Origin of the sequence: Gorillibacterium terrae, assembly GCF_051594785.1 — a bacterium.
Lineage (GTDB): Bacteria > Bacillota > Bacilli > Paenibacillales > NBRC-103111 > Gorillibacterium.
In genome coordinates, this window is the sequence record NZ_JBPPGI010000001.1 from 1 (window position 1) to 57,671 (window position 57,671).

Here is a 57,671-nt window from a genome sequence, read left to right on the forward strand (position 1 = left end):
CATTATTATAACGCAATACGAATTCAAGCGAAACTAAACAACCAGTCACCGATTGAATACCGGCAACTGGCTGCTTCATGACGCAAGGTGTTTTGATCCCTGTCTCGCAAACGGGGGTCAGTTCCCTTTTTATCACTATGATGCTCTTTAATCAACCCATACGCTTGTGTTTACATCAGTCCCGTTTGTCTTTACAGAGATAGGGACAGTAGGGGAGGGCGACAGTCTCTTTTCCAAATGATAAATACGGTGGTCTATATTTTGGACGTGCTGCATTATGAACGAAAGCGCTCCGATCAGAATACCGCCCACTATTCCGCCGATCCACTAGGCCAGCATAATAACCCAATTAAATTTTTCATGCTCCCAGGCGTCATCCGGAATTATTTTGTACGTATTACCACTAACAATCCCTGCGACAACCGCCAAAGCGACAGTTGCAATAGCTAAATATCTTACTGCTTTTATCACAGCCATGCCCCTCCCCATAATGATACAGTCGTATTCGACGCTCGCCACTTATTTCCTTCTTTTGGGCAAATTGCATATGGATAAAGGAACGTTCGTTCGCCTATAATGGGCATGAGGTGATCGTTATGCCCAACCCCTTAACTGGTCTAGCAACCGGCGACGAACTCGAGATGATCCGTGACTTCATATTAATGCCTCACCTGGTCGAGATGCTCACCAGGAGTCGGACTGATGTCGACCGTGCGCCGATCGGCTTGCTTAAGCCAGCGCTTATCCATGTGGCGGACGCGCTACTCGACCGGGCGACGCGAGAGCATAAAGCCCTGCGCCAGGAGCTGGCCGGGCGGCGGATCAAGGTTCACGATGCCGAATTTGACGGCGAAATGGTTTATTACTACCCCTATACCTGCAGGGGATACGAGGACCGGTTTGGCATCATGCGTGAGGTGATGCGGACGGAGCTTAGCATAAAGCTCGGCCGGTACGTCGGCGATGTTCAAAAGACGCTTAGGGAGGCTAACCGTGCGGGCGTATGATCCAGTGGGTGCGATGATGGTCGCGGTGGCGATCTGGCGGGCAGGGCGGAGCGAGGAGCCGGTGACGATCCGGCTGGAGGGTGGCGAGCTGCTGCGGGGCCGGGTTATTGCCGTCCGCCGGCATGTCAAGCTGCGGACGCCTACCGGGCCAGCCTGGTTGCCGTGGCGGAGTATCAAGGAGGTGCGTCGCGATGGATGATCTGGAGCGGCGGGTGCTGCGGATCGTCGAGGCGTATAATCGGCGCTGCGGTCGCGGCCCGACCTACGATGAGCTGCGAGATCGGACCGGGCGCGGATGGAGGGAGCTGGAGGCGGCGCTGCGCGGCCTGCAGGCGGTTGGGCGGATTCGGTGGGATGATCGGGGGGCGGAGTCAGCTAAACCATGGGGCAATAATGGGGCAGATTTCGAAAGTGGAAAGATAAATAAAAGCATATAAACGTTATCTCAAAAATAAAAAAAGCCCGCTTTCGTCGGGTTTCTACTAATAAAAGAAGATAGAAAACAGGGGATTTTTCAGCCTTCCAAGCTGGTAGCGTGGGTTCGATTCCCATCACCCGCTCCATACTTTAACCCTTCACCCCCTTGCCTAAGCAAGGGGGTTTTTGATTTATCTGGAGACGCCTAGAGAGGTTCATTAGCCTCTCTTCGTGTCTGTTTGGTATCCACGGAGGATTCAGCCGAAATTGCGTCTTTCCGCCCCTCGGACCATGCCCAATTCGGTGCGGGCTCGGGGCTCGGCCTTGCGACTGCGAAAAAGCATAACCCCGCCTCCACGGCTGCGACCTCCACTGGTTCATTCGCAAGGACGGTCCCAGTTCCGCCTGAAGCTCCGCAAGATGGCCCGTTTTAGTTCATGAAGGTGCTGTCCAGAGCGAGCAAACGGCGACGCTGTTAATTAATTTGAATAAGCAGCCCCATTAAAGCTTTCCGGGCCGATTCTAAATGCATTCTGAACATTGCCATTCATCTGCAGGACTAAGGTATAGACCAATTGATCGGTGGTTGGGGGATTATAATCGGAGGCAATGAGATCCATTGGGTAATCGGAGTATTCCTCCGATGCCGCTATGGCAACACTTTTTTGGCTTACGATAGGGCCGCTTGGTTGATTTCCTCTGATAATGGAAAGCGTCAATGTGGCGCCCTCCGATATGGACCGCGCGTTTACGGTAGCGGTCCCGAACAATTGTACGCGGACGCTCTCTGTCGCCTCGAACATATTGAGGCCAATCACTCCGATCATGGTAGGGGTAGCGGTTGGCAAAGCAATGCTGACGCTGTTTTGTGAATTGATGTTTTGTGACGTCCTTGCATCCAGTAATCGCGTCATGGGCCTGACCTCCATCTTTTTTAAATAGTCTATGCCAAGTACTTTGGAGTGCCGTCCGCTGAAGAGCGGAATAGAGCGGCCATTTTAGGTTGTAACGAACGAAGCATATATACATTAGCTCTCCCGATCTGGGAGGGCTATTATTGCATGGCCCGTTTGGAGGCGCGCATCTTCCAACCGCTCCAACTGGGGGACTCACCGGGGTATCACCGGTCGGCGTGATCCGGTTGCCATCATGCTTGTATCGCTGGACAACCATGCGCTTTTTCCTTTTTACGGATAAGTTCGGACGGGACTTCTTTCCCTTGAAGGGGGCGGATAAACTGAAAAATATGGCAGTGTCCACTCCTTGCATAAGTATTCATCATATTGCATGAAGGCATCATTGATCATATGGAAAGCATCCCAGCAGGAATTTCCTTCTCTTTTCTCGATGAAAAGTGCTAAAAACCATCAAAAATCCATATGATATAAGGTTTTCTTTGCCCGTCCTCAAAAAAGAAATGGTTTTTATAATAAGTTTCTGTATGCTAAAATAGATCAAATATACAAAATGGGTTGCCTCTCTGGTCCCGGATTTAGGCCGACAAAAGTAAGGATAGGATTGGGTGAGAAAATGTCTGAGTTGAACATGTTGACCAAAAGCACGACCAACAACTTGCTTCGCCGAGACATCCGCTTTCTCGGCAACATCCTGGGGGATGTGCTCCTTCATCAAGGCGGCAAGGAGCTGCTTACGACCGTTGAAACTATCAGGGAAATGAGTAAGTCGCTGCGCGCTCAGTTCAGTCCGGATCTGTATCAGGAATTCAAGGATACCATCCATTCCCTATCGCCGGAGACGCGTCACAAGGTCATCCGCGCATTCGCCATTTATTTTCAGCTGGTGAATATCGCCGAACAGAACCACCGGATTCGCCGCAAACGCGATTACGACCGAACGGCGGGCGAGTCGATCCAGCCCGGCTCGATCGAGAGTATCATCAAGGAGCTCAAACAGCAGGAAACGGGCATCGAGGAGATAACGGCCATTCTGGAAGGCATCTCTTTGGAGCTGGTCATCACGGCGCATCCGACGGAAGCGACCCGCCGGGCTGTGCTGGATATTCATCAGCGCATCTCCAAGGATGTCATGCAGTACGACAACCCGATGCTGACCTTCCGCGAGCGGGAGCATCTGCGGGATAAGCTCATGAGCGAGATCCTGACGCTGTGGCAGACGGATGAACTGCGCGACCGCAAGCCGACGGTGCTGGATGAGGTCCGCAACGGTCTGTATTATTTCGACGAGACGCTGTTTGACGTTCTGCCGGAAGTCTACGCCGAGCTGGAGCGCTGCCTGGATAAATATTATCCGGACCAAGCTTGGCACGCCCCGAAATTCCTGCGCTTCGGCAGTTGGATCGGCGGAGACCGCGACGGCAATCCGTCCGTTACCTCGGACATTACCTGGACGACGCTCCAGATGCATCGGGAGATGGCGCTGGAGAAATACGAGGCGGCCGTCGCCCAGTTGATCCATCACATGAGCTTTAACACGAATATCGTGAAGATCAGTCAGGAGCTGCTCGATTCCGTCGAGCGCGACCGCGCCGCCGTCCAGCTGGAGCACAACGAGGCGTGGCGCAACGAATCCGAGCCTTACCGCGTGAAGATCATCTATATCCTGGAGAAGCTGTGGAATACGCGCCAGCCCGAGTGTCTGGAGAACCAGGTGAATTATCATTCCGTCGAGGAATTCCTCGACGATCTGCGCGTGATGGACGACAGCCTGCGGAGCCATTACGCCGGCTATGTCGCCGATATGTTCACGAAGAAGCTTATCCGCCAAGCGGAGTTGTTCGGCTTCCATATGGCGACGCTCGATATCCGGCAGCACAGCAAGGAGCACGAGGCCGCCATGACGGAAACGCTCGCCCGGATGGGGCTTGCCGAGTGCTATGCTGAGCTGGAGGAGGACGCCAAGGTCGAGCTGCTGACGAAGGTGCTGGAAGACCCGCGGCCGCTTGTCTCGCCCTATTTTGATTATTCCGATTCCACCCGGGAATGCTTGAACGTCTACAAGACCGCTATGGAAGCGCAAAAGGAATTCGGCACAGGCTGCATCACCAGCTACCTGATCAGCATGACCAACGACGCCAGCGACCTGCTGGAGGTCATGGTGTTCTGCAAGGAATTCGGCCTCTACCGCAAGGAAGCGGACGGCTCCGTCACCTGTACCCTCCAGCCCGTTCCGCTGTTTGAGACGATCGACGATCTGCATGCCGCGCCTTCGATCATGGACCGGCTGTTCAAGATTGAAGCTTTCCGCAAGAGCCTGGAGAGCCGCTCAGAAGTGCAGGAGATCATGCTGGGCTATTCCGACAGCAACAAGGACGGCGGCGTGCTGACAGCCAACTGGGAGCTCAAGGTGGCACTCGAGGAGATCACCGAGACGGGAAGAAAGCACGGCGTCCGGCTCAAGTTCTTCCACGGCCGCGGAGGCGCCCTGGGTCGCGGAGGCATGCCGCTGAACCGCAGCATCTTGGCACAGCCGCCGCATACGCTTGGCGCAGGCATCAAGATTACCGAGCAGGGAGAGGTGCTCTCCCAGCGGTACTCGGTGAAGGGCATCGCCTACCGAAGCCTGGAGCAGGCTACGTGGGCGCTGATAACCGCCGCCTCCCTGGCGCGGACGCCGCAGAGCGACCTGCAGGTCCACAAATGGGAAGCCGTGATGAAGGGCATCTCGGAGCAGTCGCTTGCGAAATACCAGGATCTGATCTTCCGCGATCCGGATTTCATGACCTTCTTCAAGGAGGCCACGCCGCTGCCCGAGGTTGGCGAGCTGAACATCGGTTCGCGGCCCTCGAAGCGCAAGAACAGCGACCGGTTTGAAGACTTGCGCGCCATCCCGTGGGTGTTCGCCTGGACGCAGACGCGGTACCTGCTCCCGGCTTGGTACGCCGCCGGCACGGGGCTGCAATCCTTCTACCAGAACAAGCCGCAGAACATGCGCACGCTGCAGCAGATGTACGCCCGCTGGTCGTTCTTCCGGACGGCGATCGATAACGTGCAGATGGCGCTGGCGAAAGCCGATCTGATCATCGCCAAGGAATATGGGCGGATGGTGAAGGACGGCCAAATGGCCGAGCGGATTTACCGGCTTATCGAGGAGGAATTCAATCTCACCTCCTCGCTGATCTTGCAGATCACCGGCCAGAAGGAAATTCTCGACAACGTGCCGATTCTCCAGGAGTCGATCCGGCTGCGGAATCCTTACGTCGATCCGCTCAGCTACATGCAGGTCAATCTCCTGCAGGAGCTGCGCCAAGCCCGCGAGGAGGACGGGGACGATTCGTTCCTCATCCGCGAGGTTCTGCTCACCATCAACGGAATTGCCGCGGGGCTCCGGAATACCGGCTGATCCCCCGGAATAGGCCGGTTAAGCCGGCCGCTAAGCCGGAAGCCGTCAGGCTCCGGCTTATTTGCTCTTATTTCCGTAAAACCCGGCTACAAGAAACCGTCAAAAACGTGTACAATGAATGAGAAATCCGTATGCAGGATAAGATTCCTGCAACGTCGGCTCGGTTCAATACGTTACTCTTCTTGACGCATCCCGTATTCGGCTAACTTCGACGGGATTCGGGAGTGAATTCGGGAATGGGCGGCTTCAGAGGCCCTGGCTCGGGGATAGAAACTTACGTTACCGGAGGAAAATTTGTGAAAGACACGGAAGCACGGCTTGCCATGCTGGCCCGGGGTGGAGACCGGTCGGCTTTTGCGGGACTGGTCGATTTGTACAAGGATAAAATGTATCACCTGGCTTATCGCATGCTGGGTTCTTCCCATGAGGCGGAAGACATTGCGCAGGAAACTTTTTTGCGCGTGTATACGAACTTGGACCGTTACGACGAGAACCAGAAGTTCTCCACATGGATTTACCGGATCGCCACCAACCTCTGCATCGACCGGCTGCGCAAGCGCAAGGCGAGCTATTCGCTCGATGCCGAGATGCCGGACGGGGAAGGAGCCGACTGGTATTCCCTGCTTCCGAGCAATCAGCCGACCCCGGAAGAGGAGGTCATGCTGTCCGAGACGCAGGAGCACATTCGGAAGGCTATCGATACACTGCCCGAAAAATATAAATCGGTCGTCATCCTCCGCTATCTGCAGGACATGTCGCTGCAGGAAATCGGCGATGTGCTGGACATGCCGGTGACGACGGTGAAGACGAGGGTTCACCGCGGGAGGGAGTTTTTGCGCAAAAAGCTCCATTCGGAATATGGGGGAAAATTATTTTGAAACAAAATATTCGGAGGGACGTATGAATCACAGAGAACAACCTGAAGAAAGGAGTGGCTATCCGATGAATTGCGAAGAAGCCCTCCCCCTCATGCACGAATATCTGGACGGCAGCGCGGAGGACCTGGAAGCAGCCCAGTTGAAACGGCATCTGCTTCAGTGCCCCGAATGCAACCGGATCTTCCGGGAACTCGAAATGACGGATGCTCTCGTCAAGAGCTGCCCAAAGATCTCCGCCCCCTCCGGTTTTACCGATCGGATCATGCAGAACCTGCCCGTTCGCCCCAAACGGCAATCCTGGTTCGGCTGGGTCAAGCGGCATCCTGCGGTTTCCGTTGCGTCCGTTTTCCTATTGGTCATGCTGGGGAGTTTCCTGTCCATGTGGAGCCAGGATCAAGAGCTGACGGTCAAAGGCAGCAACCTGGATCAATTGGTCATCGAGAACAATACCGTCTACCTTCCCAAAGGCCACCGCGTTCAGGGCAACCTGATGGTTCGCGGGGGAGACGTTCAGGTGGACGGAGAGATCGACGGCAATCTGGTCGTGGTGGATGGCAAGTACCACACCGCTTCTACCGCGAACATATCCGGCAAAATTTACAGCATTAACCTGGCGGCGGAGTGGTTGGTTTACCAGGTTAAGGAAATCCTATCTCCGGCTGCCCAGTAGAGTTCGTTCCAATCCTCCCCTGCAGGTGTTGGGGGAGGTTTTTTATTGAAATTATGGTATCATGAAGGGTAGCGGATGTTCGGGGCGGCAGACAGACAAGAAGCACGGGCATCCAGGACAACCCCACACGGGGGTTTGACGGGGGACACCGCAATGGGACCATTTACGCTAGGCGGCACCGCCAAAGAGATCATCGACATTCTGATCGTCAGCTACATCGTCTATAAAGGGCTGCTGCTCCTCCGCGGCACACGGGCCATCCAGCTGTTGAAGGGCATCTTCATAGTGGTCGTGGTCTGGGCGCTCAGCGTCTGGCTCAATCTCAATACGCTGCAATGGCTCATGAACCAGATGTTCAACATCGGGGTTATCGCCCTGATCATCATCTTCCAGCCGGAGCTGAGGCGGGCGCTGGAGCAGCTCGGCCGGGGACGGCTCTTCAGCCGCACGAGTGCCGAAGAGGATATCCTGGTCAGCGAACGGATCAATGAGCTGCTCAAAGCGGTCAATTACTTATGCAAGCGCAAGATCGGCGCGCTTATCGTCTTCGAGCGGGAGACGGGACTCAACGAATACATCGAATCGGGCATCCATCTGGGCGCGGAGCTCAGTTCGGAGATCCTGATCAACATCTTCATTCCGAATACGCCGCTTCACGACGGGGCGGTCATCGTCCGGCAGAATCAGATCGTCGCCGCAGCCTGCTACCTGCCGCTGTCGGAGAATCCGTTCATCAGCAAGGAGCTGGGGACGCGCCATCGGGCGGGAATCGGCGTGAGCGAAATGTCCGATGCCATCTCGGTGATCGTCTCCGAGGAGACCGGACAGGTTTCGCTCGCCATCAATGGGCTGGTGGTCCGCGATATCAAGGAAGAGTCGCTGATCTCCAAGCTGTACGAAGAGCTCCGGTTCAAGCAGAACTCCAGCGAACGTAAGCCGTTTTTGAAGCGGAAGCCCTTTGTGAATTGGAAGGGGTGGAAGCGCTAATGGACAAATTCCTTCAGAACAATAACGTCGTCAAGGCGGTCGCCCTGATCATCGCCCTTCTGTTGTGGCTCGTGGTGCGGACGGATTCCAACGACCCTGCGGCCCGGACGGCGAGCTCCGAGCACCGGGAGACGATCAGCAACGTGGCCGTCAATCCCGTCTTCGACGACACGACCTATGCGATCAAGTCGATTACGCCGGCGGAGGTGACGGTCGAGCTTCGTTGGAAGGATTCCAACTTTCGCAAGCCGAACTTCTCCGAACTGCGCGTGGAAGCGAACCTCAGAAACCTGATGGAGGGAACCCATCAGGTCTTCCTCAGCACGACGGGCATCAAGAACAATGTGGAGACGGCCATCTCGCCGCCGACCGTGCAAGTGACGCTGGAGAAAATCCAGCACAAGCAGCTTCCGGTCTCGATCATTCCGACCGGAAAGCCGTATGACGGTTATAAAGCGGGCCAGCCGATCGTCAAGCCGACGCGGGTGAGCGTTTCCGTGCCGGAGAGCCTGCTGAGCCAGGTGACGGAGGTACGGGCGGAGGTCAGCGTCGAAGGCGCCAAGGAAAATGTCGTCAAGCAAGTCAAGCTGACCATGTACGACAAGGACGGCAAGGTGGTAGAAGGCGAGATCAGCCCGGCGGTCGTGGACGTCGAGGTCCCGATCACGAGCCCCTTCAAGCAGATGCCGCTGCAGCTCAAGCTGAAAGGCGACCCCGCGCCCGGCTTCGCCGTAGAGGAAATTACCCAGGAGCCCGAGACGGTAACCGTGTATGCACCGCAGGAAATTCTGAATAAAATGGAATTCTACGAAGGCCTGGAGCTGGACCTGGCCGGCTTAACGGGGACCAAGTCATCGACGCTGACCGTCCCGCTTCAGGAAGGCGTCACCAAGGTGATTCCCGAGGAAATCGGAGTGACGGTGAAGGTAGTTCCGGCGGCAACCAAGACGATCACCGGCATACCGGTCGCCATGACCGGCCAGTCCCGGGACTACTCGTACACGCTGTCTGCGGGCACTTCTTCCGTCAGCCTGACGCTGGAGGGAGCGCCGCGTGTGCTCGACAGCCTGACGCCGCAGGACATCCCGGCGACGATCGACCTCAGCAGCCTGGGGCCGGGTATCCACGAGCTTCCCGTGATCGTCAACCTGCCGCTCTATGTCAAGCGGCAGGGGGCCGACCCGATGGTGAAGGTGGAAATCGTCGCCAAGCCGGCGGGAAGCGCCTCGCCGGGAGGTACGGCGACACCGACGCCGAGCGCTTCCGGCAGCGGCACTCCCACGCCGGGCAACAGCGGCGGAGCGGGCAGCCCTGGTACGGAAGCGACGCCGGCCATGGCGTCGCCGACGGTACCGCCCCGGGAGGAAGAGGAAACCTCGCCAAGCAGCTCGCCTTGATTCAAGCCTTAGTTAAAGAACATCTATAGACGGAACAAAAGAAAGCCGAAGCAGGGGAAGGTCGTAAGTGAAGCGTTCGCCTTTGATCCCGGATTTCTCCCTACCAAGTTCATTCAGGAGATCCAGGATCAACAGCGAACGGAATACCATTCCACCTGCATAGGCGTAAAGGTTAAGTTTCGTCTATATAGCAAAAACCGTTGACGAGACCGAAGGGAGAACGAAGCATGGGGAAGTATTTTGGAACGGACGGAGTCCGCGGCGTAGCCAACGCGGAACTCACTCCGGAGCTTGCGTATAAGATCGGCCGCTGCGGCGGCTATGTGCTCGCGGGAGGAGCCAAACGCCCGCAGGTGGTCATCGGCCGCGACACGCGGATTTCCGGCCATATGCTGGAGGCTGCGCTGACAGCGGGGCTCCTGTCTATCGGGGCGGATGTCATCCGGCTCGGCGTCGTCACCACGCCGGGCGTCGCTTACCTCACCCACACACTGGGCGCCGATGCGGGGGTCATGATCTCCGCTTCGCACAATCCGGTAGAGGACAACGGCATCAAGTTCTTCGGCGGCGACGGCTTCAAGCTGACTGACGAGACGGAGCTGGAGATCGAGCGGCTGATGGACGCCGAGACGGACGAACTGCCGCGTCCGGTCGGGGGAGACCTCGGCACCGCAGGCGAGAATGCGGAAGCGAAGTTCCAATACATGGAGTACCTGAAGACGACCGTGTCGACGACCTTCGACGGGCTGAAGATCGTGTTGGACTGTGCCAACGGCGCTTCCTACGAGCTGGCCCCCCGGCTGTTCCAGGAGCTCGGGGCCGAGGTCATCGCCACCGGTCATCAGCCGGACGGCAAGAACATCAACAAGGGATGCGGTTCGACGCACCCCGAGGCGCTGGCCGCCGAGGTGCTCAAGCACGGAGCGCACCTCGGGTTGTCCTTTGACGGCGACGCCGACCGGTTGATCGCCATCGACGAGAACGGCGAAGAAGTGGACGGCGACTACATCCTGACCATTTGCGGGGATGCCATGAACCGCAAGGGAACGCTGAAGGCGGGCACCGTCGTCACGACGGTCATGGCCAACCTGGGCTTCTTCAAGGCCGCGCGCGATCTGGGCTTGAAGACGGCTCAGACGGCGGTCGGAGACCGCTACGTCATGGAGGAAATGCGTCGCGGCGGCTTCAATCTCGGCGGCGAGCAATCCGGCCATGTGATCTTCCTGGATCACGTCACGACGGGAGACGGCATGCTGACGGCGCTGCAGCTGGTCGACACGCTGATCCAGTCGGGCACGAAGTCGCTCAGCGAGCTGAAGCGGAAGATGAGCAAGTTCCCGCAGGTGCTGGTCAATGTCCGCGTGGCCGACAAATCCAAGCTGAAGGACAACGGGGCGATTGAGGAAGCCATCGCGTCGGTGGAGCAGAAGCTCGGCGAGAACGGCCGCGTGCTGGTGCGTCCCTCCGGTACCGAGTCGCTGATCCGCGTCATGGCCGAGGGTCCGGATAAAGCGGAGATCGAGGCGTATGTCAACGAAATCGTCGAGGTGGTCGTTCGCGAGCTGTCCTAAGCGAGCCCATTCGAGGCCACGGATATTCAAGAGAAACCAAAAAGCGGACCCTGGGCGGTCCGCTTTTTTATGGCCGGTTAAGAGCCGCAATTGAAAATAATTTTCATGTGAATGTTGCCAACGGTTTATGAGGTATGAGTTTTGTGGTATTATTGATTAATGCCCTACATAGAAAAGTCGCCGTGGCACCGACCGGACGGACCGAATATGCTGGGATGACAGTCACATACAGAAAGGTGGGCAGACCGTTTCCATAATAAAGCGCCAGAACTTGAGCGGAGCGGACATGGGTCGATTACCCATACGTTCAAGTTGACGAGGTGAAGGTGTTCGGATTTTTCGGCGGGGACCTTCCGGTAGGCTGCATACCGAGAGTTGGAAGGCAAAGCGACCTGGGCGACCGGGCGTACAAGATTCCAACGGCAGCTTGGTTTTGTGTTGTCTTTTGATCATGCCTAAATTTTCATATGTAACGAAATATCAGTTTCGCCAATGAGGCTTTTGGGAGCCTTTCGTTTCTTATTGGCTTTTTTGAAAACCCATGAATCTTTGACATCCCGCCCGAGCGGCGGATCACAGGAGGTCTTGCATACCATGTGCGGTATTGTTGGATATATTGGAAAACGCAATTCTCAGGAAGTGCTGATCGAGGGGCTGCGCAAGCTGGAGTACCGCGGCTATGACTCTGCCGGAGTCGCCGTCTTTACGGAGAAGGGGCTGGAAGTGGAGAAGGCCCAAGGCCGTCTGGCCAACCTGGAATCCAAATTGGGTACGAGCCCGCTGAACGGAACGATCGGCATCGGCCACACGCGCTGGGCGACACACGGAAAACCGTCGGATGTGAATTCGCATCCGCACCTGGACGATACCCTCAAGTTCTCCGTCGTGCATAACGGCATTATCGAGAACTATGCGACGTTGAAGGAAGAGCTGATCGGTCGCGGACATACGTTCCTGTCGCAGACCGATACGGAAGTCATCTCCCACCTGATCGCGGAAGCGTATGAAGGCAACATCGTCGAAGCCGTTCAGAAAGCCGTCCGACAGATGCGCGGCGCGTATGCCCTCGGCGTCCTGACCGAGTATGAACCGGATAAGCTCATTGCGGTGCGCAATGCCAGCCCGCTCATCATCGGCGTAGGCGAAGGCGAGAACTTCATCGGCTCCGACATCCCGGCGCTGCTGAACTACACCCGTGACATCTACATCCTGAATGACGGCGAAATGGCCGTTCTGACACGGGATGGTGTCGAACTGCTGACGCTCGAAGGGAATTTTATTTCCCGGGAAACGTTCCATGTCGATTGGGACCTGACCACGGCGGAAAAGGCCGGATTCGACCACTTCATGCTGAAGGAAATCCATGAACAGCCAAAGGCGTACCGCGACACCATGTCCGCCCGCCTCAGCGAAGACGGCAAGCGCGTCGTGCTGACCGACGCCGAATTCGGGCTCAGCAAGGAAGACATTCAGAACATTCGCAACATCCATATCGTCGCCTGCGGCACGGCTTATCACGCGGGTCTCGTCGGAAAATACGTCATCGAAAAGCTGGCGCGCATTCCGGTGGAAACGGACGTCGCTTCCGAATACCGCTACCGTTCGCCGATCATCACCAAGGAGACGCTCGTCATCGTCGTCAGCCAGTCCGGTGAGACCGCCGATACGCTGGCAGCACTGCGCGAAGCGAAGAAGCACGGCGCCAAGGTGCTGGCCATCACGAACGTCGTTGGCAGCTCGGTCGCCCGCGAAGCCGACTTCGTCATCACCACTTGGGCGGGGCCGGAAATCGCCGTCGCTTCGACGAAGGCCTATACGACGCAGCTGATCGGCTTCTATCTGTTCGGCTTGTACCTGGCACAGACGCTGGAGACGCAGAGCGCTGAGCGCATCGCGGAAGTGATCGCCGCCATGAAGTCGCTGCCGGAGCAGGTAGAAACGATCCTCGGCCAGGCCGAGCAGCTGAAGGAGATTGCGGAGGAAGTGGCGGGCCACGAAGACCTGTTCTTCATCGGCCGCGGCCTTGACTACGCCGTCTCGCTGGAAGGCTCGCTCAAGCTGAAGGAAATCTCCTACATTCACTCGGAAGCTTATGCTTCCGGCGAGCTGAAGCATGGCACGCTGGCGCTGATCGAAGAGAACGTGCCGGTCATCGCCCTTGCCACGCAGGAAGACCTGCTGGAGAAGACCGTGAGCAACATCCAGGAGGTCGTCGCCCGCGGTGGTCACATCATCGGCATCGGCGAGGAAGGCAACCCCGACTTCAGCCGCCACGTGAGCAAGCTGTTCTCGATCCCGCAGACGCTGCCGCTCCTCACGCCGGCGCTGGCCGTCGTGCCGCTGCAACTGCTCGCCTACTACGCCTCCATCGCCCGCGGCAACGACGTCGATAAGCCGCGCAACCTGGCGAAGAGCGTCACGGTGGAGTAAGGGAATCTGATTCAATGTTATAAAGCATTGTTTTGAAAAGTTATGTTCTTTAACGACTACAGGCCGTCCTCTCGTATGGGGGACGGCCTGTTTTTCATTTGAGATCAGATAAGGGGAGACGGCTGCAAGGCAACTTCTTTATGATAACCCAAAACGTGCTGGAGAAAGCAAAGGGACTGCAGCCTCCGCTGCTTAGATTTCCCGGCGGCACCATGGTGAAATTGTACCATTGGATGGACGGCATCGGGCCGAAGGAGGAGCGCAAGCGTCAGAGCAATCGGATTGGAGGCTGTCGTGCGAAGTCGAGTCCATGCTGTTACAGGATGGCGACGGTAAAGAGACAGCATGTGCTTGTCTGGATGTATCGGCGACCTATCACGATGAGAAAGGGGAGGTCATCGGCGCTGTTGTCAATCGCCACCCGGAACAGTCGGTGACTGCGGCGGTGTCCTTTGTCGGACCAGACCGCCTGGACATCTCCGAGGCGATTGAATTGAATTGCCCATCATGGAAGACGGTTAATGGCTTTGGTGTTGTTGATCAGGTAACGCAGAGGACAAAGAAAGAGGCTCGGTACAATCCGGAGAATGGATATGAATTCCCTCCTCATTCCATTACCCTGCTTAAACATCGTTACCTCATAGAGGAATCAGCACACTGAGCTACAGGCAAGCCGGAGAAAACGCGTAGGTTATAATAACGGAACTGCCCCAGCGGAATGAACCACTCCGGAACAGGAGCGGTTATTTGAGTGAGTGCGGCGTTGAACGCCAAGAACAAAGGAGCAAAGCGAAAACAGATCGCCTAGCTCCTTATTTTTACGCCATATTCTTTTTTGGCCTTGAGGCCTGTTGCCGTCCGCCAACTTCCTTATAGAGTTGAATTAATCGAGAACCCACGTCAGGAATGGAAAATTGCCGCCTAACCGTTCTCATGCCATCTTTCCCAAATTTCTTGGCTCGGTTTGGATGATTTAATAGACGATTTATATCCGTTGAAAGCTTTTTGCTTGAGATAGGCGCATCGGCTCCATGATCGCCAAAGTGACATTCGATAAGATGATTCATCTTTTTCGACTGTACAATACCACCGTATCCTGCAACGCCTGCAGAAATAACGGGCTTTGCACAGGCCATAGCTTCCAGGGCAACGCGCCCCGTTCCGATTACGACATCTGCGGCGTAGTAAGCGTGTTGGATTCTAGTCATCGGGGGACGAATGAGGACGGCTCTTCGACCGAGACGATGATTGACTTGAGCTGCAAGCAGTTTCAAGTTAGTCCGGCGGCGGCCGGGACCGACTAGAACACCTATAAATTGGCGATTTCTCGTGGCGATATGTTCGGTCGCCTGGATCACCTTTCTAGCTAAGGGATACTTATCGGAGGAGAATCTTCCAGCATACACAAGAACTTGGGCAGATGAAGGCAAATGAAGAGCCTTCCTCCAGCGATTTTTTTTCAAGCTCGGACGAAACGTTGCGAGATCTATCCCATTAGGGATCAACCGGATCTTATTCATAGGGATATGGTGGCTTGCCAGCCAGTTGGAGAGCTTGGGGGATACGGCAATGATCCGTTTGGATACTCTTGCCGCCGCTAATAAGGCATCCTCCCGATGATAAGTGCCATGTACGGTAATGATTAAAGGAATGTTATGTTGTTGGGATAAAGCTGCTGCCAGTTTAAATGATTTGGAATCATGGGCGTGGATGAGCTGGTATCTTCCCTTAGCTAGGATCGAAGACAAGAAGGCGAGCTTTTTGAGATTGTTTCCGGTTGGCATTATATGAAGGGAGACCCCTGCTCTTTTAAAAGAGTCAGCAAGAGGTCCTCCCTTGGCTGCAACGGCGACCCGGATCCCATGAGCCCGTAAATAGGGGGATAAAGAAAGCATATGTTTTTCGGTTCCCCCAATATTCAGACGCGATACCAACATTAAAATATTCATTTCCACTCCCCTTTAACTACCGATTCTTATCCTTCTCCTAAGTTAGTTATCCTTAATAGAATATGCCTTTTGAGTGAGGATAGCTTCGGACAACTGTCTGAATTCACCCTAAGATGGGAGCATTCTGGCAAACTTGTGAAAGGCACAATCAAAGCAGCAGAAAATCCATATGTTGGTATGAGCATTCATAAGGGAGGGATTCAAGTACCAATCGCTCAACCCGCCGCGTTGCATGATCGAATATTGGCAGATGTGTGGAAGTAGAGCGGAGCGGGAAGAGAGGTTGAGGTGTTAGGGTTTTCGATTCTGAGGAGGGGAACAATGGGGAGTGAGAGGAAATTGAAAATATGGGTCATGACAAACGAGTATGAACCTAAAATTGTCGGAGGACTCGGGATCGTCGCAACCCAGCTCACGAGGATGTTGGCCAAACTTGGCGCAAACGTAACGGTTCTTTGCCCCGGGAATTCGGATCGCTTTACGATATCCCAGACGAACAGCAATTTGCGCATTCTCCGGTTCCCCAAAAATTCGAAGTACTTTAATCGGACCCAGCATTCGTTCCGGGCTGAATCCATCATAAAGAGCGCATTGGGTAAAGGAGAACACAAGCCTGATCTTATTCATGTGCATAGTACGGAATTTACGGATACGGCCAAGGTAGCAGGCAACCGATTTAAGCTTCCTGTCGTCTATACCTGTCATTCCTTGGCATCAGAAGGCATTTCTTCGAAACCTGGCAAGCAGCAGACCGCATTACTAACCTTCGCCAATCGAGTTATCGTTCCGAGCCGTTGGCAGGCCAAAGTAACGAAAGGGCTTTATCCTCGAATGAATCGAAGGAAACTGATTACCATCCCTCATGGCGTTACCCCTATCTCTAAGGGCTCATCGAAACGCGATCCGCACAAATTGCTCTATGTGGGAAGGCTGATTCCATCAAAAGGGGTGGAGCCTTTAATTAAAGCGGTGGGCCTGTTGGCTCAGGAAAATAGGAAGGTCCAGTTAACGATTGTCGGAAGCGGGAAAGCGAGTTACAGGGATAAACTGCGAACGTTGGCTAAGCAATCCGGGGCGGCGAAGCGAATTCACTGGGCGGACAAAACCCCACACAAATCCGTTCAACGGTTGTACCGTTCTTATGGAGCTGTCATTAATCCCAGCAAAAAGGAATCGTTCTGCTTGGTCGCATTGGAGGCGATGGCCAACGGCGTTCCGCTTATTTCGACAACATCCGGAGGCATGAAGGAATTTGTAACCCGCCGAAACGCGAAGATCATTCGTTCGATTGACGGCGTTCATATTGCCCGAGCCATAAAGGCATTTTGGAATGATCCCGAACAATCAAGAAAGCGAGTCATCCATGCCCGTGCTACGGCAGCTCAATACAAATGGCCTGTAATCGCCAGACGATACCTCTCCTTATTTTCAGACTTGGTGCGGGGGAGGGAGGCCTGAACATGAGTGAAAAATCCACTACCCTTGTTAAAAAGATTACAAAACAGTTTGGGATCAAGGCAGCTGCCCAAAAACGGATTCGTGGAGGAATCTATCGAATTGTAACCCCGAACGGACGGAAATTCAGCTTGAAGCGCATGACGAATCAGCCTGCGCGGATGCGATGGATGGATCGAATGCTAATCCGCGTTCAGCGCAAGGGTCCACTCCTCGCTTGGCGCAATCCCCAAAAACCGGAGGGCCGGAAACCGCATGCCATTTCGCGGAATGGAGAAATCTTCGTACTGACCCCTTGGATTTCCGGGAGAGAGCCCTCCCCGCTCTCCCTTGCAGATATGCGCGCATGTGGTAGGGCTTTAGCCAAATTTCATAAAGCAGGAGAAACCGCGCTTAAAGGGGGGATTTCCCAAAGCCAGATCGGACAGTGGTACTCCAAACTGCATAAACGGCAACACTATCTACAAAAAATGATGGCAAAAGCAAGTGCGAATCGCTTCAGTGTGCCGATTAACCGATTTATCCAACAGCATGGACCAAAGATTTTGCGCTATGCCAACCAAGCGGAAGCCATGCTGCGGAGCAGCGGATATGACTCCTACCGAAAAAATCCCCGAAAATATGGAGTCTTGTGCCACGGGGATGGAGGGCCAAGTAATTTTATTCTGAATAACAAGGGGACGTATCTGATTGATTTCGAAACCTTGCATGTCGATCTGCGCGCCTATGATTTATATCGGGTTATCTACAATTCCTGCAAAGATTATCGGTGGAATTTTTCGATCGCAAAAGCCATTTTGGATGGTTACCGTGAAGTAACGAAGCTGAAGAAAATGGATTATAAACTGATGCGCGCCTGGTTGCGCTTTCCGTTTACGACTTTTCTAGTCGTTAGTCCCTTTAAGAGAATTCCATTTACGAAAGATCGATTGCAGTGGGCCTTGGATAATGAGCAGAGGATCAGCTCCTTTCTGCAAAAGCTGGAGGAGTATGAAAAGAGACATTGATCAGCATTTCGCAAGGGCAGCCCGATAAAAGTGGGGCTGCCCTTTTGAAGATTGATGTTTGATTTGTAGGTTGCTGAAACATTCCTTTTCGCCGTTCCGTTCATAGAGGTGAGGTGATTCTGGATGTCCAAATGGTTCATACCCTTAACGTTTACATTGCTTCTGCTGCCGGGCTGTGGGGAGAAATCAGCCGACCCCGGCGGCAAGACGCCCCTGGCTTCTTCGGCCCCTTCATCGGAGCAGAAGGTTGTGACCACTGCGAAGTCGAAGGCATTCCCCGCTGTGTCCGCCCCTTATGACGCCGACCAAGCGGCGGCGAACGGCGATGTCGTGAACGTTCATGGAAAGATGTACAATCTCGACAAGTGGAAGTCGTTTCTGGCGAATCTCGACGCGGAGTTGCCGGATCAAGTGCGCATCACCCAGTACACGATAGAGGGCAATCCGGTCTTCTACGAGCTGGTCTATGACGGAGCGGAGGCGATTACATACACGTACGATAATTCGATGGACGCCTTCGGCAAGGACGCAGGTCGTCCGAGCACGGTGTGCCGGGATATTCGGCTTGAGGAGGATAAAGAGTTAGGTTCCTCTTACAAGCTAACCGGATGCGACAACGCAACGAGCGACACCTTCTGGTTCAATTCTGGTGAATCGGAGACGGGGCAGGGCAGCGAATAAGCCCCGATGCCTAGGCACGCAGCAAAAAACCATCTCAGACAACGTCTGGGATGGTCGGGTTCCCATGTGTACTACTTAAAATCCAAGTCGGACACATTCAGATAGTAAAACCTCGCCGGGAGAGTCTCGCCGGTATCTGGATCTTTATTGAACATGATTAGCAGGAGATTGTCCTTCGTATCTCTCAAGCAGCTGGCGATGGTGTATCGTTTTTCATCGGGAATCGAAAACGTTGCTTTCTTCAGAGTACCGTCTGTGTAATGAAGTAAATACAGATCAATGTCTTTCCTGTTGGAGACTTCATGGAAGAGGGCAGAAACCTTGCTCTTTACCAATTCCCTTGAGAAACTAATAGTGGGTTTCAAATCCATTATCGAATGCAGAGAATCCTTTTCAACTTTTCCCATGAAGGTGGTAATGCTGAAATTTTGGTAATAGAAGTAGGGATTTACAAAGTCAAAGCCAGTTACCGGCTGCCGCAATTGGTTATCAACACCGTCGGGTTCGGTTGCTTGGGAAGGGATCGTGGAGATATCAACCGAACGCAGAAACGTCATCGTATGGTCGTATACATCCAGGTATAATCGTGATTTCACGCTGGATTCTATCTTCAGACGCAAAAGGGAAATGCTTTTATCGTCCGATGTAATCTTGAGAATCCACTCTCCTGTACCTGCCTTTTCATCAAAATCATAGATCTTAAGAATCCTTCGTTTTCCGGTCTCCGTGTTATATTCTTCTATCTTATAACTGCTGCCCGCGCCTAATTCGACCATGATCAGTTTGTTTCCCACAGCGGTCATGCTATAAGGGAATCCGCCTTTTTCGGTAAAGGCAACAGACATCTTATTGGTGGTTAAGTCCATTTTGTAAAGATGCAGGGCTCTTTTCTCTCTGTGGATAAAATCGCCCGTCGTGACAAACAGGTACAACGAATTGCCAACGGCGACTGTGTCACAGTTCGCTTGGTAATTCGAAAGATTTTTAATGGTTCCCAATTTTATCGTTTCATTTGTTTTTATCATGAAGCGGTAGTAATCCATTACCGTTCCTGAGGGAACCGACCTCGTCGAAGCTTGACTGAAAATGATACTGTCATCCGTTAGCGCCAGTATGTCATCCTGTTTGATTTCTCCTAGTTTTACATTGTGGATGTCATAAATCGAAGTGACTTCATTTGGGTTTGAGGTGCTTGAGGCAATGGGTTGTGGGGAATTAGCTGTTGGATTGCTCGCGGAATTGGATTCGCAACTGGATAAAGTGACGATAAAAGCTAGGCCAAGCAAAACGATAGCCCTTTTCAATGAAATCCTTCCTTTTCAAGGAGTTTCTCCCCGATCCGTGCGAAGCTCCGAGTCTTTTTTCATTGAGATGATTCGTACTCCTTTCCACCAACCAGGAGCTCTCTGTAAGGAATCATCAGAATTACTTGTCTCTTCCTAGCCATTAATGCTTTATTCAAAATTTTATGAATAATTTAGCAAAACGATTCGAATTAGTCAATTGATTGGTTGACATGTTTTTCATAAAACACCAAGGTCAATCGATCGTTGATGACTTTCGTTTCGTCCGTCCGTTTGTAGCCTACCTTTTCGTACAAGTAACAGTTGCCCGCTTCCTGCAGGATGGTATCCAGTTCCCAAGACTCTGCATCTGGATAGAGCTGCTCGATCCGGGCAAAGACCCTTTGAGCGATACCTCTTCCCTGATAGTCGGGAATGATAAATACGGGGCTGATCCGATAAGCGCGGTCCGCCTTCTTCACGACCCGAATTCCCCCGACAGGAATTCCAGTATGATGGATGAGGTAATAATCGGATGAAGGTTGGTTGATTCGAGCGATGACTCGTTCAACGGGTTCATTGGCGGGACTGGTCTCGAAATCTTGATATTTCTCCAACAGGGGCATAAACGCTTTAACTTGCAGTTCATGAATGATTCCCGCGTCTCTTAAGTCCGCTTTGCGCAAAGTAATCTCCATCCTGTACCTCCCTTTGAAGCCCTCATCGAGAAAACATTGAGTTGCCTTTATCATATACGGAACGTTCCATAAGCTCAATCGGGTTAAGAAAACTCCTCAAGACTCGTCATTACCCAATTCGTTGGCAGATTCATACAAAAGTTAACAGTTTATTATGGAAACGCTTCCTTTTGGCCCATACAATGGAGTTGCTAGAAACGAGCCGATGGAAGGAAGGAGGTTCTCGAACGAGGACGGTTCATTCTTCTCCAAATTCTAATCCATGAGAGGTGGAATCAAATGAAAAAGAAATGGTTGGCGGTGCTTTGCACCTCGCTGCTGGTGTTGACGGCCCAGGCGGGGACGACGTTCGGGGCGACCGAATTCTATGAGCCGATGACGTACCACAATACGCAGACGTGGCAGAAAGCGGACGGCTATTCAAACGGCGGGATGTTCAACTGTACGTGGCGGGCCAACAACGCCACCTTCACCAGCGATGGCAAGCTGCGCCTGGCCTTGACCAGCCCCTCCTACAATAAATTCGATGGGGCGGAGTACCGGACAACGTTCAAGAGCGGATACGGGATGTACCAGGCCAATATGAAGCCGGCGAAGAATGTCGGCATCGTCTCGTCCTTCTTCACCTACACGGGGCCGTCGGACGGTACGCAGTGGGATGAGATCGACATTGAGTTCCTCGGCAAGGATACAACCAAGGTTCAATTCAATTATTACACCAACGGCGTAGGCGGCCACGAAAAAGTGATTGACCTGGGTTTCGATGCTTCCCAGAGCTATCATACGTACGCGTTCAACTGGCAGCAGGGATCCATTACCTGGTACGTCGACGGAGTGGCCAAGTATACGGCGACCTCCAACATTCCCAAGACGCCCGGCAAGATCATGATGAACATCTGGAATGGCACCGGCGTGGACAGCTGGCTCGGTTCATACAACGGAGCCAACCCGCTGTACGCCTATTACGATTGGGTGAAGTATACCAGCAACTAAGCGAAGACGATCCGGAACGGGACTTCCCGTCCGGATGTTTTTTTGTCCAAGGAGGGCTCTATCCATCCGCGGAGGATGCTGGGCTGATCCTATACAGGCGAATTCCAGGAACGGAAGCGATAACGAAAATTCAACTTCGCAATGCTTCTCTCAACCCATTGCCCGGAATGCAAAAAAAATGTCGATTCACCGGTGGGCCTCTATGGTCTCGGTATGGCTTGGGAACGTATAATGACCATGGGTGATGAGGATGACGCTGAAAAAGAAAAGGTTGCCGTTCCGGTTTACGTTATCCCTGAAGTTCTCGATCGTGCTCTTCGTGCTGTTAAGCATTGCGGTAGCCTTGAACGGCCACTCCTACCGGGTGAGCATCCATGTGATCGAAAGCGATATGCAGCAATCCTATTCGGAACAAATGAAGTTCCTTCTTTTTCAGTTGGACAACCAAGTGGATACGCTGGCCGCGAATTTGCTTGAAATGGAAGAGGATTCGATCACGAAGCAGTACATCAACACCACGGCGCCGGAGGACCTGTTCGATCTCAACGTGCTCCGCAGCAATATGCATGAACGGATGAAGCTGCAGAGCGCTTCCTCCACCTGGCCGATGGAGATTAGCCTGTTCCTAAAGGCCAACCGGGAGGTTCTCTCCACCCGTCCGGAAACCGTCTATGAGGACCTCGTATCCGGTTCGAACACCGACCGCAGCAAAGGCCTATGGAGATACGAGCCGGGACGGGACACGAACGGAAGCTATTTTGCCCTGATCCGCTCGGCTCCCGGCTATACCCTGATCGGCCGGTTCTCCGATAGCTACATCCGCGACATGCTGACCAAATTCCAGCAGAATTCGAACCGGTATACCCTGCTGTACCATCCGAGATTCGGGTTCATCGGTCCCTCTCCGACGGAGCTGAGGACTTGGGAGGAGCAGATCGACTGGCCTTCCTTGCAGGGGACCGGACACCGGATTCTGAGCTTTGATGGGCATCGGGTGCTCCTGAATTATGCTCCGGTGGCGAGCCTGGGCTGGCTGATGATCGATATGGTGCCGCTGGAAAAGGTCGTGCTGCCGGTCAAGGAAAGCAGCCGGTTCTTTATCCTCGGCATCATGGCGATGCTGGCGATCGGGGTGGTCATCACCGTTCTCATCTACCGGCAAATTCAGCATCCGATCAACGAGCTTGTGCTGAAGCTGCGGGACATCCGGTCCGGCCATTTGTCCTCCCGCCTGAAGGCCAAGCACCGGGATGAATTCCAGGAGGTCTTTATGGGCTTCAACGACATGGCGGAGCGGATTCAAGAGCTGATCGAGAAGGTGTACGAGGAGAAGCTCCGCTTGAAGGAAGCGGAATTGAAGCAGCTCCAGTCGCAGATCAATCCGCACTTCTTATACAACTGCCTGTTCTACATCAAGAATATGGCGAAGCTGGGCGAGGAGGAGCAGGTCATCGCCATGGCGCTCAACCTCGGGGACTATTACCGCTATACCACCCGCCTCGAGAATCCGATGGCCACCATCCGGGAGGAGGTCCAGTTTTTGAGCAGCTATTTGACGATCCATCGGCTGCGAAAACCGCTTCAGGACGAAGTCGAGATCGACGAAGACCTGATGAATGTCTCGATTCCCCGGCTGCTTCTGCAGCCTCTCGTTGAAAACGCCATCATCCACGGGGTCGAGCAAAGCGACAAGGCAGCGAAAATTCGCATTCGGGGTTTCCGTACGGAGGATGGCTTTGCGATTTCCGTTGAAGATTCCGGTGAAGGCCTCGATCCGGAAGCCCTCGCGAAGCTTCGCGGGAAAATGAGCCAACCGTTGTCCGAGGAAACAGGCTGCGGCTTGTGGAACACCCATCAACGGGTGGCAAACCGGTATGAACCCGGATCAGGCCTGGCATTCGAACCGTCCTCCCTGGGAGGATTGAAGGTGACCATTTGCTGCAAGACGAAACTTCAGGAGGAACCCCATGTTAAGCTTGCTGATTGTGGACGATGAACCGACGATTGTCGATACCCTGGCGGTTACCCTCGATTGGGAACAGCTCGAGATCATGACCGTATACAAAGCTTATTCGGCCAAGGAAGCGCTGGCCCTCCTGGCGGAGCATGAGGTGGACCTGGTCCTGGCCGACATCCACATGCCGCGGATGACGGGCCTCGAGTTGGTGGCCCAGATCTATCAATCGTACCGGCATGTGAAATGCGTGCTGCTTTCGGGACATGCCGAATTTGCTTACGCCAAGCAGGCGATCAAGTTCGGCGTTTCCGAGTATCTGCTCAAGCCCGTCTCCGACGAGGACCTGATCGCGGTGGTCCGCCGACTCGTGGACGAGATCAAGCAGGAATGGCAGGAGATCGTCTCCCGCAAGCGCGTCGTTCATACCCTGAAGGAAAGCCTGCCCATTCTGAAGGATAAGCTGCTGAATGAGATGCTGACCGGTCGGATCGATCCGGAAGCGCTGCTTCCGCTCCTCGAGCTGTACGAGATTCCTTTCCGGATGGAAGAGGAAAGCTGCATCATGGTCATCCGCTTGGAGGAAAGCCTGCCGGAGTATAACGACCGGGATCTCTACCTGCTCGAATATGCCGTGATGAATATCGCCGTCGAGATGCTGGGCGATTACTACGATCTCTGGTCCGGCAAGGATGCCCATGGATTTCTGGTCCTTCTGGTTCGCAGGAAGCCGAAGGAGGAGAGCGAGGGCGCAGACGAACCGAGAAAATTCGATGCGCTCGCCATGCAGCTCCAGCGCAACATCGGGCTGTATCTGAAGCGGGTCGTTTCGGTGATCGTGAGCAAGTGGGGGACCTTCCCCCGCGACATCGGGCCGCTTTACCGGCAGATCACGGAGCAAATCCGCAGCAAGCTGGCCAATGAGACCGGCTGCTTCCTGTCGGGAGAGCTGGCGGAAGCGGCGGTGGTCCGGCAGCCCCTGCTTCCCCTCTATGAAACGCCTACGCTGCACCACCTTCTCGAGAACCGCCGGTGGGAGGAATACCGGGATAAGCTGGAGCTGGTGCTGGACGAGCTCAGGCGGGCGGAAAACCTGTCGGAGGAGCATGTCCGGGAGGTGCATACCCACGTGGCCGGGTCGTTCTATTATTACGCGCATAAGCATAACCGGCTGTTAAGCGACCTCGCCGGAGGAACCGCAATCGTGGACCGGAGGATCCACTCCGTGCAGCAGCTGTCCGAATGGGCGCTCTACCTGGTGGAGAAGCTGCGCTTGAGCGACCAGGCGGAGCAGAGAAGCTCCCGGGAGAAGCTGACGTGGAAAATCAACGAGTACATCGACGGCCACTTGGGCACGGCTTCTCTGCAGACGATCGCGGATGCCGTTCACCTGCACCCGGTCTACCTGTCCCGGCTCTACAAGGCCGAAACGGGAGAGGGGATCAGCGATTACATCCACAAGCAGCGAATGCTGAGAGCGGTCCACCTGCTGAAGGACGATTCGCTGAAGATCTACGCGATTTCCGAACAGCTGGGGTTCAAGAATGCGGCGTATTTCAGCAAAGTGTTTCGCGAGAAATACGGCATGACCCCGAATGAATACCGGGAGCATTTATAAGCCGGAGCTTCTCCGCAAGACAGCCGCAGGGCGTCTTAAGCAGAGAAGCTCGTTTATTTTGTAGTCCCTTTGTTGAAAACGAGGTATGTTAAACCGCCGGGGATTCTTTTTAAAATAAATAAGATGGAGGAATGCCGGGCATAGGGATATGCCGCTGCCTGGCAAATTCGGATAATGGAGGGTTTCCATGTTTACAAAAAAAGTGGCCCGCGAGCGGAGCGTTACGCCGGAAGCCGCGATTCGGGAGGCGTACAAGCAGTGGCTTCCGTCCTCAATGGTCGTCGATGCCGTCTTCCTGGACAGCGGAGCTGAGCGGGTTGTCGGAGTCGCAGGGCTACCCTATTCGGCCCCGGCGATGCTCGAATTAATGAAAGACGGCGCCGTTGCCGCCTTCCTGAAGGACACCATGCAGCCGTACGTTTCGCTCCTGATCCTGACCCAGGAAGGGCACTTCTGGGCTTCTGCGCTGGATGCGGCGGGCGTTCTCACCGAAATCGCCATGCCGGAAGAAATCAGCCGACGCATCTCGGAGGTGCTCGGCGGCGTCGGCGGCTGGGCCGGCACGATCAATGAAGCGGGAGAGCATGTGATGGACCTGCGCACCCCTTCGCCGGGACCGCATTTCCATTCCAATCTGCTCATCGGCAACCGGATCGGCTTCCCCCGCGCCCTGCAGACCACGCCCAAGAGCGTGATCGACCGGCTCGGCGGCGGCAGCTTCCGCTCCCATGCCGCTACGCAGGTATTGGCCACTCGCTGGGATATGAGACAGGAGGAGAACGGCTTCCCGGCCAACCGGCAGTTTTATCTGCTTGAGGGCGGCCGACAGATTTTCTACTCGGCCGATCCCAAGGATGAAGGGGTAACTCGCGCCGTCTGCACGCATTCGCAGAACCATACCCGGATCGAATACACCACGAAGTGCGGGTTGAAGATCGAACGGCTGATCTTCCTGCTTCCCCAGGAGGAGGGGATGCCTCTGGCAACGGAGGTGCAGCGGATTACCGTAACCAACCAGGGCAGCGAGACCCGGAAGCTGAAGCTGGTCTATACCGGAATGTTCGGCAGCGCAAACCCGCACGCCTTGTTCGAAGACGTGCTGTACAGCAACATTATCATGCAGGCCGGTCTTCTGCTGAATGAGGATCAGTCCGTGGCTGCGGTCATCCCCGATTACTACAGCGACTATTACCGGGAGGATGTCCGGTTCCACACGATGATGGTAGAGCAGGAGGGAGAACCGGCATTCCCGCAGGAATTCGGCGTGAGCTACAACGAATTTGTCGGCAACGGCTCCCTGCAGTGCCCCGAGGGAGTGTTTCAATTGAGCAACCGGCTTTCCCGCAAGGGACCGGGCTTCTTCGCGCTTGCGGCCGAGCTGGAGCTGCCCGCAGGGGCTAGCCGCCATGCGCATCAATTCACCGGCCTGGTATCCTCGAAGCTGAGCGCCTCCTTCGGCGAAGAGACGGTGCGGGAAGAGATCGGACGGCTCCTCGACCGGTTCCGGCAGCCGGGCCAGGTGGAAGCCGCCCTGGAGGCGAACCGTGCTTTCCTGAGCCGCTACAGCGGGCTGCTTCGTCTGCAGACGGCAGATGAACGCCTCAATACGTACGTGAACCGCAATCTGCCCTTTCAAGTCTTCTACCAGACGTTCGTGTCGCGTTCGTTCTGCCAGTCCCAGAAGGGCTACCGGGAGATCGGCTTCCGGGAAATCCAGGACCTGTACGCCAGCATGTATTATTTCCTGGGCATGGGAATGGACCGGTTCGTCAAGGATCTGCTGAAGGAGTGGAGCTCCAAGGTCTTCGAATTCGGCTTTGCCTACCACAATTTCTATTGGGAGGGCAAGGAGCCGGGCAAATGGTCCGACGATGCCTTGTGGCTGATCCAGGCCGTCGCCCGGTATGTTCATTACACCGGAGACTATGCGTTTCTGGAAGAAGAATGCGAGATCCCCGGCACGAATCCGGTCCGGCAGCGCTCCCTCTACCAGACCATTCAGGCGATCCTCCGCTATTCCGGTCAGGTCTCGGTCGGCCGGCACGGGCTGCCGCTGCTGGACCTGGCCGATTGGAACGACTGCCTGAAGCTGGACCATGACTGCATCGACGGGATAACCAAGGAAAGGCTGTACCGGGAGCAGATCGCCGGGAAGGGAATCGCCGTGGGCGAGGAGCCGTTCGACAGCGATTATTCGGAAAGCGTGATGAACGCGTTCCTCTTGAAGCTGGCAATCGGCGAAATGACGGCTATCGCCGAGGTGAAGGGGGATTCGGCCTATGCGTCCGATCTGGTCCGACTCAGCGAACGCCTGCAGGGGAATCTTCAGCAGCATGCCTGGAAGGGAGACTTCTTCGCGAGAGTCCTGTTCAACCGCTATGAGCCTTACCGGTACCTAGGCGCCAAAGGAGATGGGTTGTCGGCCGATCCTACGGTGGACGGAGCCTATTTCATCAACTCGTTCAATTGGTCGATCCTGTCCAATTCGGCATCGGAGGAGCAGATTGAAACGATGCTGGACGTCCTGGAGCGGGTCATGGTTACCCCTTACGGCATCAAGCTGATGAGTCCGGCGGATATGGGCAAGATCGTCAGGCATACCGCCACGGGCGAGTATTTCCCCGGGGACCGGGAGAACGGCGCGATCTTCAAGCATGCGAGCATGATGGCGGTGTCCGCCATGCTGAAAGCAGCCAAATCCGTAGAGAAGGCCGAACTGGCGGCCAGGCTGTCCAAGCTCGCTTATTGGATGCTGGATTTGACCCTGCCTTACAAAACGATGGAAAATCCGTACGTCACCTGCGGGAACCCTCGGTTCTGCACGCAGTATAACAACAGCGAGACCGGCGAGAACATTGGGCCGATCCTGAGCGGCACGTCCACCTGGCTGACGCTGTCCCTGCTGTCCTCCCTCGGCATTGAATTTACGAGCAAGGGACTGGTCCTCGATCCGATCCTCCGCGAGAGCGACCGACAGGTCGCCTTTGACCTGCAGGTCGGAGAAGCGGCTTACCGGATCGAGATTACGAAACCGGCCGGATTCCACCGGGTCCGGGACCGTGAAGTCAGCCTTCGCCTGGACGGCCAAGAATGGTCCGGGAATGTCATTCCCCTGGACCGGGCAGAAGCCGGCCATCTCATTCAGATGGAGCTTCGGTAGAACGAAGCAGCGAATGGGAGGTTCCGTCGATACAGCAAAAAGCGTGCTGCCGGTCATCCGGAGAGCACGCTTTTTTGCTTTGTCGGCGTCTACTTCTTCGCCTCTTCATAAGGGGTGAACTTGACCCATTCGTAAGAGGCCGTAATCGGCGAGGCCCCATCGTAGGGACCCAGCCAGCCGTCCACCCCGGTGCCGTTCCAAAGATTCATCATGATCTTGGCGGGCGTGACCGGAAGGTCAGTCGTCGCGGTATGCACGAGCTTGTCATCCACGAACCAGCGGATGGCATCGGGCTTCCACTCGAAGGCGTACGTATGGAATTCCTCGGAGGCATCATACCCCAGATCGACCAGCTTCTCGTGGCCGCCGATTCCATTCGTGTAATAGTTGAGTTGCACCTTCGTCGGGTCCTTGCCCAAGAATTCGATGTCTACTTCGTCCCAAGGCGTCCCGAAGGAAGGCCCGGTATAGACGAAGAAGGAGGACACGATGCCGGTATTCTTGGCCGCCTTCATGCGAACCTGGTAGGTTCCATAATGATAGGTATCCCGGGTCTTGTATTCGGCTCCCTCGACTCCCGACTCCTTCTTGGTGAGCGTCAGGTCCATCTGCTTCTCGGTGAAGCGAACGCTGTCTGCGGACCAGGTACAATCGAAGGGGGCTCCGTTGGAATACCCGGTTGAAATTTCCCACTTGTCCGCGTTGGGCTCACCGAGCGGCTGGACCCACGTGTTATCCGGATCGCCTGAGGTTGCCGCCGGTTTCTCCGAGCAGCCTGCCGCTCCCAGCGCAAGCGCGAGGGCCAGTGCAGCCCTTTTCCAGTTCATCTGCTTCCCACCCCATTCGATATGCTTCTTCCTATTCTAAAGCGCCCGGAACAGCGGGGAAAGAGCAACCTTTCAACAATACGACCGGATTATTGACTCTTTTGCGGAATCGAGCGGTACCAGTCGTTGACTTCATGGGTGATGGCAGCTCCGCCGTTCGCCCTCCAGTTGGCGACAAAATCGTCGAAATACGCGATGTCTTTCTTGCCGTAAATGATCTGCAGAAACGTTTCGTGTTCGGTTTGAAGCAGCTGATCGCCTTTCTTCAGCATGGTGGCCGTCGGCGGACCTTGAAATTCGTTGGGCAGCCGGCTGGAAAACGACTTGGCCAGCACGGCCTTCTCGCTGTCGGCCACCTTGAATGTCCAATGGGACGGGATGCGAGCGCCGTCATAGGTCAGGGTGTACCCGGAGACGTCGACATAACCGCCGGGGATGAGGCCATGTTCTGCCGAAGGAACCCCATCGACGACCGTGTAGTCGTAGTCCCGCGCCATTCCGAAGGCGAACTCTCCTTCGCCCCGTCCTTGCGTGTCGTACAGCAAGTTCATGTAGCGGAAAAAGGTCTGCGGATTCGGGTTGTTCTTGTTGATGACGATGGCTCCGTTCCGGGGCGATGAAGCGCGATGGTAAGACAAGCCGCCCGGTCCCTTCGGCAGAGGGACGGCGATAACCCGGGCAGTCGGGTTCTTGTCCGTCAGTCCGTTCAGCGGCCAGAACCGCATCCAGTGGGGGCCGACGACAATGCCCGCTTTCCCCCGGGTGAACCACCCGGTTGCCGTTTCTTCATCCTGCCACAGCGCCTCGTCGGGGAAATAGCCCGCGGTTCTCCATTCCCGAAGCTTGGCCAAGCCGAGCTTCGCTTCCGGCCGAACGGACCCGAATTCCAGCCGGTCCGGAGAATCGTAGAAGTTCCACTGCTCCGGAAGGCAGCCGTACATGCCGAACACCCAACTGATATCCGCCATCCAGGTGCTGATGGTGCTGCCTAAGCTAACGGCCAGGCCGTAGGTGTCGTCCTTGCCGTTGCCGTCCGGGTCTTGGCGGCTGAAGGCTTCGAGCACCTTCTCCAGCTCGGCCAGGGTGGAGGGGGCTTCGAGGCCGACGTTCTCCAGCCAGTCCTCCCGGATCCACATCATCGGATCGGAATTGTAATCGTAATCGAGGATCGGGATGGCGTAATGCTTCCCGGCCCTCTCATAGGGATACCAGACGGACGGGTTCTCGTTCATCGCGTCCTTCCAGACCGGAGACGCATACCGCTCGAACAAGTCGTCGACTTCCCGGAATTGCCCGGAATCGATCAGTTGGTGGACCACGTCGGTGCGGACCGGAATGATATCGGATAGCTCCCGCTTGTTCAGCAGCTGCAGCTTCAATTTGGTGGAAAAGGTGCTGTCCGGAGCGGTCCAGTCATATTGAAGGTCGATCCCCAGCCGTTCCCGCACCCACCGGGTATGGACGTTGTCTTCGATGGTCTCGCCGTTCTTGAAGCTGAGGGACGGCCTCAGGCTGAACGCGACCGTCAGCCGGTCGAGCCGGTTCTGCCCATCGTCCGATCGCGGAGCTTCTGCCCCTGGGCCGTGGGGAGCAAGGCTGATCCGACCGATCAGGCCCATCAGGCCGAGCAGAACGATCAGCACAGCGGACATGCGCCAAATTTTAGTCATAAGCGTTCCTCCGCCCCCATTGTAGCACGGAATCCGCGGGGGCAGAACGACCGGAGTACCGAAGCGGACAAACAAGTTAACGGATCGCTACAAAAACTAAATAGTAGGTATGGGAGCGGTTTCAGGCGGCTTTTATAATGGAGTCACATTGCGAAAGGGAGAGTGGAAAAGCGGTGAAGCGGTTCCTTACATCGGGGCTGATTGTATGCATCATGGCCGGCAGTTTCACAACCGCTGGTTATGCAAGCTCGAAGACGGAAGGACGAGGAGAGACGGTTCAGAAGCATTGGGCGGAGACGGCGCTTCGTAAATGGACGGCTTCGGGAGTGCTGGCGGGGTACCCCGACGGCTCGCTGAAGCCGGATCAGCCGATCTCCCGAGCGGAATTAAGCAGCCTGCTGCAGCGCGTGTTCGGCGTTGGCGGTGCTGGAACGGGCGCATTCACGGACGTACCGGCGAAAGCCTGGTATGCAGGCGCGGTAGCCGCCGTCCTCAGGGCGGGGTACATTGCCGGGTATCCGGATGGAACCTTCCGGCCGGATCAGCCGGTGACGAGAGCGGATACCGCGGTCATGCTGTCGCGGGCGTTCCATCTGCCGGAGACCGGGAGCGGCAAGAAGGATACGGAGGAGTCGAAGACGTTCTCGGACAAGTCGGCCATTCGGCCGTATGCGCTCCCGGCCGTGACGGAGCTCGTTGAGGCGGGAGCCCTGGAGGGCTATCCGGACGGCTCGTTCCGTCCCGGACAGACCGTTACCCGCGGCGAAGCCGTGGTTCTGCTGGACCGGCTGGCCGGAACGCTGTACAACAAGGCCGTCACAGAAGAACGGAAGGAAACGCTGGCGAACGCCGTCATCAACGCGAGCGGAGTCACTCTGCGCAACAAGGAAGTGACCGGAAACCTGTATCTGGCCCAGGGCATCGGTTTGGGGGATGCTGCGGTGGACAGCTCCTCGGTCGCCGGTACGGTCTTCATTAACGGCGGCGGCTCCAACAGCATCCATCTGAACGATTCGACGATGGCCGAAGCCATTCTGGAGCAGCCGGATCATCCGATCCGGGTCGTTGCGAACGGACATACCGCATTGACCAGATTGGCGCTGCGCAGCCCGGCCGCGATTCAGCTTGCGCAAGGGGCGGTCATTCAACTGCTCACGTTTCAATCCGGTTCCGACGGGTCGACGATCGGCGGGACCGGCAAGGCCGTCCGGGTTCGGGCGGAAGCGTCCGGGATCCGCGTCAACGGCATGACCCTGGAGTCCGGAAAGGACTACGTCTGGTCGGCCGACCGGGCGGCCCTGATCCCGGCGGGGAATACGACAAGCCCGTCGGCGGGCGCAGGCGGACCCACCCCGGGACCGGCGGTCTGGTCGCCTGTGCTGGCGCCGGGAAGCCTTCCAGGCACGACGAAGGCGACGGCTCCGATGTCTGCCGGAAGCCGGCTGGCGGTTCAGATTTCCAGCCAGCCGCTGTCCGTTCCCAAAGCCGGAGACCCGCTGCCGAAGAGCAGCCTGCTTCTCGATCCCTACGAACCGGGAACCGACATCTCGGGAGTGGATCCGGCGGTCAACAAGTACCTCGGTATTTACGAGGTGGACGGGAATGGCAAGGTGGCGCGGTTTCAGCAGTTGACCGTTACACCCGGCACGATGAAGCCGGAAGCCTGGAATTTGGTCTGGAAGGATGACTTTGACGGAGCGGGCATCGATTCGTCAAAGTGGAACTTCGTGCAGGGCGGCGGCGGATTCGGCAACCATGAGCTCCAGACCTACACCGACCGCGCCGAGAACGCACGGGTCGAGGATGGCAAGCTGGTCATCGAAGCCCGCAAGGAACCGGCGGCTGAAGGCAACGCCTACACCTCCGCCAAGCTGACGACCGAAGGCAAGGGCGATTGGACGTACGGCAAATACGAAGTCCGCGCCAAATTGCCGGAGGGCCAGGGGATTTGGCCGGCGATCTGGATGATGCCGAAGGATCAGAACCTCTATTCCGGCTGGCCGACCTGCGGAGAGATCGACATCATGGAGCTGCTGGGACAGGAGCCGAACAAGATCTACGGCACCCTCCACTACGGACAGCCCCATGAGCAGGCGCAGGGCAGCTACAGCTTGCCCGGCGGCGCGACGTTCTCCGATGACTATCATACCTTCGGTCTGGAATGGGAGCCGGGGGAATTCCGTTTCTACGTGGACGGATTGCTGTATGCCAAGCTGAACAACTGGTACAGCCAGAATCCGCAGGAGGGCGCAGCTTACACCTATCCCGCGCCGTTCGACCAGGATTTCTTCCTCCAGTTGAACCTGGCCGTCGGTGGCGACTGGCCGGGAAATCCGAATGGGACGACGGCATTCCCGCAGAAGATGCTGGTGGACTATGTCCGCGTCTACGAACGCGAGGGCCAGGCTTACCGCGAGCCGACGCTGCCCGCCAAGCAGAGCTCGGCAATCCGCGAGCCGGCAGCGGACGGAAATTATGTGCTGAACGGGGAATTTGCAGAAGACTTAAGCCGTTGGACCTTCCAGCCGTTTGCTCCTCCGGCCGATCTCTACGGCGGAACGGGCTCTGCTGCCTGGGACCAAGGCGCGGTTCGGACGACGATCGAGAAGGAAGGCGACGTGAATTACGCCATTCAGTTGGTGCAGGCCGGACTTCCTCTGCTGAAGGGATCGACCTATCAGCTGTCTTTCGACGCCTGGTCGACGGATGCTCGATCGATGGTGGCTTCGCTGTCAGGACCGGACCGGAACTATGTCCGCTACATGGACGACCGGACCGTGGCGCTTTCCGGCGAGCGGCAAACCTATACGTACACGTTTACGATGAAAGCCGATACCGACCCGAATGCCCGGCTGGAATTCAACATGGGGAAAGCCGGAACGCTGCCCGTCTGGATCGACGGGGTACGGTTGATCAAGACGGCGGACCCCGACCCCAACGCCCCGCGCGAAGCCCTGCCTAGCGGAAATCTGATCTACAACGGCACCTTCGATCAAGGCAAGGACCGGCTCGGGTTCTGGAAGCTGGAAGGAGCGGCCGCCGCGCAAGCCGAGGTTCGGGTGGGAAGCGCGGTCGGCGACCGCAAGCTCTATGGGAAGCCGGCTTCCGCGGGCGAGCCGTATTCGCTCATCGTCAGCCAGGATCGGCTGAACCTGTTGGCGGGCAAGACGTATGTTCTGTCTTTTACCGCTCGGGCAGAGGAGAATGTCTCCCTGGCGGCCCGCATTGGGAACCAAGCGCAATCGGGGCTTGATGCCGAGCAGACCTTCGAGATCGGGACGGAGCCGCGAAGCTATTCGATGATCGTCGCCCCCATTCCGGAGAAGCATACCGGCAAGCTCGAATTCGGGCTCGGTGCGCTTACCGGGCGGTTGGAGCTGGACCATGTAACGCTCAAGGAAATGAGTCCGCCCGTAACGGTTCAGGGAACCAAGCGGATCGAAGCGGAGAACTATTCGGACATGTCCGGCGTGCAAAAGGGCGAGGACGGAAAGAGCGTCGGCTGGATCGATCCCGGGGACTGGATGCAGTATATCCTCGATGTTCGCCAAGCCGGAGAATACAAAATCGCTTACTATGTCGCATCGGGCTATGAAGGAGGAGGCTCCTTGACCCTCCTTGCCAAGCAGGGGAGCGTGTACACGCACACGCTGCCGGTGGGCGAAATCCGCGAGGAGGATGCGGATTTCCGGTATACGATGGAGGTAGCCAATACGGGTGACTGGGGAAGCTTCAAGCTGGTGGAGCAGACCGTTCAACTGAACGCGGGCATCCAAACCCTGCAAATTTATGCCCCCCACGTCAACGTGGATTATTTCATCCTGACCAACGGCCTTTCCGGAGGATCTGTCGGAAACCTGGTCCGCAACGGCACCTTTGATGCCGATGTCTCGGAGTGGCAGACCTACGAGGCCAATAAGCTCTCCATCTCCGCCGAACAAGGCGATATGAGGATTGTGCTCCCCTTGCTGACGGCCGACAGCTGGAACCAGCAGGTTTACCAGGAAGGGATCACGCTGGAGGAAGGAAAAACCTATTCGGTGACCTTCGAGGCTTCTTCAACGGTAGACCGGCCGATTCAGCTGAGCGTAGGAAACATTGATCCGGATGCCAACTACGCTTACACGGATTTCCTCGACGGTCATAAACCGACGCTCTGGCTGACAAGCGAGAAGAAGCTGCAGCAGTTTACGTTCGTGATGAAGCATCCGACGGAAACGAACGCCAAGCTGGAATTCGACCTGGGGCAGATGACCGTCGGAGGAGTCGTCTACAACGCGCCCGGCGAGATTCGCCTGGACAACATCCGGCTCAGCGGCAGCCTGATTGAGAACGGGCTGTTCGAGGAGAATGCGGATCATTGGTCGGCTTATTGGGGAGATGAATGGAACGGAAGCTCCGCCGGGCGCTTGACGACCGACAGCGGCGCCATGGTGATCAAGATCGACCGGACCGGAAGCCAGAACTGGAATCCGCAGATCAGCCAGGAGGGGATTCGGCTGGAGGAGGGAAAGACCTACCGGTTTTCCTTCGATGCCCGCGCCGAGGCTCCGAGGAAAATGAACATCGGATTCGGCAAGAAGCTGAGCGAGGATCCTTGGTACATCGGGTATTTCGGAGCCGACGTGGAGCTGTCTGCCGAATCGAAGACCTATTCGTTCACGTTCACGATGAAGGCTGCGACGGAGGACAACGCCCGACTCGATTTCAACGTAGGAGCCTTTGACGGATCGGATGCCGATCTTGCGGATGTCCGGTTGGACAACATCGTGCTGGTGGAAGTAGGGGAACCGTAACCCGTTGCCCACTCGGGGCTGATACAAGAACAGAGGCTGTCCCGTCAGCGATCGTGCCGACGGAACAGCCTCTTATTGGTATGCCTAATTTTGCAAAGACCTTATTCACCATCATATCCGACCGTTAAGAAACAGTCTATACTTATTTTTCCACATCCCCTATAGTAATCTGGCACGAAGTTAAGGAAAAGGGGACGAGAGAATGGCAGAATGGGATCAGTTGCTGCAGGGAACATTGGTTCAATGGACAGAGAAGATCTTCGGAGGGGGTTACCGGCCGGAGGAAGCCGTGCCGCTGTGCGGCGGAGCGCAGAAGGAGGTGCATCGGATTCGCTGCTCGAACGGCTTCAACTTCGTCCTGTATAACTGGGATGTAGAGCGGAACTATTTCCGGGAAGAGCTGGAGCGGGAGGAGCAGGATTCCCCCATATCCGGGTTCGGGGGCGAGGCGTTTCGGGATGCGTCCGTGTTTCTGAACAGCCTGAAGGTCCGCACTCCGGAGCTCTATCACTTTGAACCGGCGGGAGCGACGGTTGGAGCGGCCTTCGCCTTCGTCGAGTTCATTGAAGGCCGGGAAGCTTCGGACTTCTTTGTGGCCGAGCCGCAGCTTCAGGATCGGATCTTCGAGCCGCTTGCCGAGATGGTGAACACCATGCACCGGCAGGTGCGCACGTTCTGGGGGCGGCTCCAGGAATCGCTGCCGCCGGCCTTATCCGCCGGCTGCCACAAGCCCATGCTGCCGGCGCTTCACCGGGAACTGGATTATCTCGCGGAAGGAATACCGGACATCCATCGGCATGCCGGGGAGCTCGCGCGGGTAATGGAAGACCTGGCCGCGGCGATCGGAGTCCGGCCGCAGTACGGCTTCATCCACGCGGAGCTGGGGCCTAATCATGTTCTGGTGGACAAGCAGCTGCGCCCGTACCTGATCGATCTTGACGGAGCATTGTATTTTGATCCCGAATACGAACACAGCTTCCTGGAATTCCGGTTCGCCAATTATGGCCGCTACTTTGCCAACAGCCGGCTTGACCCCGTCCGCATGGCCTTTTACAAGCTGAACCATCATCTTTCCTATGCGGCCGGTGCCCATCGGCTGCTTCAGCGCGGGTACCCCGACGCGGAGGAAGTCAAGGGAATCATGGATTACAACCGGGATCAAGCCTTGCGGATGTTGGCGGAATACCGCTAGCAGCGCTCCGGTGCGCCTGTGCTGCGCAGGTGTACAGACAGGACGATACTCGCAGCGGACGTTTCAATTGAACAACAAGCGATGAATCGTCATGTGCTCCTGACCCGACCGGAAGCTGCCGGGGGTGCAACCGGTCATTTGGCGGAAGGCCCTGATAAAGTAACTGCCGCTCGAATAGCCGACGCGCTCCGCGATCTGATCGAGGCTCTCATCCGTTTGCCGAAGCAGCCGCATCGCCTGTTCGATGCGGATTCGGCTCCGATATTCTCCGGGCGGTACGCCGACCGCCGCCGTGAACATACGGATGAGATGGTATTTCGAAACCTGATGCAGCTCCGCGAGCTGGTCCAGACTGAGCATCTGATCGTAGTGCGCTTCTAGGTGCTCGGCGACTTGACGGACCTTGACCGGCCATTCCCGCCGGTCATCCGGGGGAAGCGAGGCAAATCGGCAGAGCTCGGTGACAAATTGGTACACCATCGAAGAGGCTGTATAAGCATCCGCGATTCGGCCGGCGCAGGCCTCGTCGAATATGGCCTGCAGCATGCGGATCGGCTTGCTTGTCTCCGGAAGGAACGGGGCCGGTCCCAGTCGCCGCTTGGCTTCATGCCAGTTGGGCGCAATCAGCGCCGGCAGAATCTGAATAAACAGAAAGGTCCAGGACTCCCCGTCCTGCGGGAAGGAATAGACGAAATCGCCGGGAACCTCCACCATGATGGCGCGTCCCGGTCCGATTCGGTAGGTTTCTCCCGCCGTTTCCAGGACGCCTTCGCCTGCGAGGGTATACTGGAAGATCATCTGCGGCCCATCCGTGCGCAGCGAGCTGTCCCATCGGTAAGAAGGGTCGCAGACGACGTCATGTCCGACCGCGTAGAGGTTGCATAGGGCCAGGTGGTCGGCGGGCGTATACCGAAACCCGAAGGTTTCATGAACGGAATCGCTGCCCATTACCGGCACCTCCGCTTCCTTGGATGCTTCATGCCTTTAAATGCCGGACAGCTTGAAGAGAGACGCGCCATGCGGCTCCAGAGACCCCAATAATGCAGGCTCGGCGAGCTCCAAGTCCAGGCGGGCCCACACATCCCTGCAGCGGCTTCCGTCCGGGAGGCCCAGTTCGTTAAGCGGAATGGAGAGAAGGAGCGGGCTGTCACCGAGGTTGAACAAGGCGACATAGCGTTCACCGCCCTCACCGTCGGCGATCCAAACGGCATGGTCGGCCTCCCGCCGGAACAGCCGGGCGTCTTTGCCGGATTTGTGCATCTGCAGCACCTCGGGATTGGTCAGGAGCGACAGCGTCCAGTTGTCGTTGTCCCGAAGCTCTCCGCCGAACATGAGCGGGGAGCGGAAGATCGACCACAGGGTCATCATCGTCACCTGTTCGCTGCGCGTAAACCGCGTCCACCGATCGGAGCCGTTGCCATCGACGGAGCGAATCCCGATATGGCCGAGCGGAAGCATGTCGCAATCCGGCCAGGCTCCGGGCTTCGGCCGACCCTGCCATTGCTCGCACCGGTCGAACATGTCCAGCAGGAGCGGCCATAGATCCCAGAAATCATCGGTTATCCGCCACATGTTGGCGTTTTCTTCGAACAGCCGGGCGTGCTGGAGCGCAGCGGGACCGGGGGAGAGGCTCAGGACCATCGGCCGCCCGGACCGGTCGATCGCCTGCCGGATCATTTGGATTTCATCCAAGTGAGGCGGATACAGCCGGGAAGCGGCGATATCGTCCACCTTGACGAAGTCCACACCCCATTCGGCATACAGCTCGAACAAGGAATCGTAATACGCTTGCGCGCCTTCTCTGGACGGGTCGATGCCGTACATGTCGGTGTTCCAGGGGCAGATGGAGTTCGGATGGGCGATATCCCGGGCCGTCGCCTGCGTCCCTTTAATCGGCGTGTTGCCGTGGACGGCCTGCCGCGGAATCCCCCGCATAAGGTGAATGCCGAATTTCAGGCCGAGTTCATGCACATGATCCGCGAGAGGCTTAAAGCCCTTGCCGTCCGCCGCCGAGGGGAAGCGGTTGACTGCGGGAATGAGCCGGGAATAATCGTCCATCTCCAATTGGACGAACGGCCGGTATTGGGACGAAATGGCGCCGGGCTCGTACCATTGAATATCGACGACCACGTACTCCCATCCGAATTCTTTTAAATGCCGGGCCATGTATTCGGCATTGCCGCGAACTTCTTCCTCCGTTACGGCGGCTCCGTAGCAGTCCCAGCTGTTCCAGCCCATGGGGGGCGTCGGGGCAAACTGATGATGATTCATAGGTCCTCCTCGAGCAATGTGGTAAAAGATTCAATGTGGTAAAAGATTGATTCTATCGTAACCCGGAAGAACTCCGGTTGCCAGCGTAAATTGTTGTCCCGAATTGTACGATATTGCTCATCTAACCTCATGAAAAAAACCGGCAAACCCCGCTTCAGTTCAGCGGAATTTGCCGGGGCACTTGATTGGACATGGCGATCGGAAAATCCTTGGAATGGATCGAAGCGCCGGCTTCGGAATAGATATCTTCGTCGAACCCGACCTTCTCCAGCTTCAATTCGGCTCCCGCGGTGAGGCTCAGCTTCGGCTCGTTGTCGGTCGGGAACCAAATGGCCCCGCGGTCGCCGGCGGTCCCGTTGTTGCGGGCGATGATGTCGCGGACAGCCGCTTGAATCTCGCCGGAAGAACCCAGGTAGGTGTCGTAGAGCAGGTCGCCGTTCCGTTCGGCGGTGAAGGCGAAATAAGGGTCCTTTACCACCTTGAGGTAGTCGTACTCCTTACGGAAGAGGTAACGTGGGTAAACCAAGGCGATCACCTCCGACGATACGCCGAGCTCGCGAAGCGCATCCTCCAGCGTGGGCGGGTCGGGCGGGCTTGGTGCCGGCCCGGCCGGCGAGGCGGCCGGGAGTCCGGGGGAGCCGCCGGGAGCCGCGGGCGGGACAGAGGAGCTATGGCTCCGAATCCAATCGTCGATCCACCGGTTCGCTTCGTCCAGAACCCGGTCGAGTTCGCGGGACGCCTCGTCCTGCATGGCTTCTTCATAGCGATCCTTCAGCACTTGAACCGCCGCGAGTGCGGCGCTGTCCGTCACGTTCTGCGATTGGCGGCGGACGATATGGGTGCTGAAAAAATAGAGCATGATCCCGCTCACGAACAGAATCCCCACGAGCGTGAACAGGGTGAGCAGGGTAACGTTGCCTTTGTCGTTGCGCAATGGACGGAACATGGACAGTTCTCCTCGCGGGCGGCAGATTCAGAAGAGCAGGAATTTGACCAACAGGAAGAGGATCGTCAAAAAGGCGATGATCCGGTAGCGGCTCCGTTCCGGCGGCTCCGCCCGTACATAGGCGATCACGAGAGAAGGGAGGCAAATGAGACAGAGCAGGGCATACAGGATGTACGCCGTCTGTTCCGACATCCACTGTTTGTCGGTCGTGAAATAAGAGATGGCGAGAAACCCCGCAACCAGCAGCACGACGCTTCCGTTGCCCAGCCAGTTTTCCGTTCGGTCGCTGAGTCCGTGAATTTTGGCTTCAAGCCGCTTGAGCAGGGGGGTGCCCGCACGGGGCTGCTTCTCCGGATATCCGTTCAAATCGATTTCCTCCTTTGCATGAAGCCGATAGAGACGAAGCCGAGGGTTTAAGCTTTTCGCCCGTTAGGGGGCGAATCTGGGATATAAACTCGACCGCTAAGGGGCCGAAGCCGGCTTGCCGTTGGACTGCGCAGGCGCGGAAGGATCGGAAGCCTTGATCAGCTGCTTGATTCCCTCGTTGGCGGCCTTTTCGATCGTCTTTTGATAATACTTTACCTTCTCTTCCGCTTCCTTGACAATCTGGTTCATTCGCGTGCCGTTGGCTTCGAGCATGGCGATCTGGCCGGCGGTCAGCTTCTCTCCCTTGTCCTTCAGCCGCTGGATGGTCCTCGCGGCAAAAGGACTCTTATACAATCGGTTGAGCGTTCGGTCGGCGATGGCCCGCTTGGTCGCCAAGACCGGCGTGATGCCCGCATCCAGCAGCTCCTGCCACGTGGTGCCTACCCCGGCCTTTTTCCTCGCCTTGTCGACCAGCCGGGAAATAACCGTCCGATCCATCCCTTCCTTGACGCTGGGCTTGACGAAGAAGGTCTTGAGGTAGCCGCCGAGCAGCAATTCGCGGGTCGAGGTGTCCTTGCCCTTCAGCCGGTTGACGGCCAGCGTCTCCACCGCACCCAAGACGAACTCGGAGGTGCGCTTGGCGACCGTGCTGACGAATCGCCCGGCTGCGCCTTTGCTCAGCTTTTCGAAGAAGAAGGTGCTGAGCGCCGACTGGGCCAGCAGCAGCAGACCGTCCTTGGCCGAGGGAATGCCGTTGTTGAGCATATGAATCGACGTGTTGGCGATAAAGTTGAAGGTAAACGACGCCCGGATCGCTTTGTTCCAAAGGTGCTTGGAGACGAAGGCGGCCGGGTTGCGAAACGCGCCGACGAGTCCGTTCTTCAGCCCGCCGAGAAGGCTGCGCCCGCCGCTCAATAGACTGCGGCCGAAGGTTCGCGCCCCGGAGGCGGCGCCTTGAAGCAGCCCGCGGATGCCGCCCGCCCGGAACAAGTTCTGTACGACGCTGAAGCCGGAGCGCAGCGAGCCGAGCCCCGAGCGGAAAAAACCGGCGATCTGGCCAAGCGAACCGATGTTCAGCGTCCGCCCCAGCGTCACGACCGTCAGGGCGGCGAACGCGCTATTGGCGACGCCCTTCCAAAAATCGAAGTCGACGGCGGTCAGCGAATAGTAGATCCCAACCCCGATGGCGGCGACCGCCGCGACGGCGAGAACAATGGGGGAGGCGATCGTCGTGCCCAGGATCAGGCCGACCACGACCACCGCGCCGATGATGATACCGGCCCCGACCAGGCCGACCAAGATACCGCGTCCGATCTTGGGAGCGTACTCCTGGAGCCAGTCGCCGACATGGGTTGCCGCATCGCGGAGCGTATTGACGGTTGAATCGAATGTCTTCTTGCCCCAATCCTTGACCCGATCCCAGAACGATTCCTTGGGCGGAGCCGGCTTGGGAGCGGGAGAGGACGCAGACGGAGAACCGGCGGACGGGTTCGAAGGGTTCAGGCTGCCGGGAGAGCTGGTCGACGGCTGCCAGCTGCCGGGGAAATTCGGATTGGTAATCCCCCCCGGCACAGACAACGGAAGATTCCACGGAGCCTGGGTCCAGACCCAATCCGGGGAGCCGAAGGTCGTTTGGCCGGGATTTGCCGTTCCTCCGCCGGGCGAGTAACTCGGAAAGAGGGGCGAGGTTCCGCTCCCTCCGGTGTAGCCGGGGAGCATGAACGAACCTCCGGCTCCGCCCGTCCCCGGAAGCGATCCGCTCGTTCCGGGAAGCGTGCCGGATTGGCCTCCGGGAGAGGTCGCGTCCGTGCCTTCGCTTCCCGGAACGCCTGGGGTGCCCGGAGCGGAAGGATTCGAGCCGGGATTCGGAGCAGCCGAGCCGGGGGCGCCGCCGCCGGGGGCAGGGCCGACCGGCACATTGGAGCCGGGGATGGCGATCTCGGTGACCGGCTGGCTTCCCGAATTCCCGTTGCGGTCGGGAATCGCGACCGGACCCAGCTTATAGTCAAGCGAGGAGGGCGGCTCCTCGGCCCGAACGGCGGCGGACGGGTACCAGCCCAGAAGAAGGACGGCGGCGGTAAACAGAGCGGCGATTTTCTTCATTGGGTCACCTCACTATCGGTATCGAGGAGCTGCCTATGCGTATTCCAACCGGCCCGGTTACGGCAGATCCCGGTCAGGATGCTCGTCGTAATAGACGATGATCCACTTGGCGGCTTCGGTGCGAAGGACCGGGAGGTCGGCGCCGAGCGCCGGGGTCATTCCGAAGGCTTTTTTGTAATAGCCCAGGAGGATGGCAGCTCCGACCGGCTTGCGCAGCTCTGGAAGGAGTCCGTCCGAATTGCCGTAGAGCTTGATCTGGCCGTCCGAGAGGGCGCTCGAATCGCTTGAATAGTCTTTTCCCGAGTAGTCGGCCCATAGCTGCGCCAGCTCCTGACGCGTCAATCCTTCATCCAGCCGGAGCCCGCCGTCGGAGCCGGCCTTTAGGCGTCCCTTGGCGGCGAGGCCTTCTACGAGGGCATAGTCGGGGTCGGAGGGAGCCAGGTCGGAGAAGGTCGGCGTCGCCGGAGTTGCCGGCTGGATCGCACCCGGCCGGTAATAGGCGGCCCACCGCAGAACATCTCGCTTGGTTACCGGGTCGTAGGGCCGGAACAGGCCGGGCGCGTCTACGTCGACAGCGCCCGACTCCAGCAGGCGGACGAGCGCGGCTTCGTCCCGGGTTCCGCCGATGTCTGTGATCTGCACCGTATTCGTCTCCCCGGCAGGCGCTTCCGGAGAAGGGGAAGGGGCATCGGATTCGGGTTTGCTCTCTTCCTGGGAAGGGTCCGGCTCATCCTCCTCCGGGCGCAGCCGGGTGATCCAGTCCGCCGCCTCGGCCCGGGTTACGGCTTTTTGCGGTTCGATTTTCTTCTCGATGTGAAACAGGTCTTTGATGGTCTGTTCCCGGAAATAGACCGTTACGCCGCTTAGGAAGATGTCGCTGACCTTGTCTCCGTCTTCGTAGAAGGAGATTAAATTGCGGTCGATCTTGCTGAAATTCATATACGGGGCGCTTACCGACTGTTTGCGGATGTACATGCCCCACAAGACGGAGATTTCTTCGCGGGTCAGATCCTTATCCGGACGAAGGGTTTGATCGGGATACCCGGCGACCACGCCCGCTGCTCTCATGCCTTCCACCATCCGGTAGAGCGGATGGTCGCGCGGAACGTCGCGGAACGACGGCGTCTCGGAATCGCGCGGCAGCACGCCCTTGTCGTCCATCTTCATCAGCCACTGCAAAAATTCGCCCCGCTTGATCGGTTGATCGGGATGAAAGGCCCGGTCGGCTCCGAGCTGGACCGCGCCCGTCTTCAGGAAGGCTTCGATCGCCTTCTCGCGGGGGTGTCCGGCAATATCGGCCGCTTGAGCGGCGATGTCGGTCTGGGACGGACGCACCACCTCGACCTTCAGCCGGGGACGCTCCATCCCCGGCGCGGGGGCGGCGGTTGCGTCGGCGCCCGGCGAAGCGGATTCGGCGCCTATTGCCGAAGATGGACGAACGGCGGTCGCGGCCGAAGCCGAGGGAACCGAGTTCGCCTCCGCCTTCGGGCTATCGGAATCCTTGCAGCCGGCGGCCAGCGCAGCCAGCAGGAGAAGTCCGAGCGATACCCGCAATCGATTGGACATGTTTGTCTCTCCTTTTCTCTCTCTTGAGATCTTCTTCCCTGCCTGTCATGGCTTAGGGCTATCGATACGGTTTATGTAGGGAGGCTCGCCTCTGGTCTTCGATGGAAAGGTGAAACGGTAACGAGCAAGGAGGAGCGTTTTCCGTCTGCCGGAGGGAACGCCCTCCTTTTGTGCTTCGTTACGGGTCCTTGCGCAGGGTGACGGACGATGAGACCGGCAATGCCAGACCGTTGGTCTTAAATAAGCTGTTGTTCAAGAGAGGCACTTTCATTTCGACTTTCACGGTAAAATAAGTTCCTCCGTCGGAGGACGTGACCTGCGCGGCCGCTCCGGCGACATTCTTGGCCGCCCGCTCGGCTGCGGAGGAACCGGTGCCGTCCGTGACGACCACGCCGGCCCGGGCGCCTTCCATCGCGGCTGCCTTGACGGTGATGTAGCGATCCGCCGCCAGGGCGACCTGCCAGACGATCACAATCATCAGCAGGAACAGCGGCAGAACGCCGACGAATTCGATGGCCTGCGAGCCTCTGTCGTTGCGGACCAGCCCGGCCAGCGTTCGAATCCCCCTGCGAAGCGGCGGAAAGAGGAGAGGCTTGCCCATCCGGCTCATCAGAAGCTGTCGAGCATTTTGCCCAGCTTGTCGATGATCTTCTTGCCGATCGTCTCGCCGCCGGAATCCTTGACGAATCCCATGATGGCGACCAGCAGAACCACGACCAGCGCGGCGAGACCGACGTATTCGATGGCTTGCGCCCCGCGGTCGTTCTTGACGGCCTTGGTCATGCGGTTGGCCAACGTCAACCCGTACGCGTACAATTTTTTGCCCATTTGCGTTCACCCCCCTTCGCTGAAAACGGCTCATCGGCGGCAATCCGCCTCTATTTGAACAAGCTGAGGTCAATCCCCATCGCTTCGGGATTGTAGATCAGATTCAAGGCCAGCATGCCGAGAATGCAGAGCAGCACGCCGGGGACGATCAGAAACGTGGTGATCAGCGTTACTTTCGGACTGGCCTTGGCGGCCTTTTCCCGAATTCGTCCGATCCGGGCCTCCCGGATGTCCTCCGACATGTTCTTGAAGGTAGCGGCGATGGGCACCCCCAGCTTGCTCCCCTGAATCAGCGAGAGGACCAGCGTCTCCAACTCCTTGCAGTCGTTGCGGGCCATGAGCCGCATGTAGGCGTCCTCGCGAGGGACCCCCATATCCAGCTCCTGCAGATGGCGGGTCATCTCCTCGGCGAGCGGACCGTCCATGCCCTGGACGATCTGCTTGGTGGCGGGATCGAGCGGAGCTCCGGCCTGCAGGGTGACGCTCATCGCGTCCATGAAATCGGGAAGCTGCAGGCCGATGGTCTCTTGCCGCGCCTGTGCCGCGGACCGGATCCACATCGTCGGCGCGAACAGCCCGGCCAGAACGAACAGCAACAGGAAGATGCTGTTGAAGCCGACGAACATCAGCAGGGCCCCGGCGAGCGCACCGGCCAGCACGCAGAGGTAACGCAGGCCGTAGAAGGCGTCGAGGTCAAAGCCATACGGCGTCCCGGCCAGCATGATCTTGCGGCGGATGTCCTCCTCGTTGACGAAGAGCCGGAACCGCCGCCCGACCGGCGCGAACAGGATGGAGCCGCGAACGATCCCTTCCTTCAGCTTCTCTTTGCCCGTGCGCTTGCGTTTTTCCCGCTTCTTGATGAGTCCGAGCTCCTGGCGAAGCCGGATGCGGGAGAGGTTGTAGCGCCAGAAGAAGTACATGGAAGCCGACCACAGCAGGAGGATGAAAGCCATAAAGCCGTTCAGAACGGCACGGTTTTCCCAAAAGGTGTTCATCGCCGTTTCCTCCTCTTAGGCTCTGACGTTGGTAACTTTGCGGATGAGCAGCAATCCGCCTGCGAACAGGCCGACGATCACGCCGGCGAGGATCAGACCCGGCAGCGTGAAGAGCGGTTTGAGAAATCCCTTGAAGACCAGGTTGAACATAATCAGAATTACGGCCGGCATCGCAGTCAGCGTGACGGCGATGAAGCGGGATTCCGCCGTCTGGTTGCGGATCTCCAGGTTGACGCGCTCGCGCTCTTCCAGGGTTCGGGCCAGGTGATCGAGGGCTTCGCTGAGGTTGCCGCCGACCCGCCGCTGGATGAGGATCGTCTGGGTGATGAGGTGCAGGTCCTGGCTGGAGACGCGCTCGTTGAGCCGCTCGATGACGCCTTCCAGGGTCATGCCCATCTTGAGTTCCCCGGTCATGGTCCGAAACAGTGCTCCGGAGGGCGGTGCGATCTCCTTGGCCACCATCTCGATGCTCTGCGGGACGCTGAGACCGGCCCGCAGGCAGCTCGCCATTAGTCGGCATACTTCGGGCAGCTGCTCGTTCACACGGGCGTTCAGCTTGGAACGGCGGGATTTGAGCCACTGCTTGAGGCCGATCGTCATGAGCAGGTAGGCGGCCAGCAGGTCGTACACGAAGCCCAGGCCGAGCAGCACGGACAGCAGCAGGAAGAGCAGCAGTCCGATCCCCGCTTGCAGCCCGAGCCAATAGAGCGGCGGGATGGTGAGGTTGCTGGCCGCGAGCTTCTGCTGAAGCTCCAAGCCGTACTCCGACCGGTTCAGCCGCCGGTTGTAGCGGTTCAGGAGGCCTTTGTCTTCCGCGGCGTCCTTGCGGAAGAGCGGCTTCAGCTTGCGCAGCTGCGCGTTCCGTCTGCGGCGGAAGCTGGCGGCTTCCAGCAGACCGAGCGTGCCGCAGCCGACGGCGATGAACAAGAGGAGGGCAATCTGCATCGTTTGGCTCATGAAGGGTTCCCCCCGGCGGCGAAGAAATCATCGGGCAGCTCGTAGCCGAACAGCTTGAACTTCTCGGCGCATTTCGGAACATAGCCGGTGGTCTCCATGAACCCGTTCACGCGGGCGTCCGCACTCAGGCCGGTCCGGCGGAAGCGGAAGATTTCCTTCAGCTGAAGACCGCTGTCGGACATGACGGCCTCGGCGATCGAGACCACCCGGCGCGAGCCGTCGGTGAGCCGCAGCGTCTGCACCACGAGCTGCACGGCGGCCGCCACGTAAGGGCGGACAACCTCGGAGGTCATCGACGCGTTGTTCATCAGGATCATCGCTTCGAGCCGGGAGAGGGCATCGGCCGGCGTGTTGGCGTGAATCGTCGTCAGCGATCCTTCGTGGCCGGTGTTCATGGCCTGCAGCATATCGAGGGCTTCCCCGCCCCGCACCTCGCCGACGATGATCCGGTTCGGCCGCATGCGCAGGGCGTTCTTGACCAGCTGGCGGATGGTGATCTCGCCGGTTCCTTCCATATTGGCGGGGCGCGCCTCCAGCGAGACGAGGTTCTTGCGGTTCAGCCGAAGCTCCGCCATGTCCTCGATCGTGATGATCCGCTCGCCGATCGGAATGAAGGCGGAGACGACATTGAGCAGGGTCGTCTTGCCGCTGCCGGTGCCGCCCGAGATGATAATGTTGACCAGGCTGCCCACCGCCGCTTCGAGGAACCGAACCATCTTCTCGTTCAGGGTGCCGAAGCGGATCAAATCTTCCGCCCGGTAAGGGTCCTTGCGGAATTTGCGGATCGTCAGCACCGGCCCGTTCAGCGCGACGGGGGGAATGACCGCGTTGACGCGGCTGCCGTCCTCGAGACGCCCGTCGGCGAGCGGGGAACTCTCGTCGATTCGCCGACCGATGGGTGCGACGATCCGATCGATGATGTGCCGGATGTGGTCGTGGTTCTTGAAGGACACGTCGGCCTGGGTGATCATCCCGTTCTTTTCGATGTAAACCTCGTTCGGCCCGTTGACCATGATCTCCGTGATCTGCTCGTCTTTGAGCAGCGGCTCCAGCGGGCCGAAGCCGACCGAGTCGTTCAGAATCATATGGATGAGCGAGGTCTTGTCGCTTTGGGTGATGATGACCTTTTCCTCTTCGAGCATGTCGGTGATGAGCTTCTCGATCGTCTTGCGCTTCTGGTAGACCGGCAGCCGGATCAGCTGATCGAGGTTGGTCTCGCGCAGCAGCCGTTCCTTGTAATGCTCCAGCAGCTCGTCGAGGTAGTGCAGCGGTTCTTTGGCTGCGGCGGTCTCCAGCTCGTCGAGCCGGTTGCTGAGCTTATGAAATATGGGCATCGGGCTCGCCTCCCATCCGGTCGAGCACGGCGGCTGCCAGCAGCTGCAGGTCCTTCGCCGGTCCCTTGATCCGCTTGGCATTGGCGTTGCCGTCCGTGATGAGGGGAAGGCCCAGATTGAAGTAGCGCTGCAGTCGTTTGTAGTCATCGCCGACCTTGCCGATGACGGGAAGCTTGCACATTTTCCCGAGCTCCTCGAGGCTCAGGTCGTGCTTCTTGCTGTATCGGTTGACGATCAGGCCGATGTTCTCTTCCTTCATCAGATGATACCGGTCCAGGAGCTGCAGGATGTTCTGCATCTTCATAATCGCGGGCCGTTCCAGATTGACCACGTAGATGAGGTAATCCGAATTGCTGATCGCGTTGACGGAGATGTCGTTCAGCTCTTTGCTGACATCCAGAACAATCAGGTCGAAGAACTGCCGGCAGGCGGCGAGCAGCAGCTCGATATCCTCTCCGGTAAAAGTCTCGGCTTCCTGGGGATTGCTCGGGGACAGCAGGATGCTGAGGCCCGAATCCTCCATGCGGTACAGCACGTTCCGAATCTGGCTCTCGGTCAGCTCGCGGATGACCGACTTGAGATCGCCCAGGTTGCGGTCGTGGGTGATATTGAACATGCTCTGGATGCCGCCGAACTGCAGGTTGAGGTCGATGAACAGCACCTTCATCGAGCTCTTGAGCGCCAGCGCCTGGGCCAGGTTGGCGCTGATGAAGGTGGTGCCGGAGCCGCCCTTGCCGCTCATCAGCGTCAGAACGGTACCCGCACCGCCGACCGTCGAGGAACGAAGCTTGTCGGCTTTGACCTGCTGGCTCCGCTGAACCTGCTGAGCCCGCTCCAGCACCCGTTCCAGCTCTCCGAGTTCGTCGGGAATGTGCAGCACTTCCATCGCTCCGGCGCGGTACAGATCCCGCACGAGGCGGAAATCCGTCCGGCGGCTGAGGAACACGACCGGGGCGCTCTCATTGACCTTGCGCAGCTGTTGGATCGACTGGATGGCGAAGCCGGATTCCTCCGGTTCGACAAAGAGGATCACGCGCGGCTCCTTGGAATCGATTTGCAGATAGGCTTCCTTCGGCTTCTCTATGGTCTCGGCAAGGGGATAATCCAAAAAGGTCAATTGTTGAACCAGCTGATGCGTCAACCGCTGATCCTCGCAGATGAGCGTGATCTTGATGGTGGCCATTCGCTCGCATTCTCTCCTTTCTGGCGGTCCTGTCTTTTTAGAACCGGCCTGACTATTTCTTGGGGGTGGCGGATGGTTTGGGTGTCGGTTTGGCCGTTGCCTTCGCGGTCGATTTCGCCGTCGCCTTGGGCGAGGGGGAAGCCGAAGGTTTGGGGCTGACGCTCGCCTTGGGGCTTGCCGACGGAGTTGCGCCGGGCGAAGCCGAAGCGGCCGGACCCTGCGGTTCCGGAGAGGAAGCTGCTTGCGAATCGGCCGAGGAGGCGGAAGTATCCCCGTTGCGCTTCAGCACCCGAACCTCCTTGCTGTAGTTCAGCGCCCATACCATCTTCGGAGAATCGGACAGCGGCAGGATGATGCCGAGAGCCGTAATCTGGTTGTCGGTCTTGGTCACCGAGTTGACCGTCACATTCTCGAACAGCAGCTTGGTCTGCCGGTTTTCCTGCTGTCCGCCGCCTGTGTTTGTTGTACCGGGCAATTCGTAGGTGTACAGCAGATCGACCTTGTCGTTGAATTGGATCGTGTCGTCAAAGACTGCAAGCGGGGCGCGCAGCTGAATTTGACGGAGTTCGCCGGTGACCAGCGTCGTGTCCACGAGCATGGAGGACGTCAGCAGATCGCCCTCTGCCACGGCGACGGCGGACCGTTTGGCCCGCAGCTCGTCTGCCGACTTCAGGAGAGACGGAAGCACGTATTTCTTCGGGACCTGCCGGGTGCCGAGCATGTCGGGGGTGATGTCCTGGCCCGCCATGATCGGTTTTTTGGCCACCATGACGGGGACCATCTCCCCCATGTTCTCCTTGGTTCTCTGCACATAACCCGAGAACAGAAACACAGCGGCCAGAGCGGCGGCCATCGAGAGAAAGAAGAAAATCAGGGCACGGCGTTTCGATTCAAACACTCTGCAAGGGCTCCTTTCCACTTAGGTAGTGGCGGAGGACCGGGACGTGGACTGCCGTGCGGCTTGGATTGTGATTCGTTATGTATGGATTCGCCCGGTTCCGCCTTTGGTTTACATGAAGACCGCTGCTCCCATCAGGGTTGCCGCCGATACGGCGATGAACGGCGCCATCGGCAACTCCCGAATCCGGCGCCAGCCCGGCTTCACCAGCCGCAGCACGAGAAGGGGCAGGGCAAACGCCGCCGCAATCAGCGTGGAGCCCGCCAGTACGGCGAGTCCCGCTTCCCAGCCAAGCGCCAGGCCGACGAGGGCAAACAGCTTGATATCGCCGCCGCCGATCTGACCGCGGGTCAAGACCGCGAGCAGGAGCGTGGTTCCTCCCAGCAAAGCGAATCCGGCAAGATAGCCTCCAATCGGCCCTCCGGCAGCCAAATGGTACAGAAGAAAATAGGCCATGCCCGGAAGCGTGAGCCAATCGGGAATTCGCCGGCTGCGCAAGTCCGTGCAGGCGGAGATTGCCAGGATGAGCAGCAGGGGGAGAAGCAGCAGCGGGGAATGGAACAGGTTGTTCTCCTCCTCTCCACGGGGTCTTTCCAGAAATTTACCCGCGAAAATCGGAAGCGAATATGAATCGATGGCCCCAATTCTGCTTGTCGGAAACTCGTTTTTTGCAGAACCGTGTCGAAAAGATTTTCAAAAAGCGGAAAAGACCTGCCATCCGCACGTCCGACGGAAGACAGGCTTTACCAGAGAATAGGGAAAAGCGGGTGGAGGCAACCGAATTTCCGGTTTAGCGATGGTGGGGCATCCATATGAGAGATTGTTAACTCCATTCATAACCAATGGCGTGATATATTTCCTATTAACCCACAGCGGAATCCGTCTGCTGGCTCGGTTCCCGGTAAATCCGGAACAGCCACACATAGAATCCGATGCTGACGGCGGCGAAGCCCAGTATGACGCTGAAGATCGCCATCGGCGGCAGCCAGCCCGAGAGGAACACGGTGAGGGGAGCGAGAAACTTGCCGAACGTGTATTGCAGGTTGTCTGCCCCCATGTACTGGCCGCGGGCATGCTCGGGGGCGTAGCGGGCGATGAAGCTTTGGCTTACGGGAGACCGGACCATCTCGCCGAAGGTGAAGACGATGGTGATGACGAACAGGTACCAGAAGTTCGAATACACCCCGACCAGGAAGGTGCCGACCCCCGACAGCAGCGAGGAGAGGATGAACACGTCGCGTTCCCGCCAGCCGTGAAACCAGTTCGTCACCGGCAGAATGAACAGAACGAACAGCAGGCCGTTAAAGCCGAGCAGCCAGCCGAAGATGGCCTTGCCGGACAGAACCGGAGCCCCGTGCCAAGGGACGATGGCCTGTGCGGGGACGTGATTGGTGATGTAGACGGCCAGGTACATGTCGAGCTGAAGGATCGGTACGAGCGAGAAGATGCCGGCGAGCGAATAGACGAGGAATACCTTGTCGCGGAAAATCACCCCGTACCCTTTCATCTGGCGGACGAAGGCCTGAACGATCGAAGAGAGCGGGAAAGCGAATGGGCCGGACGGAACCGGGTGGGCCGGCAATGCGGCCGTTCCTTCGCGGGAATCCGCGGAGACGGAGGCGGAGTTCCGACCCGCCGAAGTCGGGAGGGTTTCCCGAACGGTGAGGAAGATCGCAGAGAAGTACAGCAGCATCACGCCGGAGCAGGCCCAGAGCAGCTCCTGGCGGTACCGGAAGAACAGGACCGCTCCGATGGCGGGACCGAGCACGGCGCCGATGTTATTGGCGGTCGTGTAGGTGGCGAACACCTGGCGGCGGTGCTGAACGGGAACCAGGTCGGCCACCATGGCTGTGCTCGCCGGCCGGTAGACGGCCCCGGCCAGCCCGATGCCGATAAAGGCGGCGTAGTCCACCCAGGGCGACGGGGACAACGCGAACAAGGCAAACATGAGCGTCTGCAGGGTAGTTCCGGCCAGCATGACCGGCCTTCGGCCCAGCCGGTCGGCCATGGCGCCCCCGGCCAGGCTGCCGATCAGGCTGAACAGCGGCGGGACGGTCATCAAGAGCCCGGCGATTCCGTTGCCGAAGGCGTCTCCGAAATAGACGGTGATGAAGGGAAAGTACATCCAGAACAGCATGTTGAACAGCGCTTCGCCAAGCAGGCGGACTTTCAGATTGGCACTCCACGAACGAATCGGCACGGGTTCCTCCTTGCCCGGCCGGGCGGAATTGGCGAATGGCGGGGCCGGCGGGCATTTTTCACTATAGCCCAACGCCCCTGCAAAATATAGACTTATTCTTCGCTTTGATTTATACTAAGATTATGAAAAACGAGGCAGCCCCTCTTTGCTTGAATTGCCCCGCAAAACGAACGTATGTTCCATATAAAAACAACCGAGCGCACCGGGAAGAATTTCCGGGGCGGCTCGGTTTTCTTTTTTTGGCCAGCGTGGCCGTTCTTTAATAGATTCGATACTGACCGCTTAAGGCCAGCAGGCTGAAGAAATACAGGCAGTTGTCGTAATAGCGGCGGGGACCGGTCCGCAGGGGAGTCTCCCAGAACCGCCGGACGAAGTCCGCCGCATCCGGCCCGTCGGCCGCGAGGGAGGCCATGGCGATCGTCGCGAGCAGCCCGACCGGATGCAGGGCCGGTTCGTCGAAGGGCTTCCCGTCGACGGTATACCGGCGGTAATCGGCAGGATCGACGCCGCGGAAGAACCGCTGCAGCCGATTGGACTGCTCCACCTGCCACGGGTCGGCGCGGAACCATTCCCAGTCAAGCCCGATGTTGGCAGCTACCCGGTAGGCGTCGCTGTAGAAGTGGCGGAAATCGCCATGGGGCTGAATGGGAGCGGGGGTTCCGTCATAATTGGCGTATTCCGCAGACAGCCCGGTATCCGGATGACAGGCCAGGTGCAGATAGGCTCGGCTCGCTGCAGCCGCTTCCTTCCAAAACGGGCGGTCCGGCTCGTCCGCCCACAGCGCGAACAGCTCGTAGAAATGCGGCAGATGATAGGAAGGATCGCTGAAGGGAGCTTCCGGAACGAATTTGATCAGCTTGGTCGCAGCGTCCCACATGGGATCGCCCTCGCCTTGTTCGCCTTGGTGCAGGCAGGCGCGGAGGATGATCCTGGCTTGTTCGGCGTAATTGAACGGCTCGGGGCCGTCTCCCCACCGATGGGAGGCGAAGAACAGGGCCAGGGCGAAGAATTCTTCGCCGTCGGGAGCGGGACCGGGAGACAGCGGAGTCCCGTCCGGCTTGCAGTGCCAGGCGAAATAGTGCCGGTAGCGGCCCTCCCGGTGCTGGAGGAACGTCTTGGAAAACAGCCACAACCGGTCGAATTCGTCCTTCTTGTCCATCTGGACGGCCATCATCATGCCGTAGGACATGCCCTCGGTCCGTACGTCGAGATTGCCGGTGTCGAGCATGTACCCTTTGTCCGGGTCCATCGGATAATAGATGCGAGTGTCGGGGTCGCCGTAAAACAAGTCCGACCACGTCTTTTCAAGCTTCGAACGGATGGCGTCTTCGCCGAGGCCGAGCTCCCCGAATCGGTTTCGGTAAGGTCTTGTTTCGGACGGCGTTTGCTGCTGGGTCATCGGAAGGAACCTCCAAGTATGTCGTTTGTTCTCAGTATATCATACCGGCTCCTGTCCATATTAAAGCGTTTTCCTCCCGAAACTAAAGAGAATCCGCGCGGACCAAACCTTTCTTTTCGATTCGGAGGGAATGTGGTACGCTGTAACCGTTTATTTCATCCAAAAAGGAGCGTTCCTCTGAGATGGCGTATCGTAATCCCGTGATCTGCGGCTTTCATCCCGACCCGAGCATTTGCCGAAAGGGCGATGATTATTTTCTGGTTACCAGCTCGTTCGAATATTTTCCCGGCGTGCCGCTCTTCCACAGCAAAGACCTGGTGAATTGGCGGCAGATCGGACACTGCCTGACCCGTCGCGAACAGCTTGATCTGCGGGAGGTTCCCAGCTCCTGCGGCGTCTATGCGCCGACCATCCGGCTGCACGGCGATACCTTCTACATGACGACGACCAATGTAACCCGCGGCGGCAACTTCTACGTGAAGACGGACGATCCGTTCGGCGTGTGGTCCGACCCGGTGTTCATCGATCAGCCGGGCATCGACCCGGACCTGTTCTTCGACGAGGACGGAGCGGTCTACTACACCACCTCCTGGAGCGGTGAAGAAGGCCAAGGCGTCTATCAAAGCCGGATCGACCTCGCCACCGGCAAGCGGCTGTCCGACATCCGGCTCTTGTGGAAAGGAACCGGCGGGCAATACCCGGAAGCGCCGCACCTCTATCGCATCGGGGAGTGGTATTACCTGATGATCGCGGAAGGCGGCACCGAATACGGCCACATGGTGACCCTCGCCCGCAGCCGGAGCGCGCAGGGGCCGTTCGAGAGCTGCCCGTCCAATCCGATCCTGTCGCACCGAAGCCGGCTTGCGCCGATCCACGCGACGGGCCATGCCGATTGGGTCGAGACGCCGGACGGCAATTGGTGGATGGTCTTCCTCGGCATCCGGCCGGTCGGCTATCCGAACCGCCATCACCTCGGCCGGGAAACCTTCCTTGCCCCCGTCGCCTGGACAGAGGACGGCTGGCCGGTCGTCGGCCGCGAAGGGACCGTGGACGAGACGATGCCGTCGGAGGGCTTGCGGCTGTTGCCGAATCCGCCGTCTCCGGTCCGGGACGATTTTGACGCGGCGGCCTTGGCCCCCCACTGGACGTTCCTGCGCAACCCCGAGCCGGATAATTGGACGCTCGCCGAGCAGCCGGGAAGCCTGACGCTGTGGGGGGCGCGGGTTACCTTGAACGACGCGGCCTCGCCGGCGTTTGTCGGGCGGAGGCAGCAGCATTTCGACTGCCGCGTATCGGTCCGGTTGAGTTTCGCCCCGCAGCGGGACGGGGAAGAGGCGGGACTCGCCGTCTATATGAACGAACGCTTCCATTACGAGATTGCTTTGGTTCGGACCTTGGGCGAGCGCAAGCTGGTGTTCCGACGGAGAATCGGCAGCCTGTGGAAGGTCGAGAACGAAGCGCCTTGGACAGCGGATTCGGTCGTGCTGACGGTGAAGGCCGACCGGGAGCGCTATGCCTTCGGCTTCTCGGAGCACGAAGAAGGGTTCATCCCATTCGGCCAAGGGGAATGCGCACTCTTGGCTACCGAGGTGGCGGGCGGCTTCACCGGTGTGTTCATGGCCATGTATGCGACCGGCAACGGAGCCCGCTCCGAGTCTCCCGCCCGGTTCGAATGGTTCGACTACGAGCCTCTGGAGGAGTAGCCGATAGCGGACGGCCCTCCCTCGGTGTTCGCCGACACGGAGCTCTCCTTTCTCTCATATCGTGGAAGAATCGAAGGAGAGGAAGGGATAGGGTTGAAGAGATCGAGGGAGTGGCCGGGCGTTTCCCTGGTGGTTTGCACAAACCGGCCGGTTTTTTTTGACAATCTGCTCGCCAACTTCCGCAGACAGCGCTACCCGCGCAAGGAGCTGGTCATCGTCCTGAACAACGACCGGATGAATGTGGAGGAATACCGCCGCCGGACCCAAGGGATGTCCCAGGTGGCCGTCTATCAGGTGCCCGAGAGAATCTCGCTCGGCCAGAGCTTGAATTGCGGCATTCAGAAGACCCGCTATCCGCTTATCGCCAAGTTCGACGACGACGATTACTACTCGCCCGACTACTTGCAGGAGCAGGTCGGGGCGCTTCTGCGCACCGGCAGCGATATCGTCGGCAAGCATGCCTGCCTGGTCTACCTGGAGGGCGCGCGGCAGCTCCTGATTCGTTCTCCCCAGGAAAAGAACAAGCAGGTGGAATTCGTGCAGGGCGGCACCATCCTCTTCCGCAGGAGCGTCCTCCGTCAAGTTTGGTTCCCCGACAAGTCCGTCGGCGAAGACGTGGGTTTTCTGACGGCCTGTCGGACCAAAGGCTTCAAGACGTACGCCACCTCTCCGTACCGGTACGTCTACATCCGCCGCAAAAACAAACAGAGCCATACCTGGCGGGCGAATGACGATTTTTACCGGAACGGCAGCATCCCCCTCGCGGTGACGGACGATTACCGGGGAGTCGCCGCCTTCCGCGGATAACCTCTTCCATGCGCTTCATTCGGCGCTGCGGTGCCGCCAGGACCGGCAGCCGTCGGAAAGGCGTGCGGCAAGAGTGGGGATTCCCGTGGGCTGCATCACGTTTCATAACCGAAAAAAGCCGTTCCCCAGCCAGTGAATTTTGCGCAGGACGGCTTTTTTGGCGTGACCGCATCACTTCTGCGCGGAGACCCTGCGACCTTGGTCCAGTTCTTTTTTCGCCGAAGGTCGGTTCTGGGCCGGTGCGGGTTGCAGTAAGGTGAGAATGGGCCAGAGGGCAATCGCATGTCCGTTTAAACGGCGTTTACATAGAGGCGGTACAGTAGAGCCATCAATCGGATGGAGGGATAAGAGTGAAACAAACCCAACACAGAAAAGGCGTGCCGGATGGCGGCGTATGGGCCATCGAGGCGCGCGGGCTCGTCAAGGCGTTCGGCGGCAGCCGGGCGGTGGACGGGGTGAACCTGCAGGTGAAGCCGGGAATGATCTATGGCGTGCTCGGCCCGAACGGGGCGGGAAAGACGACGACCATCCGGATGCTCGCGACCCTGTTGAAGCCGGATGCCGGAACGGCCCGCATCTTCGGGCACGATGTGGTGAAGGAGCCGCAAGTCGTCCGTCAGTTGATCGGGGTAACCGGCCAATACGCCTCCGTGGACGAATCGCTCAGCGCCACGGAGAACCTGGTCATCTTCTCTCGGCTGCTCGGGCTCGGCCGGGCGGAAGCAAGGCAGAAAGCGGCGGAGCTGCTGGAGGAATTCGGCCTGTCCGAAGCGGCCAAGCGCCCGCTCAAACACTTCTCCGGCGGCATGCGGCGAAGGCTGGACCTGGCGGCGAGTCTGATCGCCCAACCGCCGCTCCTGTTCCTCGACGAGCCGACCACCGGGCTGGACCCGCGGACGCGCAATCAGATGTGGGAGACGATTCGCCGCCTGGTGCAGACCGGGTCCACGGTGCTGCTGACGACCCAGTACCTGGAGGAAGCGGACCAATTGGCGGACCGCATCGCGGTGATCGACCGCGGTCGGGTCGTGGCGGAGGGCACCGTCGACGACCTCAAGGCCTCGGTCGGCACCTCCTCGCTCCACCTCGCTCTCCTGCGGCCGCAGGATGCCGCCAGCGCCCGCCGAATCGTGGAGCGGGTGCTGCAAGTGCCGT

45 protein-coding genes (1 of these 45 running past the window's edge) are annotated in these 57,671 nt (G+C 57.9%); 22 read left to right on the forward strand and 23 right to left on the reverse strand.

Going from position 1 to position 57,671, the window contains the following annotated elements:
* Positions 1–327: 327 nt before the first annotated feature.
* Positions 328–471 carry a hypothetical protein gene (locus tag ACSEXS_RS00010; RefSeq protein WP_438431133.1) on the reverse strand — a complete coding sequence of 48 codons (144 nt, stop codon included), beginning with the start codon at positions 469–471 and terminating at the stop codon, positions 328–330.
* Between the two features lie 125 nt (positions 472–596).
* Here ACSEXS_RS00010 and ACSEXS_RS00015 point away from each other — a divergent pair, with 125 nt between their 5' ends.
* Together ACSEXS_RS00015 and ACSEXS_RS00020 are read left to right on the forward strand one after the other, a co-directional pair.
* On the forward strand, positions 597–1,007 hold the full coding sequence (locus tag ACSEXS_RS00015; protein ID WP_438431134.1) for a YhjD family protein: 411 nt from the start codon (positions 597–599) through the stop codon (positions 1,005–1,007).
* A 191-nt stretch (positions 1,008–1,198) separates the two neighbouring features.
* A complete protein-coding gene (locus ACSEXS_RS00020; RefSeq protein WP_438431135.1) occupies positions 1,199–1,444 on the forward strand; it encodes a hypothetical protein in 246 nt (81 codons plus the stop codon).
* 459 nt (positions 1,445–1,903) lie between these two features.
* On the opposite strand, the gene ACSEXS_RS00025 is transcribed toward ACSEXS_RS00020, so the two are convergent.
* On the reverse strand, positions 1,904–2,338 hold the full coding sequence (locus tag ACSEXS_RS00025; RefSeq protein ID WP_438431136.1) for a hypothetical protein: 435 nt from the start codon (positions 2,336–2,338) through the stop codon (positions 1,904–1,906).
* Between the two features lie 616 nt (positions 2,339–2,954).
* On the opposite strand from ACSEXS_RS00025, the gene ppc reads away from it, so the two are divergent.
* The 8 genes from ppc to ACSEXS_RS00065 all read left to right on the forward strand — a co-directional run bounded on the left by ppc (position 2,955) and on the right by ACSEXS_RS00065 (position 14,338).
* A complete protein-coding gene (ppc, locus tag ACSEXS_RS00030) occupies positions 2,955–5,744 on the forward strand; it encodes a phosphoenolpyruvate carboxylase (RefSeq protein ID WP_438431137.1) in 2,790 nt (929 codons plus the stop codon).
* A 323-nt stretch (positions 5,745–6,067) separates the two neighbouring features.
* Positions 6,068–6,622: an RNA polymerase sigma factor SigW gene (gene sigW, locus ACSEXS_RS00035; protein ID WP_438433047.1), complete on the forward strand. Its 555-nt coding sequence runs from the start codon at positions 6,068–6,070 to the stop codon at positions 6,620–6,622.
* A 64-nt stretch (positions 6,623–6,686) separates the two neighbouring features.
* On the forward strand, positions 6,687–7,292 hold the full coding sequence (locus tag ACSEXS_RS00040) for a zf-HC2 domain-containing protein (protein WP_438431138.1): 606 nt from the start codon (positions 6,687–6,689) through the stop codon (positions 7,290–7,292).
* Positions 7,293–7,445: 153 nt separating this feature from the next.
* Positions 7,446–8,279, forward strand: a complete 834-nt coding sequence (gene cdaA / locus ACSEXS_RS00045) for a diadenylate cyclase CdaA (RefSeq protein ID WP_438431139.1) — start codon at positions 7,446–7,448, stop codon at positions 8,277–8,279.
* Complete coding sequence (locus ACSEXS_RS00050; RefSeq protein WP_438431140.1) at positions 8,279–9,676, forward strand: CdaR family protein; 1,398 nt, start codon at positions 8,279–8,281, stop codon at positions 9,674–9,676. Before cdaA ends, ACSEXS_RS00050 begins: the two co-directional genes overlap by 1 nt.
* Before the next feature lie 227 nt (positions 9,677–9,903).
* Complete coding sequence (gene glmM / locus ACSEXS_RS00055) at positions 9,904–11,247, forward strand: phosphoglucosamine mutase (RefSeq protein ID WP_438431141.1); 1,344 nt, start codon at positions 9,904–9,906, stop codon at positions 11,245–11,247.
* Positions 11,248–11,841: 594 nt separating this feature from the next.
* Entirely contained in the window at positions 11,842–13,677 is a 1,836-nt protein-coding gene (gene glmS / locus ACSEXS_RS00060) for a glutamine--fructose-6-phosphate transaminase (isomerizing) (RefSeq protein ID WP_438431142.1), read from the forward strand.
* A gap of 310 nt (positions 13,678–13,987) precedes the next feature.
* Positions 13,988–14,338 (forward strand): hypothetical protein, encoded by a 351-nt coding sequence (locus ACSEXS_RS00065; RefSeq protein ID WP_438431143.1) that lies wholly within the window; start codon positions 13,988–13,990, stop codon positions 14,336–14,338.
* Positions 14,339–14,495: 157 nt separating this feature from the next.
* Here the strand turns inward: ACSEXS_RS00065 and ACSEXS_RS00070 are convergent, their stop codons facing one another.
* Positions 14,496–15,626, reverse strand: coding sequence for a glycosyltransferase family 4 protein (locus tag ACSEXS_RS00070; RefSeq protein ID WP_438431144.1), 1,131 nt, complete (start codon positions 15,624–15,626; stop codon positions 14,496–14,498).
* Between the two features lie 321 nt (positions 15,627–15,947).
* Here ACSEXS_RS00070 and ACSEXS_RS00075 point away from each other — a divergent pair, with 321 nt between their 5' ends.
* The 3 genes from ACSEXS_RS00075 (at position 15,948) to ACSEXS_RS00085 (ending at position 18,769) form a co-directional block, all read left to right on the forward strand.
* A complete protein-coding gene (locus ACSEXS_RS00075; RefSeq protein WP_438431145.1) occupies positions 15,948–17,084 on the forward strand; it encodes a glycosyltransferase family 4 protein in 1,137 nt (378 codons plus the stop codon).
* Positions 17,085–17,086: 2 nt separating this feature from the next.
* Complete coding sequence (locus tag ACSEXS_RS00080; protein WP_438431146.1) at positions 17,087–18,088, forward strand: YutH/CotS family kinase-like spore coat protein; 1,002 nt, start codon at positions 17,087–17,089, stop codon at positions 18,086–18,088.
* Positions 18,089–18,337: 249 nt separating this feature from the next.
* The gene (locus ACSEXS_RS00085) at positions 18,338–18,769 is read left to right on the forward strand and encodes a DUF4362 domain-containing protein (RefSeq protein ID WP_438431147.1); all 432 of its coding nucleotides are present in this window, start codon (positions 18,338–18,340) and stop codon (positions 18,767–18,769) included.
* A gap of 71 nt (positions 18,770–18,840) precedes the next feature.
* Here ACSEXS_RS00085 and ACSEXS_RS00090 read toward each other — a convergent pair whose 3' ends face one another.
* Together ACSEXS_RS00090 and ACSEXS_RS00095 are read right to left on the reverse strand one after the other, a co-directional pair.
* A complete protein-coding gene (locus ACSEXS_RS00090; RefSeq protein ID WP_438431148.1) occupies positions 18,841–20,073 on the reverse strand; it encodes a hypothetical protein in 1,233 nt (410 codons plus the stop codon).
* A gap of 191 nt (positions 20,074–20,264) precedes the next feature.
* Positions 20,265–20,750, reverse strand: a complete 486-nt coding sequence (locus ACSEXS_RS00095; protein WP_438431149.1) for a GNAT family N-acetyltransferase — start codon at positions 20,748–20,750, stop codon at positions 20,265–20,267.
* A 279-nt stretch (positions 20,751–21,029) separates the two neighbouring features.
* Here ACSEXS_RS00095 and bglS (ACSEXS_RS00100) point away from each other — a divergent pair, with 279 nt between their 5' ends.
* From bglS (ACSEXS_RS00100) to ACSEXS_RS00115, 4 genes are all read left to right on the forward strand, one after another.
* The gene (gene bglS, locus ACSEXS_RS00100) at positions 21,030–21,743 is read left to right on the forward strand and encodes a beta-glucanase (protein ID WP_438431150.1); all 714 of its coding nucleotides are present in this window, start codon (positions 21,030–21,032) and stop codon (positions 21,741–21,743) included.
* A 250-nt stretch (positions 21,744–21,993) separates the two neighbouring features.
* A complete protein-coding gene (locus ACSEXS_RS00105) occupies positions 21,994–23,739 on the forward strand; it encodes a sensor histidine kinase (protein ID WP_438431151.1) in 1,746 nt (581 codons plus the stop codon).
* Positions 23,711–25,315, forward strand: a complete 1,605-nt coding sequence (locus ACSEXS_RS00110; protein WP_438431152.1) for a response regulator — start codon at positions 23,711–23,713, stop codon at positions 25,313–25,315. The genes ACSEXS_RS00105 and ACSEXS_RS00110 overlap by 29 nt, the downstream gene beginning before the upstream one ends.
* Before the next feature lie 187 nt (positions 25,316–25,502).
* Positions 25,503–28,475, forward strand: a complete 2,973-nt coding sequence (locus tag ACSEXS_RS00115; RefSeq protein ID WP_438431153.1) for a GH36-type glycosyl hydrolase domain-containing protein — start codon at positions 25,503–25,505, stop codon at positions 28,473–28,475.
* 89 nt (positions 28,476–28,564) lie between these two features.
* Here ACSEXS_RS00115 and bglS (ACSEXS_RS00120) read toward each other — a convergent pair whose 3' ends face one another.
* Together bglS (ACSEXS_RS00120) and ACSEXS_RS00125 are read right to left on the reverse strand one after the other, a co-directional pair.
* A complete protein-coding gene (gene bglS / locus ACSEXS_RS00120) occupies positions 28,565–29,302 on the reverse strand; it encodes a beta-glucanase (RefSeq protein WP_438431154.1) in 738 nt (245 codons plus the stop codon).
* Between the two features lie 89 nt (positions 29,303–29,391).
* On the reverse strand, positions 29,392–30,972 hold the full coding sequence (locus tag ACSEXS_RS00125; protein ID WP_438431155.1) for an extracellular solute-binding protein: 1,581 nt from the start codon (positions 30,970–30,972) through the stop codon (positions 29,392–29,394).
* Between the two features lie 173 nt (positions 30,973–31,145).
* Here ACSEXS_RS00125 and ACSEXS_RS00130 point away from each other — a divergent pair, with 173 nt between their 5' ends.
* Positions 31,146–35,768, forward strand: coding sequence for a carbohydrate binding domain-containing protein (locus ACSEXS_RS00130; RefSeq protein ID WP_438431156.1), 4,623 nt, complete (start codon positions 31,146–31,148; stop codon positions 35,766–35,768).
* A 202-nt stretch (positions 35,769–35,970) separates the two neighbouring features.
* Entirely contained in the window at positions 35,971–36,960 is a 990-nt protein-coding gene (locus ACSEXS_RS00135; RefSeq protein WP_438431157.1) for a phosphotransferase, read from the forward strand.
* Between the two features lie 63 nt (positions 36,961–37,023).
* Here the strand turns inward: ACSEXS_RS00135 and ACSEXS_RS00140 are convergent, their stop codons facing one another.
* The 16 genes from ACSEXS_RS00140 to ACSEXS_RS00215 all read right to left on the reverse strand — a co-directional run bounded on the left by ACSEXS_RS00140 (position 37,024) and on the right by ACSEXS_RS00215 (position 54,006).
* Positions 37,024–37,908, reverse strand: a complete 885-nt coding sequence (locus ACSEXS_RS00140; protein WP_438431158.1) for a helix-turn-helix domain-containing protein — start codon at positions 37,906–37,908, stop codon at positions 37,024–37,026.
* A gap of 36 nt (positions 37,909–37,944) precedes the next feature.
* On the reverse strand, positions 37,945–39,231 hold the full coding sequence (locus ACSEXS_RS00145) for a glycoside hydrolase family 27 protein (RefSeq protein WP_438431159.1): 1,287 nt from the start codon (positions 39,229–39,231) through the stop codon (positions 37,945–37,947).
* 154 nt (positions 39,232–39,385) lie between these two features.
* The gene (locus ACSEXS_RS00150; RefSeq protein WP_438431160.1) at positions 39,386–40,177 is read right to left on the reverse strand and encodes a Tad domain-containing protein; all 792 of its coding nucleotides are present in this window, start codon (positions 40,175–40,177) and stop codon (positions 39,386–39,388) included.
* 27 nt (positions 40,178–40,204) lie between these two features.
* Positions 40,205–40,543 (reverse strand): hypothetical protein, encoded by a 339-nt coding sequence (locus tag ACSEXS_RS00155; RefSeq protein WP_438431161.1) that lies wholly within the window; start codon positions 40,541–40,543, stop codon positions 40,205–40,207.
* A 96-nt stretch (positions 40,544–40,639) separates the two neighbouring features.
* Entirely contained in the window at positions 40,640–42,646 is a 2,007-nt protein-coding gene (locus ACSEXS_RS00160; protein ID WP_438431162.1) for a hypothetical protein, read from the reverse strand.
* 57 nt (positions 42,647–42,703) lie between these two features.
* On the reverse strand, positions 42,704–44,212 hold the full coding sequence (locus tag ACSEXS_RS00165; RefSeq protein ID WP_438431163.1) for an S-layer homology domain-containing protein: 1,509 nt from the start codon (positions 44,210–44,212) through the stop codon (positions 42,704–42,706).
* A 178-nt stretch (positions 44,213–44,390) separates the two neighbouring features.
* Positions 44,391–44,813, reverse strand: coding sequence for a TadE/TadG family type IV pilus assembly protein (locus ACSEXS_RS00170; RefSeq protein WP_438431164.1), 423 nt, complete (start codon positions 44,811–44,813; stop codon positions 44,391–44,393).
* Positions 44,814–44,821: 8 nt separating this feature from the next.
* The gene (locus tag ACSEXS_RS00175; protein WP_438431165.1) at positions 44,822–45,040 is read right to left on the reverse strand and encodes a hypothetical protein; all 219 of its coding nucleotides are present in this window, start codon (positions 45,038–45,040) and stop codon (positions 44,822–44,824) included.
* Between the two features lie 50 nt (positions 45,041–45,090).
* Positions 45,091–46,035, reverse strand: a complete 945-nt coding sequence (locus ACSEXS_RS00180; RefSeq protein WP_438431166.1) for a type II secretion system F family protein — start codon at positions 46,033–46,035, stop codon at positions 45,091–45,093.
* Between the two features lie 15 nt (positions 46,036–46,050).
* Complete coding sequence (locus tag ACSEXS_RS00185) at positions 46,051–46,992, reverse strand: type II secretion system F family protein (protein ID WP_438431167.1); 942 nt, start codon at positions 46,990–46,992, stop codon at positions 46,051–46,053.
* Positions 46,989–48,326 carry a TadA family conjugal transfer-associated ATPase gene (locus ACSEXS_RS00190; protein ID WP_438431168.1) on the reverse strand — a complete coding sequence of 446 codons (1,338 nt, stop codon included), beginning with the start codon at positions 48,324–48,326 and terminating at the stop codon, positions 46,989–46,991. Before ACSEXS_RS00190 ends, ACSEXS_RS00185 begins: the two co-directional genes overlap by 4 nt.
* The gene (locus ACSEXS_RS00195) at positions 48,310–49,509 is read right to left on the reverse strand and encodes a CpaE/TadZ family protein (RefSeq protein WP_438431169.1); all 1,200 of its coding nucleotides are present in this window, start codon (positions 49,507–49,509) and stop codon (positions 48,310–48,312) included. Before ACSEXS_RS00195 ends, ACSEXS_RS00190 begins: the two co-directional genes overlap by 17 nt.
* Before the next feature lie 52 nt (positions 49,510–49,561).
* The gene (locus tag ACSEXS_RS00200) at positions 49,562–50,407 is read right to left on the reverse strand and encodes an SAF domain-containing protein (RefSeq protein WP_438431170.1); all 846 of its coding nucleotides are present in this window, start codon (positions 50,405–50,407) and stop codon (positions 49,562–49,564) included.
* A 111-nt stretch (positions 50,408–50,518) separates the two neighbouring features.
* The gene (locus ACSEXS_RS00205; protein WP_438433048.1) at positions 50,519–51,052 is read right to left on the reverse strand and encodes a prepilin peptidase; all 534 of its coding nucleotides are present in this window, start codon (positions 51,050–51,052) and stop codon (positions 50,519–50,521) included.
* Between the two features lie 217 nt (positions 51,053–51,269).
* Positions 51,270–52,607 carry an MDR family MFS transporter gene (locus ACSEXS_RS00210; RefSeq protein WP_438431171.1) on the reverse strand — a complete coding sequence of 446 codons (1,338 nt, stop codon included), beginning with the start codon at positions 52,605–52,607 and terminating at the stop codon, positions 51,270–51,272.
* 259 nt (positions 52,608–52,866) lie between these two features.
* Positions 52,867–54,006 carry a family 8 glycosyl hydrolase gene (locus ACSEXS_RS00215; protein ID WP_438431172.1) on the reverse strand — a complete coding sequence of 380 codons (1,140 nt, stop codon included), beginning with the start codon at positions 54,004–54,006 and terminating at the stop codon, positions 52,867–52,869.
* Positions 54,007–54,188: 182 nt separating this feature from the next.
* Between ACSEXS_RS00215 and ACSEXS_RS00220 the strand changes: the two genes are divergently transcribed.
* From ACSEXS_RS00220 to ACSEXS_RS00230, 3 genes are all read left to right on the forward strand, one after another.
* Positions 54,189–55,709, forward strand: a complete 1,521-nt coding sequence (locus ACSEXS_RS00220) for a glycoside hydrolase family 43 protein (protein WP_438431173.1) — start codon at positions 54,189–54,191, stop codon at positions 55,707–55,709.
* Between the two features lie 93 nt (positions 55,710–55,802).
* On the forward strand, positions 55,803–56,516 hold the full coding sequence (locus tag ACSEXS_RS00225) for a glycosyltransferase family 2 protein (protein ID WP_438431174.1): 714 nt from the start codon (positions 55,803–55,805) through the stop codon (positions 56,514–56,516).
* Between the two features lie 350 nt (positions 56,517–56,866).
* A protein-coding gene (locus ACSEXS_RS00230; RefSeq protein ID WP_438431175.1) for an ATP-binding cassette domain-containing protein crosses the window boundary here: on the forward strand, positions 56,867–57,671 show its 5' portion. The gene runs 227 nt beyond the window's last position; the window shows 805 of its 1,032 coding nt (coding positions 1–805); the start codon lies at positions 56,867–56,869; its stop codon lies beyond the right edge, outside the window.

Bases quoted from the DNA above. Each gene is read 5' to 3' on its own strand.
- ACSEXS_RS00190 (WP_438431168.1), bottom strand. From the start codon at position 48,326: ATGCCCATATTTCATAAGCTCAGCAACCGGCTCGACGAGCTGGAGACC.
- ACSEXS_RS00080 (WP_438431146.1), top strand. From the start codon at position 17,087: ATGAGTGAAAAATCCACTACCCTTGTTAAAAAGATTACAAAACAGTTT.
- ACSEXS_RS00075 (WP_438431145.1), top strand. From the start codon at position 15,948: ATGGGGAGTGAGAGGAAATTGAAAATATGGGTCATGACAAACGAGTAT.
- ACSEXS_RS00195 (WP_438431169.1), bottom strand. From the start codon at position 49,509: ATGGCCACCATCAAGATCACGCTCATCTGCGAGGATCAGCGGTTGACG.
- ACSEXS_RS00115 (WP_438431153.1), top strand. From the start codon at position 25,503: ATGTTTACAAAAAAAGTGGCCCGCGAGCGGAGCGTTACGCCGGAAGCC.
- ACSEXS_RS00015 (WP_438431134.1), top strand. From the start codon at position 597: ATGCCCAACCCCTTAACTGGTCTAGCAACCGGCGACGAACTCGAGATG.
- ACSEXS_RS00160 (WP_438431162.1), bottom strand. From the start codon at position 42,646: ATGAAGAAAATCGCCGCTCTGTTTACCGCCGCCGTCCTTCTTCTGGGC.
- ACSEXS_RS00125 (WP_438431155.1), bottom strand. From the start codon at position 30,972: ATGACTAAAATTTGGCGCATGTCCGCTGTGCTGATCGTTCTGCTCGGC.
- glmM (WP_438431141.1), top strand. From the start codon at position 9,904: ATGGGGAAGTATTTTGGAACGGACGGAGTCCGCGGCGTAGCCAACGCG.
- ACSEXS_RS00215 (WP_438431172.1), bottom strand. From the start codon at position 54,006: ATGACCCAGCAGCAAACGCCGTCCGAAACAAGACCTTACCGAAACCGA.
- bglS (WP_438431150.1), top strand. From the start codon at position 21,030: ATGAAAAAGAAATGGTTGGCGGTGCTTTGCACCTCGCTGCTGGTGTTG.
- ACSEXS_RS00150 (WP_438431160.1), bottom strand. From the start codon at position 40,177: ATGTTCCGTCCATTGCGCAACGACAAAGGCAACGTTACCCTGCTCACC.
- sigW (WP_438433047.1), top strand. From the start codon at position 6,068: ATGCTGGCCCGGGGTGGAGACCGGTCGGCTTTTGCGGGACTGGTCGAT.
- ACSEXS_RS00095 (WP_438431149.1), bottom strand. From the start codon at position 20,750: ATGGAGATTACTTTGCGCAAAGCGGACTTAAGAGACGCGGGAATCATT.
- ppc (WP_438431137.1), top strand. From the start codon at position 2,955: ATGTCTGAGTTGAACATGTTGACCAAAAGCACGACCAACAACTTGCTT.
- ACSEXS_RS00170 (WP_438431164.1), bottom strand. From the start codon at position 44,813: ATGGGCAAGCCTCTCCTCTTTCCGCCGCTTCGCAGGGGGATTCGAACG.
- ACSEXS_RS00175 (WP_438431165.1), bottom strand. From the start codon at position 45,040: ATGGGCAAAAAATTGTACGCGTACGGGTTGACGTTGGCCAACCGCATG.
- ACSEXS_RS00145 (WP_438431159.1), bottom strand. From the start codon at position 39,231: ATGAATCATCATCAGTTTGCCCCGACGCCCCCCATGGGCTGGAACAGC.
- cdaA (WP_438431139.1), top strand. From the start codon at position 7,446: ATGGGACCATTTACGCTAGGCGGCACCGCCAAAGAGATCATCGACATT.
- ACSEXS_RS00140 (WP_438431158.1), bottom strand. From the start codon at position 37,908: ATGGGCAGCGATTCCGTTCATGAAACCTTCGGGTTTCGGTATACGCCC.
- ACSEXS_RS00040 (WP_438431138.1), top strand. From the start codon at position 6,687: ATGAATTGCGAAGAAGCCCTCCCCCTCATGCACGAATATCTGGACGGC.
- bglS (WP_438431154.1), bottom strand. From the start codon at position 29,302: ATGAACTGGAAAAGGGCTGCACTGGCCCTCGCGCTTGCGCTGGGAGCG.
- ACSEXS_RS00135 (WP_438431157.1), top strand. From the start codon at position 35,971: ATGGCAGAATGGGATCAGTTGCTGCAGGGAACATTGGTTCAATGGACA.
- ACSEXS_RS00220 (WP_438431173.1), top strand. From the start codon at position 54,189: ATGGCGTATCGTAATCCCGTGATCTGCGGCTTTCATCCCGACCCGAGC.
- ACSEXS_RS00105 (WP_438431151.1), top strand. From the start codon at position 21,994: ATGACGCTGAAAAAGAAAAGGTTGCCGTTCCGGTTTACGTTATCCCTG.
- ACSEXS_RS00065 (WP_438431143.1), top strand. From the start codon at position 13,988: ATGCTGTTACAGGATGGCGACGGTAAAGAGACAGCATGTGCTTGTCTG.
- ACSEXS_RS00050 (WP_438431140.1), top strand. From the start codon at position 8,279: ATGGACAAATTCCTTCAGAACAATAACGTCGTCAAGGCGGTCGCCCTG.
- ACSEXS_RS00020 (WP_438431135.1), top strand. From the start codon at position 1,199: ATGGATGATCTGGAGCGGCGGGTGCTGCGGATCGTCGAGGCGTATAAT.
- ACSEXS_RS00165 (WP_438431163.1), bottom strand. From the start codon at position 44,212: ATGTCCAATCGATTGCGGGTATCGCTCGGACTTCTCCTGCTGGCTGCG.
- ACSEXS_RS00025 (WP_438431136.1), bottom strand. From the start codon at position 2,338: ATGACGCGATTACTGGATGCAAGGACGTCACAAAACATCAATTCACAA.
- ACSEXS_RS00185 (WP_438431167.1), bottom strand. From the start codon at position 46,992: ATGAGCCAAACGATGCAGATTGCCCTCCTCTTGTTCATCGCCGTCGGC.
- ACSEXS_RS00110 (WP_438431152.1), top strand. From the start codon at position 23,711: ATGTTAAGCTTGCTGATTGTGGACGATGAACCGACGATTGTCGATACC.
- ACSEXS_RS00180 (WP_438431166.1), bottom strand. From the start codon at position 46,035: ATGAACACCTTTTGGGAAAACCGTGCCGTTCTGAACGGCTTTATGGCT.
- ACSEXS_RS00070 (WP_438431144.1), bottom strand. From the start codon at position 15,626: ATGAATATTTTAATGTTGGTATCGCGTCTGAATATTGGGGGAACCGAA.
- glmS (WP_438431142.1), top strand. From the start codon at position 11,842: ATGTGCGGTATTGTTGGATATATTGGAAAACGCAATTCTCAGGAAGTG.